This is a genomic window from Streptomyces sp. NBC_01571 (assembly GCF_026339875.1).
In the GTDB taxonomy this organism is placed as follows: Bacteria; Actinomycetota; Actinomycetes; order Streptomycetales; family Streptomycetaceae; genus Streptomyces.
Genome location: NZ_JAPEPZ010000001.1, coordinates 6966123 through 7023385 on the forward strand (window position 1 = coordinate 6966123; position 57263 = coordinate 7023385).

The window sequence follows — 57263 nt, forward strand, 5'->3', positions numbered from 1 at the left end:
CAGCAGACCCGCGATCTTCTCCAGGGAGGCCGCCGCGGACTGGTACGAGTTGAGGAACATGCCCAGCCGGTCGATCGGGTCGTAGAGGCGGCGCAGATACAGGACCGCGGCCGCCAGCACCCCCAGCGCCAGTGACCCCGAAGCCACCCGGTACGCGCCCCACAGCACGATCGCCGCGACCGCCGTGTTGGCGACCAGACGCGAGCCGACGACATAGCGGGCCATCTCCAGCAGGGCGTCGCCGTTCGTGTGCTCGTGGCGCTTGTTCAGGACCCGGAACTCCGCGTCGTTGACGTCCTCGCGGCGGAACGCCCGCACCGGCCTGATGCCGTTCATCGTCTCCGCGAACTTCACGATGACGGCGGCGATCGCGGTCGAGCGGAGGCGGTAGATGCTGCCCGCCCGGCGCCGGTAGACCCGTACGAGGAGGTAGAGCGGCACGAAGGAGGCCACCGCGACCGCGCCGAGACCCAGGTCCAGCCAGAGCAGCATCGCCGAGATGTAGACGAAGGACAGGATGACCGTGATCAGTTCCTGCAGGCCCTCGCTGAGCAGTTCACGCAGCGACTCGACGTCCGTCGTGGAGCGGGAGATCAGCCGCCCCGAGGTGTAGCGCTCGTGGAAGTCGATGCTGAGCGCCTGCGCGTGCCGGAAGATCCGCCCGCGCAGATCCAGCAGCACGTCCTGGTTGACGCGGGCGGACGCGCCGATGAAGGCGTACTGGAGGCCGCCGGCGACCAGCGCGCACAGCACGTACGCGACCCCCACCGCGACCAGTGGACCGTGGTCGCCCCGGCGCAGCGTCGGTACGGCCCGGTCGATGGCGTACGCGACGAGCAGCGGTCCGGCCTGGACGGCGGCCTGCTGGAACAGCAGCAGGACGGTCGTCACCACGACGCGGGCCCGCAGCGGGGCTAGCAGCGAGCGCAGCAGGGTGGCGGTGGCGCCCGGGGGAGTGGGGAGGGTGTCCCGGTCGAAGGGGTCCTGGTGGTGCTCCGTCTCCCGCGCCGGGCCGGTCGGGCCGGGCTTCGTGCCTGACTCGGTGCCGGTTTCCGCGCGGGACTCCCCGCCGGGTTCCCGGTCCCGCGCGGTGGTCGTGGGCGCCGTCATCGCTCGGTCTCCTCGTCGCCGGACATCAGGTGGGCGTACTCGGCGTTCGTACGCAGCAGTTCGTGGTGGGTGCCGACCGCGGTGATGCGGCCCCCGGAGAGCAGCGCGACGCGGTCGGCGAGCAGCACCGTGGACGGGCGGTGCGCCACGATCAGGGCGGTCGTCTCGGCCAGGACGCGGCGCAGCGCGGCCTCCACCGCGGCCTCGGTGTGCACGTCCAGCGCGGACAGGGGGTCGTCGAGGACGAGGAACCGGGGTCGGCCGACCACCGCTCTCGCGAGGGCGAGGCGCTGGCGCTGTCCGCCGGACAGGCTCAGGCCCTGCTCGCCGACCTGTGTCGCCGTGCCCTGCGGGAGAGCGTGCGCGAAGTCGGCCTGCGCGACGGCCAGGGCCCGGTCCAGTTCTGCCTCCCCGGCAGTGTCGCCGGCGCCCATCAGCACGTTCTCCCCGACGCTCGCCGAGAAGAGGGTGGGCTCCTCGAAGGCCACCGCCACGCGCGCGCGAAGCTCTTCGCGCGGCATCGCGGTGATGTCCGCGCCGTCCAGCGTGATCCGGCCGGACGTCACCTCGTGCAGGCGGGGGACGAGGGCGGTGAGGGTGGTCTTGCCGGTGCCGGTCGCGCCGACCAGGGCCATGGACTCGCCCGACCGGATGTGCAGGTCGACGTGTTCGAGCACGGGGGGCGTGTCGGCGGGGGCGTCCGGGTAGCGGAACCGGACGCCGTGGAACCGGAGCCCGCCGTCGCCCGGACCCGTGGCCGCTTCCGCGACGGCATCCGTACCCGCGTCCGCGACGGCATCCGTACCCGCGTCCGCGTGCGGACCGGCACCGGCGGACGCGGAGGTGTCCGAGGACTCCGGCCGCGCGTCCATCACCTCGAAGTACCGCTCCGTGGCCGTCGCCGCCTCCTGGCTCATCGCGAGGAGGAAGCCGATGGAGTCGACGGGCCAGCGCAGTGCGAGGGCCGTGGAGAGGAAGGCCACCAGCGTGCCCGCGGAGAGGCGGTCGTCGGCGACCTGCGTCGTGCCGAGGACGAGGGCGGCACCGATGGCGAGTTCGGGCAGGGTGACGATGACGGCCCAGATGGACGCCAGCAGCCGGGCCTTGGCCAGCTCCGTGCCGCGCAGGGTGCGGGACAGTTCACGGAAGGCGCGGGCCTGGCTGCGATGACGCCCGAAGCCCTTGACGATGCGGATGCCGAGCACGCTCTCCTCGACGACCGTAGTCAGGTCGCCCACCTGGTCCTGGGCTCGTCGTGCCACCTGTGAGTAGCGTCGCTCGAAGATCCAGCAGACGACCATGACGGGCAGCGCGGGAGCGAGCAGGACCAGCCCCAGCGTCCACTCCTGGTCGAGCATGATGAGGACGCCGATGAGGATCGTCACGCCGTTGACCAGCAGGAATGTCAGGGGGAAGGCGAGGAACTGACGCAGCAGCATCAGATCGGTGGTGCCCCGGGACAACAGCTGACCGGAGGCCCAGCGGTCGTGGAAGGCGACCGGGAGACGCTGCAGATGCCGGTACAGATCCGCCCGCATGTCCGCCTCGACCCCCGCCAGCGGCCGCGCCACCAGCCACCGCCGCAGCCCGAACAGGACCGCCTCGGCGATCCCGAGCAGCAGCAGGTACAGCGCGCCGAGCCAGACGCCCGCCGGGTCGTGGTCGGTCACGGGACCGTCCACCATCCACTTCAGGACGAGCGGGATCACCAGCCCCGTACAGGACGCCACCACCGCGACGACGGCCGCGCCGAACAGCCGCCCCCGCACCGGCCGTACGTACGGCCACAGGCGCAGCAGACTGCCGACGGTCGAATGGTCCCTGGTTCCGGCACGGTCCGTGGTCACTGCATCTGAAGTGGACATCAGGAGCGAGCCTACGGATTGGCACTGACAGTGCCCACCGAGTTTTGGCCGGGCCTGAATCGTTCCACGGGCCGGGCGGGGTCGTAGCGCCGCATCGACCGATCGGCTGACGCCCCTTCGAGCGCGATGGACGATGTGGCGGACCCGGTCCCGCCGGGATGCTCGGGGCATGTCAGTCATCGAAGTCGGCGCACTGCGCAAGTCCTACGGCGGCCGGCCCGTCGTCGACGGTGTCTCCTTCGCCGTCGAGGAGGGTGAGATCTTCGGGATCCTCGGCCCCAACGGCGCCGGCAAGACCACCACCGTCGAGTGCGTCGAGGGTCTGCGGATCCCCGACGCGGGCCGGGTCCGGGTCACCGGGCTCGACCCCGTCGCCGACCAAGAGGCCGTCGGCCGTGTCCTGGGCGCCCAGCTCCAGGAGAGCGAACTGCAGGCCAAGCTCACCGTGCGCGAGGCACTGGAGCTGTACGCCGCTTTCTACCCGCGCCCCGCCGACTGGCGTCCGCTCGCCGAACGTCTCGGTCTGACCGAGCGGCTCGGCACCCGGTTCGGCAAGCTCAGCGGGGGCCAGAAGCAGCGGTTGTTCATCGCGCTCGCACTGGTCGGCGATCCGCGGGTGGTGGTGCTGGACGAGCTGACCACCGGACTGGACCCGCGGGCCCGTCGCGACACCTGGGAGCTCATCGAGGACGTCCGCGCCCGAGGTGTCACGGTGCTGCTCGTCACCCACTTCATGGCGGAGGCGGAACGGCTGTGCGACCGGATCGCGGTCGTCGACCGGGGGCGCGTGGCCGCGCTCGACACCCCCGCCGGACTGATCCGGCGCGCGACGCGTTCCACCGTCATCGGTTTCACCCCCTCGGCGCCGCTCGACGAGCGTGAGATCGCCGCACTGCCCCACCTCACCTCCGTCGTGCACCAGGACGGCCGGATCACGCTCGGCGGCACCGACGAGACCGTCGACGCCGTCCTCACCCTGCTCGACCGCCACCACATCACCGCGCATCAACTCCGCGTCACCGACGCCACGTTGGACGACGCCTTCCTCGATCTGACGGGAGCGGAATCATGAGCACGACGGGCACGACGGGCACTCTCGGCCCGTGAGCGCGAGGTGCCGGCCCTGGTCGCCAAGGGCACGTCGAACCGCGAGATCGCCCGTGTCCTGTTCATCAGCGAGGCCACGGTCAAGACCCATCTCACCCACCTGTACGCCAAGCTCGGCGTCAACGACCGGGCGGCCGCGGTGGCGGTGGGCTACGACCGGGGCATCCTCGGCTGGCCGCCGTCCCCGTGCTCCCCCGCGGACGCCCGGCACGCTCACGCCGCCCCGGTCACCTCACGCCACCACCCGCAGCAGCAGCACCGCCCGGGCCGGCACGGTGATCGTCACCCCCGCCCGGTGGACCACCCCCGGCGACGCGCCCTGCTCCTCCGCCGAGGTGTCGACCACGACCTCGTAGCGCTGGGCCCACGGCGGCCCCGGCAGCACGAAGCCCGCCGGCCGGTCCCCGGCGTGCAGCACCGCGAGGAAGCTGTCGTCCACCACCGGCGCCCCGCAGGCGTCGCGCCCCGGTATGTCCCGCCCCGACAGATACATGCCCAGCGTCCCGGCGGGCGCGTACCAGTCGCGTTCCGTCATCTCCGCCCCGCGCGCGGTGAACCACGCCAGATCCCGCAGCCCGTCCACGGAGTGCGCCCGGCCGGAGAAGAACGCCCGCCGCCGCAGCACCGGGTGCCGGTGCCGCAGCGCGATGAGCCGGGACGTCAGATCGAACAGGGCCCGCCAGCCCGGCTCCTCCAGCAGGCTCCAGTCGACCCAGCTGATCTCGTTGTCCTGGCAGTACGCGTTGTTGCTGCCGCGCTGCGTCCGCCCGAACTCGTCCCCGGCGACCAGCATCGGCACCCCGGTGGACAACAGCAGCGTGGTCAGGAGGTTCCGCAACTGCCGCCGCCGCAGGGCCCGTACGCGTTCCTCGTCCGTCTCCCCCTCCACCCCGCAGTTCCAGGCACGGTTGTCGTCCGTGCCGTCCCGGTTCCCCTCCCCGTTGGCCTCGTTGTGCTTGCGCTCGTAGGAGACGAGGTCCCGCAGCGTGAAACCGTCGTGCGCGGTCACGAAGTTCACGGACGCGTACGGCCGCCGCCCGCCCCACGCGTACAGGTCGCTCGACCCCGACAGCCGGTACCCCAGATCCCGTACGTCCGGCAGCGCCCCCCGCCAGAAGTCCCGCACCGCGTTGCGGTACCGGTCGTTCCACTCCGTCCACAGCGGCGGGAAGGCCCCCACCTGGTAGCCACCGGATCCCACGTCCCACGGCTCCGCGATCAGCTTCACCCGCCGCAGCACCGGATCCTGCGCGATGACGGCCAGGAACGGCGACAGCATGTCCACGTCGTGCATGGAGCGGGCCAGCGCCGCCGCCAGATCGAAACGGAAGCCGTCCACCCCCATCTCCGTCACCCAGTACCGCAGGGAGTCCGTGATCAGCCGCAGCACATGCGGCTGCACCACGTGCAGCGTGTTCCCGCACCCCGTGTAGTCCGCGTACCGCCGCGCGTCCGACTGGAGCCGGTAGTACCCCCGGTTGTCGATACCGCGCAGCGACAGCATCGGCCCCAGCTCGCCCGCCTCGGCGGTGTGGTTGTAGACCACGTCGAGGATCACCTCGATGCCGGCGGCGTGCAGCGCCCGCACCATCCGCTTGAACTCGCCGACCTGCCCGCCCGTCGTCCCGGAGGCGGCGTAGCCCGCGTGCGGGGCGAAGTAGCCGATCGAGTTGTAGCCCCAGTAGTTCTTCAGTCCCCGGCGCAGCAGATGGTCCTCGTGCGCGAACTGGTGCACCGGCAGCAGTTCCACGGCCGTGACCCCGAGCGCGACCAGGTGCTCGATCGCCGCGGGGTGCGCCAGCCCGGCGTAGGTGCCGCGCAGCTCCTCCGGAATCCCCGGATGCAGACGGGTGAATCCCCGTACGTGCAGCTCGTAGATGACCGAGTCCGCCCACGGGGTCTTCGGACGGTGGTCGTCCGACCAGTCGTCGTCGTCCTGGACGACGACGCCCTTGGGGACGTACGGCGCCGAGTCCCGGTCGTCCCGCACGGTGTCCGCGACCTGCTGCTGCGGCCAGTCGCGGACATGCCCGTACACCTCCGGCGGCAGACTGAAGTCGCCGTCCACGGCGCGCGCGTACGGGTCCAGGAGCAGCTTCGCCGGGTTCCAGCGGGCACCGGTCCACGGGTCCCAGCGGCCGTGCACGCGGTAGCCGTAGCGGCGGCCCGGCAGCACGCCGGGGACGAAGCCGTGCCAGATCTCGTGGGTCAGCTCGGTGAGCGGGACCCGGGTCTCGTGGGTCGCGCCGTCCCGCTCGTCGAAGAGACAGAGGTCGACGGCCTCCGCCCCGCCCGCCCACAGCGCGAAGTTGGTGCCCGCGACGCCGTCGGGACCGACCCGGAAGCGTGCCCCGAGCGGGGTCGGCGCACCGGGCCACACGGCCACGGCGGGCGCCGGGCGGCGGGTCCCGTTCAACAGCGGTGCGGGCAGCACGCCGTCGGGCAGACGTTTCTCGCGCACACCGCTCTCGGGCCCGCGTCCTTCCCGCACACCGCTCTCGGGCGCGCGTCCCTCCCGCGCTTCGCCGTCGGGGGCGCGCCCCTCCTGCACTGCCTCCTGCTCGGCTGCGCTCGACACCGTTCAGCCTCCCGCGGCTCGGTGGGCGGCCCGAAGAGGAGCGCACGGCGTCCCGGCCGCGGCTCCTCGTCGCGTCGTCCTCCCCACTGTTCTGCCCAGAGCTTGGCTCGCACTCACGTTTCCCCGGAGGTGCGCGGTCGTTGGGCCCTCTGTACCGCATTTTCCGAGGGCGATCCCCTGCCCCCGGCCGGAAGGACATGAGGTTCGCGTGAGGCATACGACAATGGGCCCCCGGCGCGCGGGGGCCGCCCTGGCCGCCGCACTGACCTGGGCCGCCCTGCTGGCCGGAGCCGCCGGCTGCACCTCGGGCACGATGGACGAGGTGCTCGGCAAGCCCCCCGCCGCCGAGGACGTCATCCAGGTGTCCCCGGCCGACAACAGCAAGAACGTACGAGCGCGGCAGGAGCTACGGGTACGGGTGGCGGACGGCCGGCTGGAGTCCGTGCAGGTCGTCAAGGACCAGGACGCACAGGAGTCCGCCGTGCCCGGGCACCTCACCGCCGACGGCCTGGCCTGGCAGCCCGACGCCCCCCGGCTCGCCCTGGGCGCCAAGTACACCGTGGACGTGGTCGCCCTCGACGGGCACGGGCGGCGCACGGCGCGGCACACGACGTTCACGACGTACGTCCCCGAGGAGCGCTTCATCGGCTACGCGACGCCGGAGAACCGGTCCACCGTCGGCACCGGCATGATCGTCTCACTGGAGTTCAACCGGGAGATCCGCAACCGGGCCGCCGTCGAGCGCGCGATCCACGTGGAGGCCAGCCCGGCGGTCGAGATCCGCCCGCACTGGTTCGGCAAGGACCGTCTCGACTTCCGGCCCGAGAGCTACTGGAAACCGGGGACCGAGGTGACGGTCGACCTGCGCCTGCGCGACGTGGAAGGAGCGCCGGGCGTGTACGGACTCCAGTCCAGGACCACGAGCTTCACCGTCGGCCGCAGCCAGGTCTCGCTCGTCGACGCCTCCGACCACACCATGGAGGTCCGCCGCGACGGCGACCTCCTCACCACCGTGCCGATCACCGCGGGCTCCCCCGAGAACACGACCTACAACGGGAAGATGGTCGTCATGGAGATGCTGGAGGTGACACGGATGAACAGCCGCACGGTCGGGTTCGGCGGCGAGTACGACATCCCCGACGTCCCGCACGCGATGCGGCTCACCGACTCCGGGACCTTCCTGCACGGCAACTACTGGTCGGGCGACGTCTTCGGCTCCACCAACGTCAGCCACGGCTGCGTCGGTCTGCGGGACGTGAAGGGCGGCGGCTCCGAGACCCCAGCGGGCTGGTTCTTCGACCGCAGCCTGATCGGCGATGTCGTCGAGGTCGTCCACAGCAAGGACAAGAAGGTCGCCCCCGACAACGGGCTCGGAGGATGGAACATGGGCTGGGCGAAGTGGAAGGCGGGCGGCGCGGCGAAGTAGCCGCGGCGGGCTGCGGGCACCGGGGTGCGAGCGGGCGGGGACAGACAGGAACCCAGCCCGCCCCCACACGGTTGAAGTTGGGACTGAACGGTGACAATCCCGGGGATCCATCGCTTCTGACCGTGTGATTAATTAGCGCGATACGCGCGGGGACGCGCTGGGGTGCGGGCCTGATCAGGCCGTGCGAGGGGAGAACAAACGTGAACGGGCGACCGATATCGGGGGCGTCGGTTGGTGCGCGGACCCGGGGGAGCAAGGGAGTCCTGGCACTGCTGCTGGGCGTGCTGCTGCTCGCCGTGACCGCCTGCGGCGGGGGAGGGAGTTCGGACTCCGGCTCCGGCGAGGGCAAGGGCAAGAGCACCGGCAGCGCCGGGAAGGCGGACACCAAGGCCTCGCAGGCCGTGGTGACCATCGCTCCGAAGGACGGCAGCGACGGTGTGGCCACCAGCGGTGCCCTCAAGGTGACCGCGGCCAAGGGCAAGCTGACCGAGGTGAAGGTCGAGGACACCAAGGGCAAGGCGGTGGACGGGGCGATAACCGGCGGGGGAACCGCCTGGACGCCCGCCACCCACCTCGCCGCCGCCACCAAGTACAAGGTCCACGCGGTGGCCAAGGACACCGACGGCCGTGAGGCGGCCGAGGAGTCCGCGTTCACCACGCTGACCCCGAAGAACACCTTCGTCGGTCTCTTCACGCCCGAGGACGGTTCCACGGTCGGCGTCGGAATGCCGTTCTCGGTCCGTTTCACCCGGGGCATCACGCACCCAGCGGACGTCGAGAAGGCGATCACGGTCAAGACCCAGCCGGCCGTGGACGTCCAGGGCCACTGGTTCGGCAACGACCGCCTCGACTTCCGTCCCGAGCAGTACTGGAAGGCCGGCACGAAGGTCACCGTCACGCTCAACCTCGACGGCGTCGAGGGCCGGCCCGGTGTCTACGGCAAGCAGGCCAAGACGGTGTCGTTCACGATCGGCCGCAGCCAGGTCTCCACGGTCGACGCGAAGACCCACAAGATGGTCGTCAAGCGTGACGGCAAGGTCCTCAAGACCATCCCGATCACCACGGGCAAGCCGGGCTACGACACCTGGAACGGCCAGATGGTCATCAGCGAGCAGCTCCGGGTGACCCGGATGAACGGCGAGACGGTCGGCTACGGCGGCGAGTACGACATCAAGGACGTGCCGGACGCCCAGCGCCTGACCGACTCCGGCACCTTCATCCACGGCAACTACTGGGGCGGCGACGCCTTCGGCAACTACAACGCCAGCCACGGCTGTGTGGGCCTGCGCGACGTCCGCGGCGGCGGCGACCGCAGCGCGCCCGCCGCCTGGTTCTTCGACCACTCGATCATCGGTGACGTGGTGGTCGTCAAGCGCTCCAACGACCGTACGGTCGCCCCGGACAACGGCCTCAACGGCTGGAACATGTCCTGGGAGAAGTGGACCGCCTGACCGTTCGTCCCGGCCTCGACACGGGCCCGGTGTGCTGTGACCCGGCACACCGGGCCCGTTGTCGTTAGCGCGCGTTAACCTGCCTGCATGACTGTGCATCTCGAAGTGGCCGAAGGCGTCGGCACGATCCGCCTGGACCGCCCTCCCATGAACGCGCTGGACATCGCCACCCAGGACCGTCTCAAGGAACTCGCCGAGGAGGTCACCCGGCGTACGGACGTACGCGCGGTGGTCATCCACGGCGGGGAGAAGGTGTTCGCGGCGGGCGCGGACATCAAGGAGATGCAGGCCATGGACCACGCGACGATGATCGTCAGGTCCCGGGCCCTGCAGGACTCCTTCAGTGCCGTGGCCCGCATCCCCAAGCCCGTCGTCGCGGCCGTCACCGGTTACGCGCTCGGCGGCGGCTGCGAGTTGGCGCTCTGTGCGGACTTCCGCATCGCCGCGGACAACGCCAAGCTCGGGCAGCCGGAGATCCTGCTCGGTCTGATCCCGGGCGCCGGCGGCACCCAGCGGCTCTCCCGGCTGATCGGACCCTCCAAGGCGAAGGACCTCATCTTCACGGGCCGGATGGTGAAGGCCGACGAGGCGCTCTCGCTCGGGCTGGTGGACCGGATCGTCCCCGCCGCCGAGGTGTACACCGAGGCGTACACCTGGGCCGCGAAGCTCGCGCAGGGACCCGCGATCGCGCTGCGCGCGGCGAAGGAGTCGATCGACACGGGTCTGGAGACGGACCTGGAGACCGGGCTCGCGGTGGAACGGAACTGGTTCGCGGGCCTGTTCGCGACGGAGGACCGTGAGCGCGGGATGCGCAGCTTCGTGGAGGAGGGGCCGGGCAAGGCGAAGTTCCTCTGACGGGACGCGTCCGGTTGCGCGGAAAATCACCCGTCAAGTTCGGCTGATCCACTTGCAGTTGACTCGGTGTCTTACCCGGTGTCCCCCGAAGGGCTGGATTATGCGGTCCTTAAGGCAGCCTTAAGGCTGCCTTGCGGGGGACCTTCGGCGATTGCCCCTCAGGGTGGAGTCGTAGCAGGTCGGACGGGTTGTGGTGGGCTCCGAACTGCCTCTGGCATATGCCGATCGGATGGTGTGGAACGCATGCTTCCGGGGGGCGTATTCCTCCGGAACGGCCCCCAGGTGCGGCCTGGGCGGCCATGATGGGGGCATGGCGGGGCTGGAGGGTATGGAACAGCCGCGGCGGCACGCGAGTGCGACCGCGGCGCGCTGGTCGCCTGCGGTCGAGGACGAACGGGCGCTGAAGGCGCTCGAGTTGTTCGGCAACCCGACAGAGGCGGAGGTGCCGCTGCCGTCCCGCCCCGAATCCGCCGCCACCGCACGCCGGCTCGCCCAGGTCGTCGTCCTGCGCCAGTGGGGACTCTCCCCGAAGATGACCGAGGACGCCGTGTTACTCGTGTCCGAACTCGTCGGCAATGCCGTACGGCACACGGGCGCCCGGGTCTTCGGACTGCGGATGCGGCGGCGCCGGGGCTGGATCCGCGTCGAGGTCCGCGACCCCTCCCGGGGGCTGCCCTGTCTGATGCCGGTCCAGGAGATGGACCTCAGCGGGCGCGGTCTCTTCCTCGTCGACAAGCTCTCCGACCGCTGGGGCGTCGACCTCCTGCCCCGCGGCAAGACGACCTGGTTCGAGATGCGCGTCGCAGACCGCTGACCGTGACGGAGCTCCGGGCCCGGGGCCGGTGCCGCGACCCGCACCCCGCCCACCGGTCCAATCGCCCGTTTTCTTACCATTACACCCTTAAATGGTGCGGGTGACCACGCCCGCCCGCCCCCCTCAGCACTCCACCGAAGAGAGCGTCACGCGTGCCGCGCCGGACCGGCGTGCGGCGCTGCGTTCAGGCGTCGCACTCGCCGCCGGGACCTTCGCCGCCGGGCCGCTCACCGCCGGTTGCGCCACGCCCGGCGCCGTCGCCCACCCGGCCGCCGCGTCCCGCGCGTCCGGCACACCATCGGCCACGCCCCCGCCCGCGCCGCCCGCCGCACCGGCGCCCCGGCGGTTCCCGCGGCAGCCGGCCGAGATCACCCACGGTCCCCGCGACCGCCCCCGGGTCGCCCTCACCTTCCACGGTCAGGGCGACCCGGCCGTCGCCAGGGCGCTGCTCGGCGAGGCCGAGAAGAGCGGGGCCCGGGTCACGGTGCTCGTGGTGGGGACCTGGCTGGACGAACACCCGGACCTGGCCCGGCGCATCCTCGACGGCGGCCACGACCTCGGCAACCACACCCTGCGCCATCTCGACATCAACGCGATGTCCGAGGCGGACGCGGACGCGGAGATCCGGGGCTGCGCGGAGCGCCTGCGCCGGCTGACCGGATCCATCGGCACGTGGTTCCGGCCCTCCCGCACCTCCCGTGCCTCCCCGGTCGTCGAACGGCTCGCCCGCGGGGCGGGCTACCCGCACGTCCTCTCGTACGACCTCGACTCGCTCGACTACACCTCGCCGGGCGCCCCCGCCGTCACCCGTCAGGTTCTCGGCGGGATCCGCAACGGGTCCGTGGTGAGCCTGCACTTCGGGTACGCCGACACGGTCGCCGCGCTTCCCGCCGTCCTGGAAGAACTCGGCCGTCGCAGACTGCGCGCGGTCACCACCACGGAGCTGCTGAGCTGATGCAACGCAACCGCAACCACCTCCAGCGCGCCCTGATCGCGGGCGCCGTGCTCGCCGCCCTCGCGGGCTGCAGCGGCGAGTCGAAGGACCACGCGAACCAGGCCGCCGGTACCCAGGCCGCCGTCCGGCCGGCCCAGCCGAAGAAGCCGGACGGTCTGCCGGGCATGCCCCCCGTGCTCGACTCCAAGGACGTCTACGCCGCCGACCGCGCGAACCAGCTGTCCCCGGTGGTCAAGAACTTCCCGTCCCGCGTCTACGTGCCCAACACCAACTCCAACACGGTCTCCGTCATCGACCCGGAGACGTACAAGGTCATCAAGACGATCCGGGTCGGCGTCCAGCCCCAGCACGTCGTGCCCTCCTGGGACATGAAGACGCTCTGGGTCAACAACGACCGGGGCAACTCCCTCACCCCCATCGACCCGAGGACCGGCAAGGCCGGCAAGTCCGTCGACGTGAACGACCCCTACAACCTGTACTTCACGCCGAACGGCAAGTACGCGATCGTCATGGCCTCCCTCGACCGCGAGCTGGTCTTCCGCGACGCGCACACCATGGAGCGCCGGAAGACCGAACCGGTCAGCTGCTACGGCGTCAACCACGCCGACTTCTCGCCCGACGGCCGCTACTTCATCGTGTCGTGCGAGTTCAGCGGTGAGCTGCTCAAGGTCGACACCGAGAGGATGAAGGTCGTCGCGCAGCAGAAGCTCCCCATGCGCGGAGCCATGCCGCAGGACGTGAAGATCTCCCCGGACGGCAAGAAGTTCTACGTCGCCGACATGGTGGCCGACGGGGTGTGGGTCCTGGACGGGGACAAGTTCGGCAAGCCGACGCTGCTGCGCACCGGCAAGGGCTGCCACGGCCTGTACGTCAGCCGCGACTCGCGGGAGATGTACATCTCCAACCGGGGCGAGGGGACGATCTCCGTCTTCGACTTCGCGCAGGACAAGCTGACCAAGAAGTGGCGCCTGCCGAACGGCGGCAGCCCCGACATGGGCGGTGTCTCGGCCGACGGCAGGGTTCTGTGGCTGTCGGGGCGCTACAACTCCGAGGTGTACGCGATCGACACGCGCTCCGGGAAGCAGCTGGCCCGCATCCCGGTCGGCAGCGGCCCGCACGGCCTGGCCGTCTACCCGCAGCCGGGCCGCTACTCGCTCGGCCACACCGGCGTCTTCCGCTGACCCGGGCACAGCCGCACCGGACCCCCTCGTCCGGCGGGCCGTGACCGAGGCGAGGGACGCCCGTGAGAGCGACCCGCACCACGCCCCCCGGCACCGGGCCTCAGGGCGCGGTGAGCAGCGCCTCCGCGCCCACCGGACGGTAGCCCGCCGCCTGGAACGCCCGCAGACCGCGGGCGTTGCCCGGCGCCACCTGGACCCAGACGGGTTCGCCGGCGAGCTGTCGCGCCGCCGCCGCGAGCGCCCGCCCCAGCCCCCGGTGCCGTACGCCCTCGTCGACCTCGACCGCGGCCTCCAGCCGTCCCGCGACCCCGCGCCCGAGGACGAGCACCCCGCCCCCGGCGGCCCAGACGCGCACGTCGTCCCGGTGCCGCCGGGCCCGTACCGCACGCGGATGGCCCGGATCGCCGATCTCCGCCAGGTCCACCGCCGGCCGCCCCGGCGACGGCGCGGCGGCCAGCAGCAGGTCGACCGTGTCGTGGGTGCGTCCCGTACGGTCCATGAACGCGGCCAGGAAACGGGGGTTCACGGCCGCGGCGAGCGCGTCGCAGCCGACCCGGGCCAGCGTCTCGCGCACCCACCGGGGATCCTCGTCGGTGAAGACGACGGAGTGCGCCGTGAAGGCGAGGACACCGGCGTCCCTCGGGGCGTGCTGCGCTACGACGGTGGTGGAGCCGTCGGGCGGGGGGAAGACGCCACGGGCCGCCGCGTCCAGAATGCCGCGCAGAGTGTCTCCCATCCCCCTACCCTTCCCGCCGCTTGAGTCTCCACCCGCTGGAAGGCCCAGACTCACCGACATGATCGACGACGGCATCCGCCTCCTCACCATCGGCGAGCTGGCCCGGAACACCGGACTGACCGTCCGCACCATCCGCTACTGGTCGGACGAGGGTGTCCTGCCCCCGGTGGGCCGTTCCGCCGGCGGCTACCGCCTCTACGACGCGGAGTCGGTGGCCCGGCTGGAGCTGATCCGCACCCTGCGCGAACTCGGCCTCGGCCTGGGCGATGTGCACAGGGTGCTGGCCGGCGAGGCGACGGTCGCGCAGGTGGCCGCCGCGCACGTGGCGGCGCTGGACGCGCAGATCCGCGCGCTCAGGGTGACCCGGGCGGTGCTGTCGACCGTGGCGCGACGCGGTTCCACCGCAGAGGAGATGACGCTCATGAACAAGCTGGCGCGGCTGTCGGCCGCGGAGCGCAGGCGGATCATGGAGGAGTTCGTGGAGGAGACGTTCCACGGGCTCGACACGGCGGACCCGGTCATCCGCGAACGCATGCGCGCCATGGCCGTGGACCTCCCGGACGACCCGACGCCCGAACAGGTGGACGCCTGGGTGGAACTGGCCGAACTGCTCCAGGACCCCGAGTTCCGGGCGCGGATGCGGGAGGTGGCCGAGTTCAACGCGGCCGACCGCGGCCAGGAGTCTCCCGCGGGGGCCTCTCTGTGGTTCGCCCGCCGTCTGATCCAGCTGGCGGCACAGGCCCGCGAGCGGGGGATCGAGCCCGGGACGCCGGAGGCCGGGGAAGTGCTGCGCGAACTGCTCGGCGACGCGGATCCGGTCGCCGTGCTGGAACGCCTGGAGGCCGCCGCGAACGATCGGATCGCCCGCTACCGGGAGTTGCTCTCGCTGGCGAAGGGCCAGGGAACCCTGCCCGCGCACCGCGAGGAGTTCGCGTGGGTGGTCGCCGCACTGCGCCGCCTGTCCGCCCGTTAATCTGACCTCCGTACACACGGCAGTAATGCACTACGAAGGGGCGGATCGGTGGCGGACATCGAGGAAGCACGCAAGCAGTTCGAGCGGATCGATACGGATGGTGACGGTTTCATCACCGCGGCCGAGTTCAAGAGCGCCCTCGCCCAGGGCGGCGACTGGAACGTCACCGAGTCGGTGGCGGAGGCCGTCATCGCCACCCGCGACCTCAACGGCGACAAGGTCCTCTCGTTCGACGAGTTCTGGACCCACCTGAACAAGTGACGCACGCGAAGGGGCGCCCACCGGTGATCCGGCGGGCGCCCCTTCGTCATGCCCCCGTGCGATGCGCACGCTCCGCCGCCCCGCCCCGCCCCGCCCCGCCCCGCCCCGCCGCTCCGGCGTCAGCGGCAGGCCGAAGCACGCGCCGAGCCGGTCAGCGGTCAGCACGGAGCCGACCGGTCCCCGGGCGAGCGCGCGCCGTCCCGCAACAGGAGGGCGTGCGTGGTGCCCGGGGCAGCCCCTCCAGCTGGTGGGGCACCAGGACCGTCGCCAGGCGCGGGTGCTCGCGGCGCAGGGCGTGTTCCTGCTGCGCGAGGGAGGTCAGGAGGTCCGCCCGCGGTACTGGCCCGGTGCCACCCCGTACTCCCGCTTGAAGGCCTTGGCGAAGGCGAACTCCGACGCGTAGCCGGCGCGTCGGGCGATCAGGCGGAGCGGAGTGCCGTCCGTGCGCAGCAGTCGGCCGGCCGTGGTCATCCGCCACCAGGTCAGGTAGGCGAGCGGGGGTCTGCCCACGAGCGTGGTGAAGCGGCGGGCGAAGGCGGCGCGGGAGAGGCCGCCGAGAGCGCCGAGTTCCTCGACCGTCCAGGGACGGGACGGATCGCCGTGCACCGCGCGCAGGGCCGCCGAGACGGCCGGGTCGGCGAGCGCGGCGGACCAGCCCGTGGGGTGCGCGGTGTCGTGCCGCTCGCCCTGCCACCAGGCGCGCAGGATGTACATCAGGAGGGTGTCGAGCAGCGAGGTGACGACCGCATCGGACCCCGGCCGCGGCTCCTCAAGCTCGCTGCCGAGGAGTTCGACCGCGGCCCGCAGCGAGCGGTGCGTCCCGTCCCGGGCGGGCAGATGGACCACTTCCGGGAGCTCCGACAGGAGCGGGTGGGCACGGGCGCGGTCCAACTGGTAGGCGCCGCACAGCAGGACGGTCGGCGCACCGGCCGACGGGGGCCGCGGCGAAGGGAGTCGGTACACGTGCACCGGCGACGAGGGGAGTCGGTCCGAGAGGTTCCGGGGAGGCGAGGCGGAAGGACGCGGCGGGGCCTCGGGCCAGGTGCCGTCGGGTCGCAGCCGTACCTCCTCCAGGGGCGCGTCCGGGTCCGCGGCCAGCGCGTGCCCGCGGCCGTGGGCGAGGAAGACCACGTCTCCGGGACCGAGCGCCACCGGCTCGCCCTCCGCGGGCAGCAGCCACGCCGAACCCTGGAGCACCACGTGGAAACCGGCCCCGTCCGAGGCCTCGAATCGCATCCCCCAGGGCGCGGACCTGTCCCGGCGCGAGGAGTGCGGACGCCCGGTGCGCATGGTCGCGATGACGTCACTGAGTACGTCCATGCCCGTACCGTAACGCGTGGACCGCACGGCGAGACGCACGGACAGGAAGGCGAGACCGGCAGGCATGGAACGTCTCGCGCCGCGCTTCTAGCGTCGTCGGCATGCCATCAACTACCGCACGCACAGTGCTCTTTCACGAACTCGGCGGTCCCGAGGTCCTGACGGTCGAGGACGGCGACGTACCCGATCCGGGCCCCGGCCAGGTCCTCGTCCGCGTCGAGGCGCTGGGCATCAACCGCGCCGAGGCCCTGTTCCGCGCGGGGACGTACTACTACCGGCCCACCCTGCCCGGCTCACGGCTCGGATACGAGGCGTCGGGCACCGTCGAGGCCGTCGGCGAGGGTGTCGGCGACTTCGCCGTGGGCGACCCGGTGATGACCGGCCCCGGCATCGAGATGAGCGCGCAGGGCGTGTACGCGGAACGGGTCGTGCTGCCCGGCACCGCGGTCGTGCCGCGCCCGGAGTCGGTGGACGCGGTCACCGGCGCGGCGTCGTGGCTGACGTACACGACCGCGTACGGCGCCCTGCTGGAGACCGCGGGGCTCAGGCCCGGCGACCACGTTCTGATCACCGGCGCTTCGAGCGGGGTCGGCACCGCCGCGATCCAGGTCGCCCGCCGCATCGGCGCGATTCCGCTCGCCACCACCCGGACCGGGGCGAAGAAGGGGCGGCTTCTCGCACTCGGGGCGGAGCACGTACTCGTCTCCGGCGAGGAGGACGTGCCCAAGGAGGTCCGGCGGCTCACCGGCGGGCGAGGGGCCGAGGTGATCTTCGACGCGATCGGCGGGCCGGGGTTCCGGGCGCTGGGCGAGGCACTGGCGGACGGCGGTGCGATGGTCGTCTACGGCTGGCTGGACCGGCGCCCGGCCGAGCTGCCCTGGAACTGGCCGCTCACCCTCCACACGTACGCCAATGCCGCCCTCACCTCGACCCCGGGAGGCCGCCGCCGTTCCACGGCCTTCCTCGACGCGGGCCTGCGGGACGGCAGTTTCCGGCCACCCGTCGCCGAGGTGTTCGACGGCCTCGACAGGATCGGGGACGCGCACCGCCTGATGGAGGGCAACACGCACCTGGGCAAGATCGTGGTGAAGCCGTGAGCCGCGCGTGCGAGGCCGTGGGGTGAAGCCCTGGGTGTAGCCATGAGGGTGAAACGGCAGGGGCGCTCACCCGATTGCCGTACGCCCCCGGAATAGCCCTTCCCGCCGCGGGGTTGATGCTCGCCATCAGGAGCATCAACCACTGAAGGGCCTGGCACTCATGAAGATCGGCATCATCGGCGCGGGCAACATCGGCGGCAACCTCACCCGGCGGCTGACCGCCCTCGGACACGACGTCTCCGTCGCGAACTCCCGCGGTCCCGAGACCCTGACCGCGCTGGCCGAGGAGACCGGGGCGACGGCCGTCACGGTCGGGGAGGCGGCGCGCGGGGCCCAGGTGGTCGTGGTCACGGTCCCGCTGAAGGCAGTGCCCGACCTGCCGTCCGGCGTGCTGGACGGGGCGGCGGACGGAGCCGCCGTCATCGACACCGGCAACTACTACCCGCAGCAGCGCGACGGCAGGATCGCCGCGATCGAGGACGGCGGGCTCACCGAGAGCCGCTGGACGTCCCAGCAGATCGGCCACCCCGTCGTGAAGGCGTTCAACGGCACGTACGCGCAGGACATCCTGGACCGGCACCGTCCGGCGGGCGACCCCGACCGCATGGCCCTGCCGGTGGCCGGCGACGACGAGGCCGCCAAGCGGGTCGTACGCGACCTCATCGACGAACTCGGCTTCGACACGGTCGACGCGGGTGGCATCGACGAATCCTGGCGTCAGCAGCCCGGCACCCCGGTGTACGGCCTCCAGAAGGGCCTCGAGGCGGTGACCAAGGCACTGGCGGAGGCCTCCGCGGAGCGCCCGGCGGACTTCCGCGGCTGACGCTCCTCGGCTCCCCGGCGCCGGCCGTCCGGCGCCGGGACACCCGACATCGGTGCGGTCCTCCGATGCCGCCCGTCCGACGCCGGTCACCCGGCGCCGGACGGCGACCCAGGTCCGGACCGCTGCCGCATCCCCGCCGCATCCCCCGGACCCACGCCGCTTCCCGGCCGGTCAGTCGACCGCGGCCCACTCGCGCAGCGCCGCCTTGCTGGAGAACTGCGCGACGTCCTTGTCCACGGGGTTGTCGGTGTACTGGTGGAAACGCCACTTCGCCTTGATGCGGGGCTCGCCCGCGGTCACGTAGTCGGCGATCCACAGACCGTCTCCCGCGTACGAGGTGGTGTCGACGTTGAGCCAGAAGTTGCGGTTCGTGTAGAGCAGGACCCGGTGGTCCGGCCTCAGCTCCTTCACCTTGCGCACGAAGCGGTCCTTCTCCGCGTTGCTGGCGTGGGTGCCGTCACCGGTGGTCTCCCAGTCGACGGCGAGCAGGTCACCGGCCTTCTCCGGGGCCTTGCCGACGAAGTACTCGGCCTGGGCGGTGATGTCGCCGGGCCACAGGAAGTGGTAGAAACCGACGACGCAGCCGCCGTCGCGGGCCGTCTTCACCTGGGCGGTGAGCTTCGGATTGACGTACGAACGGCCCTCGGTCGCCTTGATGAAGACGAAGGAGAGCCCGTCGGTGGAGTAGGCGGACGACTGGTAGGCGCTGACGTCGATGCCGCGGAGCATGGGGGACTCCTCCGTGCGTGGGGGGACGGGTGCGAGCGATTCTGCCCCCGCGTGTGGGGTGGATTCGGGGTTTCACCGGTCTTGGGACCTCTCCGAGTGACGTTCCCCCACTTCGCCCGCCCCATCCTCGAACGACCGGCCGATGTCCTGTCGGTGAGGGCAGGGATGCCGCCAAAGGCGCGTTCCGGCGGGCGGTGCATGCCGATGATCGGGCCGAAGCGCGTCGCGCGGGCATCGGACGCACCGGAAACGGATCGTTGCAAGTCCTGTTTGATCGGTACTTGGGGCCCGCAACTTGTTGCGCCGGGCACAGCCTGAGCTGGCCGAAGGGGTACCTGCTTTGGCATATTTACGGGCAGGGTGAGGTTCGGCGGATTCCGGGCCACGGGCGCCCACGCAAAGGTTCGCGGGGAGAACAGTGCGTACAGGCAGAGCCAGGGAAATGCGGCACCTGATCCGCCGGGCGACCGACGGGCCGCACCCGCCTGTTCCCTCGGGCCCCGACGTGCTCTCCGCCGCGCGGATCGCCCGGGTGTCCGGGATCGAAGGCCGTCAGGTGGTCCTCCGCGAAGGGGAGTTCCCGTACGGCACTGCCTCGGGTCTGTGGCTCGCGCTGCCCGAGCGGCACGTCGTCGTCGCCCAACGCCCGGCTCCCGTCCGCCGGATCACCGCGTCACCGGGACAACGCCGGTACAAGGTCTGATCCGTGGGTGCCTCGACCTACTACATACCCGCGCTGGCCCTGTGGGCCGGCCTCGCCTCGAAACTGCCCGAGCTGGTGAGATCCTGGCGCGATCCACTGGTTCGCTGCGTCTGCTGGGTGATCTTCCTGGGGGGCGCCGGGTTCGCCTTCGCCGCCCCGCCCACCGTCGCCGCCGTGAACAGGACGAGCGGCATCCCCAATCTCGCCGCGCTGCTGGTCTACGCCGTCGTCAGCGCCTACAGCGCCTCCTGCCTGGTGCTCATCCTGCACTGGCGCGGAGGCCCGGCCGACCACGTGCGCCGTCTCGCGCGGCGCTGGCAGACCGGCTACGCCGTCGTGATCGTCCTGTTGATCCTCCTCTTCGTCCTGGGGGACGCCCCCGTCGAGCGGCGGACGGACCTCGACACCTACTACGCCACCTCGCCCTGGATCGGGCAGATGATCGTGCTGTATCTGCTCGGCCACATGACCGCCGCGATCGCCACCACGGTGCTGTGCTGGCGCTGGGCGATCCAGGTGCACGGATGGCTGCGGGCCGGCTTGTGGCTGCTTGTGACCGGCTGGCTGCTCAATCTGTCCTTCAGCACACTGAAGCTGACCGCGGTGGTGGCACGGTGGGCCGGCCGGGACTGGGACGTACTCAGTACCGTCCTGGCGCCCGGCCTCGTGGGCCTGGCCGCCACCGTCGCCACCGTCGGCTTCACACTGCCGCTGTACGGCCCGCGGCTGGTCGCGCTCTGGCGTGCGGTGGTGACCTGGAGACGGCTCGGCCCGCTGTGGCGTGAACTCAGCAGTGCCTCCCCCGGGATGCCGCTCGCCGCGCCGATCCCCTGGTACTCGTCCTGCGCCGTGCGCCTCACCCGGCGTGAGGCCGGCATCCAGGACGGCTTGAACCTGGTCCGCCCGCACCTCGACGACCAGGTCCGTTCCGATGCGCAGAGCACGGCCCGAGCCGTGGGCCACGGCGCGGAGGACGCCTTCCGCATCGGTCTCGCGGCGATGATCGCCGCCGCCGTCCGCTCCCACACCGACGAGGCGGCCGCGGCCCGGGTGGCCGTCGCGCGGAACACCGCGGACTTCGCGTCGCGTGCCACCCTGGTGGGTGTGGCGCGTGCGTTGCGTACGTCCCCCGTCGTCGCGGCAGCCCGTGCCGCCGCGGCGGCGGCCGACGAGAGAACCCCGTTGTGAACCCCCTTGTGGGCCGCGGCCGGTCAAGGGAGGGCGCCGCCGCGGTACGCGGTGTGCGGCAGTGACCGGCGGGACGCTGTCGCGCCGCCCCTCGTACCGGTGAACGGGCTGAGCCAGGAGGGCAGTTGTCTCACGCCGTCGGACGGTGACGCGCGGTGACGGCGCCCGCGGGAGATCGAACCGCCCCTCGGGTGGGAAGCCTTCGGCCGGACACGTCCACCGCGCCGTCGTGTCCGTGTCCCGCGACAACCCGGTGGCCGGCCGGGCCCGGACCACTCCGCTCGCAGCCGCGACAGGGCGTCGCGCATGATGCGGTGTGGTGTGCGGCCCGCGAGGTCGGCCGTCCGCTTCGTCCCTGCGACAGAAGAGAGTTCCGTACATGCCCCACAGATCCGCGCCCCGCCGTACCGCCGTGGTCATCGGAGGGGGCATGACGGGCATGCTCGCGGCAGCCGTGCTCGCCGACCACGCCGACGTCACGATCGTCGAGCGCGACCTTCTGCCGGACGGCCCGCGACCCCGCAAGGGGCTGCCGCAGGCCCGCCACGCCCACGTGTTGTGGTCCGGCGGGGTCAAGGCCCTCGAGGAACTCCTGCCGGGTGTCGTCGACCGGCTCGTCGGCCAGGGCGCCCGGACCGCCCGCATCATGACCGACCTGGTGTCCAAAGCGCCGTCGGGCCAGTGGTTCCGTCGCTTCGACCACGCCCGCCACATCAACCTTCTGTGCAGCCGTGACCTGCTCGACGCCGTGATCCGCGCCAGGGTGCTCGAGGACCCGCGCATCTCCCTGCGGCAGCGGACCGAACTGCTGTCCCTGGAAGGCGACTCCGGACGCGTGTCCGGCGTCCGCATACGCGCGGCGGACACCCACGCCACCCTTGCCGCCGATCTGGTCATCGACGCGGGCGGGCGTGGCAGCCGCGCCCCTGGCTGGCTGCGGGACCTGGGCCTTCCAACCGTGGCCGAGCGCACGGTCGACGCTGGCGTCGGCTACGCCAGCCGGATCTACCGCGCTCCCGGCACCGCCGCCGCCGGCTTCCCGATCGTCAACGTCCAGGCCGACCCCCGCCAGAACCCGGGAAGAGGCGGCATCATCACCCCCATCGAAGGCGGCCGCTGGCTGGTCACGCTCGCCGGCACCCGCGGGGGTCAACCCAGCGGTGACAACGAGGAGTTCGTGCCCTTCGCGCTCAAGCTGCCGCACCCCGTCATCGGTGAACTCCTCGCCGGCGCCGAGCCCGAGACGGACGTCGTCACCACCCGTAGCACCGCCAACAGGAGGCGCTACTACGAGAAGGCCGCCCGCTGGCCCGACGGCTTCGCCGTCCTCGGCGAGGCCGTCGCCGGCTACAACCCGGTCTACGGTCACGGACTGAGCGCCGCCGCACAGAGCGTCGTCGCCCTGCGCGGCGTCCTGCGACGGCACGACCTTCGCGCCCCCGGCACCTCCCGGCGCATCCAAAGAGCCGCGGCCCGGCCGGTCGAGAACGCGTGGAGCCTGGCCGTGGGCCAGGACGTGTTCTACCCGGGTGCCAGCGAACAGCCCCCCACCCGGCTCGAAAGGAACCTCGCCGCCTTCGTCGACAAGGCCGTCGACGCCGGCTCGCGCAACCCCCGCGCGCTCCGCATCCTGCTGGACGTGATGAGCATGGAGAAACCGCCCGCCCGGCTGCTCATGCCCGACATGCTCGCCCTGATCTGCCTCGGCCGGAAGACGCCTCTTCTGGAAGGCCCGCCGCTGACGGAGCACGAGCGCGCCGCCGTCACCGTCTGATGCCCTTCCCGGGGCCGCCGTCGCGTATTCCGTGCCCCGGGCGACCCGAAGCCTCCGTCCGAAACGAGCCCACTGAAATCCACCACGGAAACACGGAACATCACATGACTTCCGCTGCCTATCTGGATCTCCATCAGGAGTTCTCCTCGGACATAGAGGAGGAGATCGAGTCGATCCTCGAGGGGCTCGGCCCGTCGGCCGATTCCGTCCGGAGCGTCGTCACGGAACTCCTGTGCCACCAGAGGATGAAATACCCTCTGTCGGTGCTGCCGCTGGTCGTGCACGGCGTCGAGACGGGCAGCCCCGAACCCGCCGTCCCGCTGTCCGCCGTGCACGTGCTGTGGTGGACCTCGGCCTGCTATCTCGACGACCTGGCAGACGGGTACGGCGCGCACCCGCCCGCGGGCCTCACCGCGCACGAGGCCCTCCTGGCAGCCGTGGTCACGGGACACGTGCTGTCCCTGAAGGCGGTTGGCTCGAGGCGGTTCCCGGAGCCGGTCCGCGCCGCTCTGACGGCCGAGATCCTCGACTGCGGGATCACCGCCGCCCAAGGACAACTGGGCGACATACGCGCGGAGGTGGGCACCGCGTCCCGGAACTCGGTCCTCACGGCGTACCGGGAGAAATCCGGCGCTCCGTTCGGCATGATCACGGCGATGGCCGCGATACTCGCAGGCGCGGAGGCCCAGCGGATCGATCTGTGGCGGGAGTTCGGCTCCGTGTTCGGCGTCCTGTGGCAGATGTTCAACGACCAGGAGGACATCGCCTCCGAACGGAACGAAGACCTGCTGAACGGCACAGCGACCTATCTTTCGGCATGCGCGCTGGAGGACGCGGCGCCCGATCTCCGGCACCGCATCCTGGACCTGCACGCCGGTGCGAGAACGTCCGCCGCGTCACGATCGGCTCTGGCCGCCCTCCTCCTCACACCCGCCGTCCTCGATCGCTACGAGGACGAGATCCACAAGTTCCGTGACGAGGCGCACCGCATCCTCGGCGACCTGGGCGGTGACGAGCGCTACCTGCCCATTCTGCGGCAACTCGTGGACCGGACGTCCCGACTCCTGCTGCGGCCGGGGAGCGCCACGGGATGAGCCCGACCGTCGACGCGCGGGAGCGGGCGTAGTCGAAACGGGCTCGGCCGGTCTCGCACGACGAGGGTGCGTCAGGCGCACAGCGAGCGGTTCACGGGCTGCCTGAGCGCTGGACGAGGGAGGGGCGCGCTGATCACCTGGGGCACAGGGTGAGGTGGCGGACGTGGGCACGCTGATCGTTGGTGCATTCGTTGCGGGTGAGGCCGCCGAGGGTGTCGGTGTGGCTGGTGCAGTTGCCGTCGCCGTCGTGGACCCGGGACTCCGTCGTGCTGTCGGATTCGGTCGGCGGGCGAGTCAGCTCTCGACCGTGCACCTGAGGCGGACGGCGGCGCCGCTCGGGCCGGTGACGGCAGTGGGGCGCCCGAAGGCTTCGCGGTCGTCCCTCGGCCGTGAGTTGCGGCGCGGTTCATCCGCCGCGTACGGCCCCGACCGCGCCGAATCACACGAACGCGCAGGTCAGTGTCCGTTCGGATTCCCTCAGCACTCGATGATGTTGACGGCCAGCCCGCCCCGCGCCGTCTCCTTGTACTTGACGCTCATGTCCGCGCCGGTCTCCTTCATGGTCTTGATGACCTTGTCGAGGGACACCTTGTGGGAGCCGTCGCCGCGCATCGCCATCTTCGTGGCGGTGACCGCCTTGACCGCGGCCATGCCGTTGCGCTCGATGCAGGGGATCTGGACCAGGCCGCCGACCGGGTCGCAGGTGAGGCCGAGGTTGTGTTCCATGCCGATCTCCGCGGCGTTCTCGACCTGCTCGGGCGAGCCGCCCAGTACCTCGGCGAGGGCGCCCGCCGCCATCGAGCAGGCGGAGCCGACCTCGCCCTGGCAGCCGACCTCGGCGCCCGAGATGGACGCGTTCTCCTTGAAGAGCATGCCGATCGCGCCCGCGGCCAGCAGGAAGCGGACCACACCGTCCTCGTCGGCACCGGGGACGAAGTTGATGTAGTAGTGCAGCACCGCGGGGATGATGCCCGCGGCACCGTTGGTGGGGGCGGTGACGACCCGGCCGCCCGCCGCGTTCTCCTCGTTGACCGCCATCGCGTAGAGGGTGATCCACTCCATCGCGTGGGCCAGCGGGTCGCCCTCGGCGCGCAGCTGGCGGGCCGAGACGGCGGCACGCCGCCGCACCCGCAGGCCGCCGGGCAGGATGCCCTCGCGGGACATGCCGCGTGACACGCACGCCTGCATCACGCGCCAGATGGCGAGAAGGCCCTCGCGGATCTCCTCCTCGGTGCGCCAGGCCCGCTCGTTCTCCAGCATCAGCGCGGAGATCGACAGTCCGGTCTCCTGGGTCAGCCGCAGCAGCTCGTCGCCCGTGCGGAAGGGATACTTCAGGACGGTGTCGTCCAGCTTGATGCGGTCCTCGCCCACCGCGTCCTCGTCGACCACGAAGCCGCCGCCGACGGAGTAGTACGTCTTCTCCAGCACCAGTTCGCCGGAGGCGCCGTACGCGAAGATCGTCATACCGTTCGCGTGGTACGGCAGGGCCTTGCGCCGGTGCAGGATCAGGTCGTCGTCGAAGGAGAAGGGGATCTCCCGCTCGCCGAGCAGGCTGATGCGGCCCGAGGCCTTGATCGCCTCGACGCGGTCGTCGGCCCCCTCCACGTCCACCGTCCGCGGCGAGGCGCCCTCCAGGCCGAGCAGCACCGCCTTAGGCGTGCCGTGCCCGTGTCCGGTCGCGCCCAGTGAGCCGTACAGCTCGGCCCGGACGGAGGCCACGGCGGGCAGCAGGTCCTCGTTGCGCAGCCGGTGGGCGAACATCCGTGCCGCGCGCATCGGGCCCACCGTGTGGGAGCTGGACGGGCCTATGCCGATCGAGAACAGGTCGAAGACCGAGATGGCCACGGGAACTCCTAGCAAGCGGGGTGGTGCATGAGGTGGGCGCCGCACACAGCTGTGCCTCCAGTGTGCGCGGCGCCCCGAAGAATCGTACGTTCCGTGCGAACTACTTCAGGCCGGGGTACAGCGGGTGCTTGTCGGCCAGAGCGGACACCCGGGCCTTGAGGGCGTCCGCGTCGTAGGACGGCTTCAGCGTCTCGGCGATGATGTCCGCGACCTCGGTGAAGTCCTCGGCCTGGAAGCCGCGGGTGGCGAGGGCGGGGGTGCCGATGCGCAGGCCCGAGGTCACCATCGGGGGCCGCGGGTCATTCGGGATCGCGTTCCGGTTGACCGTGATGCCGACCTCGTGGAGCCGGTCCTCGGCCTGCTGTCCGTCCAGCTCGGAGTTGCGCAGGTCGACCAGGACCAGGTGCACCTCCGTGCCGCCCGACAGGACCGAGACACCGTGCTCGGTGACGTCGGCCCGCACCAGGCGTTCGGCGAGGATCCGCGCGCCGTCGAGCGTGCGCTGCTGGCGCTCCTTGAAGTCGTCGGAGGCGGCGACCTTGAAGGAGACGGCCTTCGCGGCGATCACGTGCTCCAGTGGACCGCCCTGCTGGCCCGGGAAGACCGCGGAGTTGATCTTCTTGGCCAGTTCGGCGGTGGAGAGGATCACGCCACCGCGCGGGCCGCCCAGCGTCTTGTGGGTGGTCGTGGTGACGACGTGGGCGTGCGGCACCGGGTTCGGGTGCAGCCCCGCCGCCACCAGGCCGGCGAAGTGCGCCATGTCGACCATCAGGTACGCGCCGACCTCGTCCGCGATCCGGCGGAAGGCGGCGAAGTCGAGCTGACGCGGGTAGGCGGACCAGCCGGCCACGATCAGCTTCGGCCTGGACTCCTTGGCGAGACGCTCGACCTCGGCCATGTCGACCTGGCCCGACTCCTCGTCGACGTGGTACGCGACCACGTTGTAGAGCTTGCCGGAGAAGTTGATCTTCATGCCGTGGGTCAGGTGCCCGCCGTGCGCGAGGTTCAGGCCCATGATCGTGTCGCCCGGCTTGAGCAGCGCGAACATCGCGGCCGCGTTGGCCTGGGCGCCCGAGTGCGGCTGCACGTTCGCGTGCTCGGCGCCGAACAGCGCCTTGACGCGGTCGATGGCGATCTGCTCGACGACGTCGACGTGTTCGCAGCCGCCGTAGTAACGGCGGCCCGGGTAGCCCTCGGCGTACTTGTTGGTCAGGACCGAGCCCTGGGCCTCCATGACCGCGACCGGAGCGAAGTTCTCCGAGGCGATCATCTCCAGGGTGGACTGCTGGCGGTGCAGCTCGGCGTCGAGGGCGGCCGCGACGTCCGGGTCCAGCTCGTGAAGGGGCGTGTTCAGAAGCGACATGCGGTGACTCCTCAGCCGGCGGTGAAGGCGGTGTACTCGTCGGCGGACATCAGGTCGTCCGGCTCGTCGGTGACGCGTACCTTGAACAGCCAGCCGCCCTCGAAGGGCGCGGAGTTCACCAGTGAGGGGTCGTCCACGACGTCCTGGTTGGCCTCCACGATCTCGCCGGTGACCGGCGCGTACAGGTCGCTGACCGACTTGGTCGACTCCAGCTCCCCGCAGGACTCGCCCGCGGTCACCGTGTCACCGACCTCCGGAAGCTGGGCGTAGACGACATCGCCGAGCGCGTTGGCCGCGAACTCGGTGATGCCGACTGTCGAGACGCCGTCCTCGGCGACCGACAGCCACTCGTGCTCCTTGCTGTAGCGCAGCTGCTGGGGGTTGCTCATGGCCTGAATTCTCCTGTACGCGGGGGAGTGCTGGTGAACGGGTACGGACGGGGCGTCCGGATGCCGGGGTGTCGTGAGACAGGGGACAGGGCGCGGCGAGGTACGTCACGTCGACGCGCCCGAGCCCTGGTGGACCTACTTCTGGCGCTTGTAGAACGGCAGGGCCACGACCTCGTACGGTTCGTGACTGCCCCGGATGTCCACGCCGACCCCGGTCGTGCCCGGTGCGGCGTGCGCGGCGTCGACGTAGGCCATGGCGATCGGCCGGCCCAGCGTAGGGGAGGGGGCGCCGGAGGTGACCTCGCCGACGACCGCGCCGCCCGCGACGACGGCGAACCCGGCGCGCGGGACGCGGCGGCCCTCGGCGACGAGCCCGACGAGCACCCGCGGGGGGTTCGCGGCGGCGCGTTCGGCGGCGGCCTCCAGGGCCTCGCGCCCCACGAAGTCACCCTCCTTCTCGAACTTCACGACCCGCCCGAGCCCCGCGTCGAAGGGGGTGAGCGAGGTGGTCAGCTCGTGCCCGTACAGCGGCATGCCCGCCTCCAGGCGCAGCGTGTCGCGGCAGGACAGACCGCACGGGACCAGCCCGGCCGGTGCCCCCGCCTCGGTCAGCGCCTGCCAGAGCTTCTCGGCGTCGGACGGGGCCACGAAGAGCTCGAAGCCGTCCTCGCCCGTGTAGCCGGTGCGCGCGATCAGCGCCGGGACGCCCGCGACCGTGCCCGGCAGACCCGCGTAGTACTTCAGGCCGTCGAGGTCGGCGTCGGTCAGCGACTTGAGGATGCCGGGGGACTCGGGGCCCTGGATGGCGAGCAGCGCGTACGCGTCCCGGTCGTCACGGACCTCGGCGTCGAAACCGGCGGCGCGCTCGGTCAGCGCGTCGAGGACGACCTGGGCGTTGGAGGCGTTGGCGACGACCATGTACTCGGTCTCGGCCAGCCGGTACACGATCAGGTCGTCCAGGATGCCGCCGTCAGCCCGGCAGATCATGGTGTAGCGGGCACGGCCCACGCCGACGGAGGCGATGTTGCCCACCAGCGCGTGGTTCAGCAGCGCGGCGGCCTGCGGGCCGGTGACCGTGATCTCGCCCATGTGCGAGAGGTCGAAGAGACCGGCGCGGGTGCGGACGGCGACGTGCTCGTCGCGCTCGGAGCCGTACCGCAGGGGCATGTCCCAGCCCGCGAAGTCGGTCATCGTCGCGCCCAGCGAGCGATGCAGGGCATCGAGCGCGGTACGGCGGGGGGCGTTACTGCTCATCGGTGGGGCTCCCAAGGCATGACGGCGAGGTCGTTCCTCCCCATCTGTCATCGGAACCTGAGAGGTTCATCACGACCCCGCGAACGGAGGTCACGACTTGCACCTTGGGTGGAGCCACCGGTCAGCGGCCCGCTTTTCAGATGTGCCTCGCCCGCGCGGTAACGGGGCCTGAGAGATTCAAGGGAGGGACTTGCTCCTTCGGCGTCCCAGCAGCACGTACGTCACACGGATGTGTGCACGTCACTGGGAACTCTCCCGCGCGGATTCAAGCGGCCGGTATGCAGTTGGCGGGCACATCATTGCACGCGCCGTCCCATGACGGCAGTCCGCATCTGTAACCGGCCTGTGGCAGTCCGAACACGGAAACAGGAACCACCGCGCATTACCTTCTCTTTACACTCGACGGGGATGGGACTCCAGACCCAAGGGGAGGACGATCACGGTGAACAGGACCAGGGCGTACGCGACGACCTCGGCCCTCGCGCTGCCGCAGCAGCCGAGTACCGCGGCCCGGGAGGCGTGCGGCACGCTTCCGGCGGCCGTCGTCCGCGACCTCAGGGAGCGGGCCGGGCACAGCCCGCACGGCCTGTACTTCGGCACGGCGGACCTCGTGGTGGTCACCGGGCTGCCGGGCAGCGGCAAGTCGACCCTGATGCGCCGCGCGGTCGCCGGCCGGCGCGTGGACTCCCAGGACACCCGCGACCGCTGGGACGGCCGGCTGGCCCGCCGGCTCCCGTACGCCGTCTACCGCCCCTTCGTCCGCCTCGCGCACTACGCGGGCCTGCGCCGCACGCTGCGTTCCGGCGCAGGCGTCGTCGTGCACGACTGCGGTACCCAGGCCTGGGTGCGCCGCTGGCTCGCCCGCGAGGCCCGCCGCCGGGGCGGCACCCTCCACCTCCTGCTCCTCGACGTCACGCCCGGCACGGCGCTGGAGGGTCAGCGCGAGCGCGGCCGGGGCGTCTCGCGGTACGCCTTCGCGCGTCACCGGGGCGCGCTGAGCCGGCTGCTGCGCTGCGTCGAGCGGGGCGAACTGCCGGAGGGCTGCGGCTCGGCGGTACTCCTCGACCGCGAAGCGGCGGACGTGCTGCGCCGGATCGACTTCGACGGCTGACGGCGTCGCGGGGACCGGCCGTGCGGGTGTTCGTCGTACGGGAGCGCGCGTCGTACGTGAGCGCGGAGCCGGCCGGACGGAAGGCCGGGCGGGGGCGGGCGCGGGAGAACGGGACATCGTCGTACGAGAGGGTCGCGGGCGCCCACTAACCTTTCCAGCCGGAACACCAGAGCAGCACACCAGGACACCGGAACACCGGATCAGCGGTTCACAGCAGGCGGTAGACAGATGGACTTCCCCGACTTCCCGGCACCAGCGCACCCGCACCCCCACCCGCACGGCGGGTGGCCGGGCAACGAACTGGAGGAGGTGCTCTCCGCGTCCCTCGGAGTGCCCTCGGCGGGCGGCCGCATCGTCGAGGTCCTCGGCCGCAGCTTCGTCTGGGTGCCGCTGCCCAACGGCGGCGGTCCGCACGCCGGCCCCCTCGATCTGCCCACGCTGGAGATCGAGGGCCAGGCGTACGTGCCGGTCTTCAGCTCCGAGGAACAGTTCCGCCAGGTCGTCGGCAGCCATCTGTCGTTCACGATCGCGCCCGCCGTCGAGTTCGCCCGCGGGCTGCCCCCGCAGGTCGGCGTCGCGATCAACCCGGGCGGTGTGGTGGGCGTACCGCTGCCGCCCCTCGTGGTCGCCGAGCTGTGCCGTGCCGGGCGCACCCCGCTGGACGGTCCCGCGAGCGGCGGCCGGGTGCAGCTCTCCGAACCCGACTGGCAGGACGACCCGGTGGACTTCCTGGCCGCGGCCTCGGGCGAGTTCGCGGCGACCGGTGTGGTGCTGACCGCGCGCCGCTGCCTGGCCAGCATCGAGGGCGACGACCCCCTGATGTTCATCGGGGTCGAACTGACCGGATGGGAGGGCGACGCCCGGACGCTCCCGCTGGACGCGCTCGGCCGGGCCCTCGGCCGGGTGCCGGTGGACCGGCCGGTGAACATGGTGTTCCTCGACGTCGCGCAGGACCCGGTGGGGGAGTGGATGCGCGCGAACGTGCGACCGTTCTACCGGCAGGGCTACTGACGCGGGCGGGGAGCTCCGGAGCCGTGCGTCAAGTCGCTGTCAGGATCGCCGCTTAAGCTGGTTTCATGGCTCGGTCGGGGTGTGGGCGAGGTGTCGACGCATCTCGGGCACCGGTGTCGCTGGCGTAATGGGTGAGTTCATCGTGATTTCTTCGCGAAGGGGCGATTGAGGGTGAGTGCGTCGGGCACGGCCGCGGCCGGGCAGGTCGAGCACATGCTGCGCCAGGTGACGCCCGGGCGTTACGACGCCTACGAGGCGCTCCTTCGCGCGCTCGCGACCCCGTCGTCCGGCCAGGTGTGGATGCTGCTCTGGCACGGCCAGGGTGGCTCCCCGGACGCCCAGTACGGGAACATGGAGGTGGAGGGCCTCGGTTACGCGCCGTGCGTCACCTCCGCCCAGGAGCTCTCGGCCAGTGGCTGGAACCGGTCGTACGAGGTCGTCGACGGCCTCGACGTGGCCCGCACCCTCTACCCCGACCACTTCGGACTCTGGCTCAATCCGCACGCTCCCGGCGGCGGGCTCGGCATCCCGTGGCTGGATCTGCGCCGGATCGCCGCGGGCCTGGAGCGCCAGCCCGCAGGCCCGCTGCGGCTGTCCGAACCCGGCATCGAGATCCCGCAGTTCTACGCCCTGCTCACGCAGAACGCGCATCGCACCCCCGCCGTCCGCTCCCTGCGGCGGACCTGGGTGCAGCCCGCGCTCGGAGCGCCCTATCTGGCCATCGGGCTCGACGTCTACGACACCTCGCCGGCCGCCGTCGACTCGGTGCGGGCGATGATGCAGCAGTCGATCGGCGCCGTTCCGGAGGGGCTGCCCGTGTCGACCGTCGCGATGTCCGACGAGTACGACCCGGTGGCGATGTGGCTGCGCGCCAACGCGCGCCCGTTCTACGACCGCGAGGCCCACGCGGCCCCCGCGCAGGCTCCGGTGGCGGGCGGGTACGGGTACCCGCCGGCGCGCGGTGTTTACTGAGACCGTCGCGGGACGAACGGTGAAGGGCTGTCACGGCTTCTTCACCGGAGAGTCGGCATGTCTTCGCGCGTAGATGGCAAGGGATCGTCCGGTTAGGGACCGTATTCGCCGCGACCGTACCAACTGCCCCGTGTCCGACACCCGTTACCCACCGTCCGGATAACGGAACACCTCAAACAGCATCACGTTTAGGCATCCATTCACCGTCAGGTCTGGCTACAGATCGCCGACGCGTTGAAGACTCCCGCTCCAGGGGGTTTAGCCCCTGTGTACGACGGACTGATCACGCCGCTACGAGCGGCACGTGTGGGCCGGCTACCGCCGGTTGAGAGGGGTCCCTGCCAGATGACGGCACCATTGCACGAGCCGACCGCGGAGGCACCCCCGAGTGCGGCCGAAGAAGCGGCGGCTGCCACCGCCGGCGAGAAGGTCGTGCAGGGACGTTCCCTGGGCCGGATCGCCTGGGAGCGCCTGAAGAGGGACAAGCTCGCCCTGACCGGCGGCATCGTCGTGCTCGTCCTCATCGTGATCGCCCTGCTCGCGCCAGTGATCACCCACCTGCTCGGTCAGGACCCGGACACCTTCAACGAGAAGCTGATCGACCCTCTGTTCGGCACTCCCACGGGGTCATTGGGCGGCATCAGCGGCGACCACCTGCTGGGCGTCGAGCCCATCAACGGCCGCGACATCCTCGCCCGCATCCTCTACGGTGCCCGCGTCTCGCTCCTGGTGGGCTTCCTCTCCGCCGTCGTCGCGGTCATCCTCGGCACCGTGCTCGGCATCCTGGCGGGCTTCTTCGGAGGCTGGGTCGACTCGCTCATCAGCCGCGTGATGGACGGCCTGCTGGCCTTCCCGCAGCTTCTGTTCACGATCGCCCTGGTCTCGGTGATGCCGAACAACATGCTGGGCCTGTCCGGCTCCAACGTGCGTGTGTTCGTGATGATCCTGGTCATCGGCTTCTTCGGCTGGCCCTACATCGGACGCGTGGTGCGCGGCCAGACGCTCTCGATGCGTGAGCGCGAGTACGTCGAGGCCGCCCGATCGCTGGGCGCCGGGCGCTTCTACATCCTGTTCAAGGAGCTGCTGCCCAACCTGGTGGCGCCGATCATCGTCTACACGACGATGATGATCCCCACGAACATCCTCACCGAGGCGGCGCTCAGCTTCCTGGGCGTGGGCGTCAAGCCGCCCACCTCGTCCTGGGGACAGATGCTGTCGAGCGCGATCGACTACTACGAGTCCGACCCCATGTACATGGTGGTCCCCGGTGTGGCGATCTTCATCACCGTCCTTGCCTTCAACCTGTTCGGCGACGGCGTGCGTGACGCGCTGGACCCGAAGGCTTCCCGCTGAACTGCCACACCTCAAGCGTCCCGTGGCACTGACACGGGGTCTCTCATCAAATCCGGAGGATCCGAGATCGTGACTACCCAACGCACCTCAGGGCGGCGTAAGCAGGCGTTCGCCGCCGCTGCTGCGGTCGCCGCACTGCTGACCACAGCGGCGTGCGGCGGCAGTGGCAGCGACGACAAGGGCGGTTCGAAGACCGGCGCCGCCGGTTTCGACGCCGCGAACAACAAGGTCGCCCAGGCCTCCCTTGCCAAGAAGGGTGGCACGCTGCGGTTCGGCGGTGCCCAGGACGCCGACTCGTGGGACACCACGCGTGGCTACTACGGCTTCATGTGGGACTTCGCGCGCTACTACAGCCGCCAGCTGGTCACGGGCAAGACGGAGCCGGGCAAGGCGGGCGCCGAGCTCACCCCGGACCTCGCCACCGGTCTCGCCAAGGTCACCGACGACGGCAAGACCTACACGTACACCCTGCGTGACGGCGTCACGTGGGAGGACGGCAAGCCGATCACGTCCAAGGACGTCAAGTACGGCATCGAGCGCGTCTGGGCGCAGGACGTGCTGTCCGGCGGTCCGACCTACCTCAAGGACTTCCTGGACCCGAAGGGCGAGTACAAGGGTCCCTACAAGGACACGTCCAAGGACAAGCTGGGCCTGAAGGCGATCTCCACCCCGGACGACAAGACCGTCGTCTTCCACCTCCCCAAGGCCAACTCGGACTTCCAGGAGGTGCTGGGTCTGGTCTCGGCCTCCCCGGTCCGCCAGGACATGGACACCAAGTCCAAGTACGGCCTGAAGCCGTTCTCCTCCGGCCCGTACAAGTTCTCGTCGTACAGCCCCGGCAAGAGCCTGACGCTGGAGCGCAACACCCAGTGGAAGCAGTCCTCGGACCCGATCCGCAAGGCGTACCCGGACAAGATCACCGTTCAGTTCTTCTCGGACGCCAACCAGCTGGACCAGCGTCTGCTCAACGGTGACCTGGACCTGGACATCAACCAGACCGGCATGTCCCCGCAGGGCCGCACCACCGCCCTGAAGGAGCACAAGGCCAACCTGGACAACCCGATCTCCGGCTACATCCGTTACGCGGCCTTCCCGCAGAGCGTGAAGCCGTTCGACAACGTCAATTGCCGCAAGGCGGTCATCCTCGGCGCCGACCACGTCTCGCTGCAGACCGCGCGCGGTGGCCCGGTCGCCGGTGGTGACATCGGCACCAACATGCTCCCGCCGTCCGTCCCGGGCGCCGAGGGCCAGAAGTACGACCCGTACGGCATCTCCGGTGCCGACAAGAACGGCAACGTCGCCAAGGCCAAGGAAGCCCTGAAGGCGTGTGGCAAGCCGAACGGCTTCACCACCACCATCGCGGTCCGCAACAACAAGCCGGTCGAGGTGGCCACGGCCCAGTCGCTGCAGGCGTCGCTGAAGAAGGTCGGCATCACCGCGCAGATCGACCAGTTCGACGGTTCGCAGACCACCGGCATCATCGGCAGCCCCTCGAACGTGAAGAAGAAGGGCTACGGCATCATCATCATGGGCTGGGGTCCGGACTTCCCGACCGTCCAGGGCTTCGGTCTGCCGCTGTGGGACAGCAAGTACATCGCGCCGAGCGGTAACAACAACTTCGCCCTGATCAACGACAAGACCATCGACGGTCTTTTCGACCAGTACGTCACCACGCTGGACGAAGCGGGCAAGACCAAGCTCTCGACGGAGATCAACCACAAGGTCATGGAGGGCGCGTACTACCTGCCCTTCACCTTCGAGAAGTTCATCAACTGGCGCGGCGACAACCTCGCGAACGTCTACACGACGGACAACTACAGCGGTACGTACGACTTCGTCAACCTCGGTCTGAAGAACCCGAAGAAGTAAACCGGCACACCCGCCGTACAGGCACGAAAGGCAGGTGAAGGCCGGCGCGGCGTGGCCGCGGGCCACCGGATGACCTCCGGTGGCCCGCGGCCCCGCAGCGGGCCGTAAGCTGTGCTCGCTTACCTCATCAGGCGGCTGTTCGCCGCCGCAGTGATGCTGGTGGTCATCGTCATGGTGGTCTTCGGCATCTTCTTCCTCGTCCCCAAGTGGGCGGGCGTGGACATCGCCTCGAGCTTCGTGGGCAAGCAGGCCGACCCGGCCGCTGTCGAGGCCGTACGGCAGAAGCTGGGCCTGAGCGACCCGATCTACTCCCAGGTCTGGGAGTTCTTCAAGGGCATCTTCGCCGGACGCACCTACTCGGGCGGTGGCGACGTCACGCACTGCGCCGCGCCCTGCTTCGGCTACTCCTTCCGCAGCGAGCAGGCCGTCTGGCCGGTGCTCACCGACCGATTCCCGGTGACCCTGGGTCTCGCGCTCGGTGCCGCCGTGCTGTGGCTGGTCTTCGGTGTCGCGGCCGGTGTGCTCTCCGCGCTCAAGCGGGGCAGCATCTGGGACCGTGGCGCGATGGTCGTCGCCCTGGCGGGTGTCTCCCTCCCCATCTACTTCACCGGTCTGCTCAGCCTGGCGATCTTCGCCTTCGGCCTGAAATGGATCAACGCGCAGTACGTGCCCTTCGACCAGAGCATCAGCGGCTGGTTCGGCGGCATGATCCTGCCCTGGATCACCCTCGCGTTCCTCTACGCGGCGATGTACGCCCGGATCACCCGCGCCACCATGCTGGAGATCCTCGGCGAGGACTACATCCGCACGGCGCGCGCCAAGGGCCTCAAGGAGCAGGTCGTCATCGGAAAGCACGCCATGCGCTCCACGATGACCCCCATCCTCACCATGCTGGGCATGGACCTCGGCGCCCTCATCGGCGGTGCCATCCTGACGGAGTCGACGTTCAACCTGCCCGGCCTCGGCCGCGCGGTGCTCGACGCCATCCGGAACCAGGACCTGCCCATCATCCTGGGCGTCACCCTGATCACTTCTCTCGCGGTGCTGATCGCCAACCTCGTGGTGGACGTCCTGTACGCCGTGATCGACCCCCGAGTGAGGCTCTCATGACCGAACTCAGCAAGAGCGGAGCGGTGGCCGAGCCCGTCGTGGACTCGCCCGCGCCCTCCGCCTTCCTCGAAGTACGCGACCTGAAGGTGCACTTCCCGACCGACGACGGTCTGGTCAAGTCCGTCGACGGGCTCAGCTTCCAGCTGGAGAAGGGCAAGACCCTCGGCATCGTGGGCGAGTCCGGCTCCGGCAAGTCGGTGACCTCGCTCGGCATCATGGGTCTGCACACGGCCGGCCAGTACGGCAAGCGCAAGGCACAGATCTCCGGTGAGATCTGGCTGAACGGCACCGAACTGCTGTCCGCCGACCCGGACTACGTGCGCAAGCTGCGTGGCCGCGAGATGGCGATGATCTTCCAGGATCCGCTGTCCGCGCTGCACCCGTACTACACGATCGGTCAGCAGATCGTGGAGGCGTACCGCATCCACCACAAGGTGGACAAGAAGACGGCGAAGCGCCGCGCGGTCGAGATGCTCGACCGGGTGGGCATTCCGCAGCCGGACAAGCGCGTGGACAGCTACCCGCACGAGTTCTCCGGCGGTATGCGCCAGCGCGCGATGATCGCGATGTCGCTGGTCAACAACCCCGAGCTGCTCATCGCGGACGAGCCGACGACCGCCCTGGACGTGACCGTCCAGGCGCAGATCCTCGACCTGATCCGGGACCTGCAGAAGGAGTTCGGCTCCGCGGTCATCGTCATCACCCACGACCTGGGCGTCGTCGCCGAGCTCTCCGACGACATCCTGGTGATGTACGGCGGCCGTTGCATCGAGCGCGGTCCCGCCGAGAAGGTGTTCTACGAGCCCCGGCACCCCTACACCTGGGGGCTGCTCGGCTCGATGCCGCGCCTGGACCGTGAGCAGACCGAACGCCTCATCCCCGTCAAGGGCTCTCCGCCCTCGCTGATCAACCTCCCGTCCGGCTGCGCCTTCAACCCGCGCTGCCCGTACGCGGACGTTCCCAAGGACAACGTGACCCGCACGGTCCGTCCCGAGCTGACCGAGGTCGGCGGACGGCACTGGGCCGCCTGCCACATGACCCAGGAGCAGCGGGAACGCATCTGGATCGAAGAGATTGCGCCGAAGCTGTGAGCGAGAAAGCCAAGGACGCGGAAGTGACCATTCCCGCACAGGCACAGGACGAAGGCGGCGCCACCCTCACCAAGGACGCCGCTCCCGGTGACGTCCTGCTGAAGGTGACCGGACTGCAGAAGCACTTCCCCATCCGGAAGGGTCTGCTGCAGCGTCAGGTCGGAGCCGTGCGCGCCGTCGACGGTCTCGACTTCGAGGTGCGCGCCGGGGAGACCCTGGGCGTCGTGGGCGAGTCCGGCTGCGGCAAGTCCACGATGGGCCGGCTCATCACACGGCTGCTCGAACCGACCGAGGGCAAGGTCGAGTTCCAGGGCAAGGACATCACGCACCTCGGTGTGAGCGGCATGCGGCCGATGCGCCGTGACGTCCAGATGATCTTCCAGGACCCGTACTCGTCACTCAACCCCCGCCACACGGTCGGCACGATCATCAGTGCCCCGTTCAAGCTGCAGGGCGTGACCCCCGAGGGCGGCGTCAAGAAGGAGGTCCAGCGACTGCTGTCGGTCGTCGGCCTCAACCCCGAGCACTACAACCGGTATCCGCACGAGTTCTCCGGCGGCCAGCGCCAGCGCATCGGCATCGCCCGCGCGCTCGCGCTGAACCCGAAGCTGGTCGTCGCGGACGAGCCGGTGTCGGCGCTGGACGTGTCCATCCAGGCGCAGGTCGTCAACCTTCTCGACGACCTGCAGCAGGAGCTCGGCCTCACGTACGTGATCATCGCGCACGACCTGTCGGTCGTCCGGCACGTCTCGGACCGGATCGCGGTGATGTACCTCGGCAAGATCGTGGAGCTCGCCGACCGCGACCTGCTCTACTCGGCGCCGATGCACCCGTACACCAAGGCCCTGATGTCCGCGGTGCCGATCCCGGACCCGAAGCGCAAGAACGCGAAGAGCGAGCGGATTCTGCTCACGGGCGACGTGCCCTCGCCGATCTCGCCGCCGAGCGGCTGCCGCTTCCACACGCGGTGCTGGAAGGCCACGGAGATCTGCAAGACGACCGAGCCGCCGCTCCTGGAGCTGAAGCCCGGCCAGCAGGTCGCCTGCCACCACCCGGAGAACTTCGAGGACCAGGCACCGCAGGACACGGTGCTGCTGTCCATTGCGAAGCAGGCAGCCGAGTTCGTGGCCGACGAGGTGCTGGCGGAGTCGGCGGAGACGTCGGCGGCGGTGGCCGCCGAACTGCACGCCGCCGAGACCCCGGCGGAGGAGACCACGACGGCCGCCGCCGAGGAGCCCCCGGTGGCCGCTGCGGAGGAGCCCGCCCCGGTGGCCGCTGCGGAGGAGCCCGCCGCGGTGGTGTCCGAGGAGCCCGCCGAGGTGGTGTCCGAGGAGCCCGCCGCGGTGGTGTCCGAGGAGCCCGCCGAGGCGGTCGTCGCCGATGAGCCGGACGCGTCGGAGGAATCGGGAACGGTCGCGCCGAAGGAAACCGGGACCGACACCCAGAAGTAGTCAGGCGCAGTACCGAAGTCGGCGCGCGTCCGCCGACGACCCGCCCCGGTAGCCGGAACATCGGCTACCGGGGCACAGGTTTGGGCGGAACCGGGAGGTGCGGGCCAGGAGGCCCCGCCGAACCGGAAGCCGGTCGTCAGGAGTCAAGCGACAAGTAGGCCGTGACGATTGGGCAAAGTCATGAACATGCCCGAACGGGAGAGTGCAGAGTCTCGCGTGTCCATCTGATCAGGAACGATCGGAACACGTACGAAAGGGACGCTCATGGCACTCTCCCGTTCGGCACGTTTAGGGGCCCTCGCCACCGCGGCGGCCTCCTTTCTCGTCATCGCCGCCTCGTCCGCCCCGAAACCGGGCGCCGACGGCATCGGCGACACCTACTTCCCCCAGCTCGGCAACGGTGGCTTCGACGCCCGCCACTACGACCTCGACGTGGCGTACAACCCGGACACCGACCGCCTCGACGGGCGTACGACGCTCACGGCCCGTGCCACCCAGAACCTCTCCTCGTTCGACCTGGACCTGCAGAAGCTGGAGGTCACGAAGGTCGAGGTGAACGGCAGACGGGCCGGCTTCACGCGTGCGGGCGACGAGATCCACATCACCCCGCGCGGCCCGCTGTCGAAGGGCAGGACCTTCACGGTGACCGTCACCTACGGCGGTGTCCCCGAGGCTCTCAACGGACCGATCGTCTTCGGCTCCGACTACGGGTGGATGAAGACCGCCGACGGGGTCTTCGTCGCCTGCGAGCCGAACGCAGCCTCCACCTGGTTCCCGTCCAGCGACCACCCCTCCGACAAGGCCACGTACGACATCCGTATCAAGGCTCCGAAGGGCCTCACCGGAGTCTCCAACGGCCGCCTGATCTCGACGCACGACAAGGGTGCCAGCACCGTCACGCACTGGCGCGAGAGCCGGCCCATGGCGACCTACCTCGCGACCGCGACCATCGGGAAGTTCGACGTGAAGTCCGGGAGGACCCCGGCCGGCACGCCGATCTACGTCGCCATCGACCCGGTGCTCGCCGACAGCAACAGCGTCGACGTGTACGCCGTGACGGCCGCGGCCACCGACTACTGGTCGCAGATCTTCGGTCCGTATCCCTTCGAGGAGACCGGTGCGATCGTCGACGACATGCCGGAGGCCGGGTTCTCGCTGGAGGTGCAGTCCAAGCCCGCGTACTCCGCCGTGCGCTCCGAGTCGACCATCGTGCACGAGCTGGCGCACCAGTGGTTCGGCGACTCGGTCTCGGTCGAGCGCTGGAAGGACATCTGGCTCAACGAGGGCTTCGCGACCTACGCCCAGTGGCTGTGGTCCGAACACCAGGGTGTCCGCTCGGCGCACGACTCGTTCCTCGCCGGGTACGACACACGGCCCGCGGACTCGTCCTTCTGGCAGACGGTGGTCGCCGATCCGCAGCGGGACACCATGTTCGCCTCGGCGGTCTACCAGCGCGGCGCGATGACGCTCCAGATGCTGCGCGAGCGCATCGGCGACACCGCGTTCTTCAAGCTGCTGCCCGCCTGGACCAAGCTGCACCGCTACGGCAACGCGAACACGGCCGACTTCGTCCGGCTCGCGGAGAAGGTCTCAGGTCAGCAGCTCGACGATCTCTTCCAGGCCTGGCTCTTCAGCCCCGGAAAACCTTCCCTCTAGGCCTCCGCTTGCCCTCTAGGCCTTTCTTTGTAAGGTGCAGTCCCTGCGGCGGGTGAGAATGTAGGGGTGCTTCAGCAACTTTTCAGTCCCTCCGTCCAGCACACGCTCGACCTGATCGGCATCTTCGTCTTCGCGATCTCGGGTGCCCTGCTGGCCGTACGCAAGAACTTCGACGTCTTCGGCATCGCCGTCCTCGCCGAGGTCACCGCGCTGGGCGGGGGGCTGTTGCGCGACGTGGTCATCGGGGCCGTGCCGCCGGCCGCGTTCACCGACCTCGGCTACTTCCTCACGCCGCTGCTGGCCGCGCTCCTGGTCTTCTTCCTGCATCCCGAGGTGGAGCGCATCCAGGTCGCGGTGAACGTCTTCGACGCGGCCGGACTCGGTCTGTTCTGCGTCGCGGGTACCACGAAGGCGTACGAGTACGGTCTCGGCCTGACCGCGTCGGCGGCCCTCGGGCTCGCCACCGCGGTCGGCGGCGGTGTGCTGCGGGACGTGCTCGCCAACGAGGTGCCCTCGCTGCTGCGCTGGGACCGCGACCTCTACGCGGTCCCCGCCATCGTCGGCGCCACCATGGTCGCCCTGTGCATCCGCTACGACGCGCTGACCCCTTTCACCAGCGGGCTCGCGGTCGTCACGGCCTTCGTGCTGCGGCTTCTCGCGATGCGCTTCCACTGGCGAGCGCCGCGCGCCTGGAACCGGCGTTCGACGGCGACCGAGGCGGAGACTCCTTAGCCCGCGCGCCGGGGCCGATCTGCAGGGTCAGCCAGCGGAACACCTCGGTCACCTGCGGTCGCCACAGGGCCATGTTGTGGCCGCCGGCGCTCCGCGGCAGCAGCACCACCTGTACGGTCGTCGGCGGTTTCGCGATCTGCTGGAGCGCGGCGCCCGCCTCGTAGCCGTCGTGGACCTCGCCGGAGTAGTAGAGCGCGACGCGGGGCGGCACGCGGTCGGCGCGCAGCAGCAGGAGGGGGTTGTTCCGGCGGCGCAGCTCGATGGTGCGCGCGGGCAGCGAATTGCGTTCGCCGATCGGGTCGTTGTAGCCGGACATGCTGACGGCGGCCCGGTAGCGGTCGGGGTGGGCGACGGCGAGCTTGGTCGCGCAGTGCGCCCCCGCCGAGTAGCCGGCGACGCCCCAGCCGTCCGGCGCGGCCTTGGCGCGGAAGTTGTCCGTCACCATCTTCGGCACGTCGATGCTGAGCCAGGTGTCGGCGTTCACCTTGCCGGGGACGTTCGCGCAGCCGGTGTCCACCTTGGCCAGCAGCGTCGTACGCGGCGCCACCAGGATGAACGGCGCGACCTGGCCGTCACGCATCAGCGGCAGCAGTTGTTCGTGCACCTTCAGAGAACCGAACCATGCCTTGGCCGAGCCCGGATAGCCGGGCAGGAGCTCGACCACGGGGAACTTGCGGTTGCGGTAGGCGGGCTCGTTGTACTGCGGCGGCAGCCAGACGTAGACCTCGGCGTTCACGCCCGAGACCTGGCCGTGCAGCTGGGTGACGCGCACCCCGCCCGCCTGCCGCATGGCGGGGCCGTCCGCCGCCGCGAACGTCTGGTGGATCCTGGGCAGCTCCCGTACCGAGACACCACCGGTGCCGTCGACGCCCAGGTCGGCGGCGGCCTGCACGTGGTTGCCCGTGCCGAGGAGGTCGGACCAGTTGTTGTAGAGGCTGTTGGCGTTGTTCACGAGCACGAAGACGAGGGTGATCGCCGTGCCCTGGGCGAACAGCAGCATCAGCATCCGGGCCGTGCTGCGCAGGAACGCGGGGCCGGGGATGCGCGACCACAGGACGAGAGGGAGGACGAGGGCGACCGCGACCAGGGAGATCGCGGTGAGGAGGAACGGCGTTCCGGTGAGGCTCACGGTCTGTGCGGCTCTTCCTGTGACGGGCTGGATCAGGCTCGGCGGCTGCATCGGGTTCTATGTCCCTGAAGAGGGGGTTCCGAAGCCGTTGGTCACGGACGAGTGGCGGACACTTACCAAGAAATTGCCTAAATCTCACCTTGGGCCTGGGCGTGTGACGTGAGCGAAGCAGCAAAAGCTACCGCTTAGTAATGCCCTGTTGTACCGTTCAGGCATGTCAGAAGCAGCTTCGGCACAGGCCGTGCGAGCCACGATCGGCGACAGTGAGTTCGACCGCGACACCGCGGTCGCCCTGCGTGCACCCGGCGTCTACGACGTCGACCTGTCCCCGGGATGGACGATCATCAGCGCCGTCAACGGCGGATACCTGCTGGCCGTCCTGGGCCGCGCCCTCGCGGACGCCCTGCCGCACGACGACCCGTTCACCATCTCGGCGCACTACCTCACCGCCTCCCAGCCGGGACCCGCGGTCGTCCGCACGGACGTCGTCCGTACCGGCCGCACCCTGTCGACCGGCCAGGCCTCGCTCTTCCAGTACGACGACGAAGGCCGCGAGGTCGAACGGATCCGCGTGCTCGCCTCGTACGGCGACCTGGGCGCCCTGCCCGACGACGTCCGCACCACGGCGACGCCGCCCGCGATCCCGCCGATGGAGCACTGCTTCGGGCCCGAGGACGGACCGGCCCCCATCGACGGCAGCTCCGCCATCACCGAACGGCTGATGCTCAAGCTCGACCCCTCGACGCTGGGCTGGGCCCTCGGGGCGCCGTCCGGCAAGGGCGAGATGCGGGCCTGGTTCGGGCTCGCCGACGGCCGCGACGCCGACCCGCTCTCGCTGCTCCTCGCGGTGGACGCGCTGCCGCCGACCGCCTTCGAGATCGGACTGTCGGGCTGGGTGCCGACGGTCGAACTCACGGTGCACGTGCGCTGCCGTCCCGCGCCCGGCCCGCTGCGCGTCTCCATCACCACCCGTAACCTGGCCGGCGGCTTTCTGGAGGAGGACGCCGAGGTGTGGGACAGCGCGGACCGGCTGGTCGCGCAGTCCCGGCAGCTCGCCCGGGTCAGGCTCGGCTAGCAGGCCGTCGGCCGCTCGTACGCGCCGCCTCCCTCGGGGGTCGGCGGCGCCGAGTCGAACGGCGGCGCGCGGCTGGGACGAGCGTGGGATGTGGTACCCGCCCGCCATCGGCCCGGCCGCGTTGTTGGTGCTGCGGGCCGCCGAGCGTGTCGCGGCCGGGTGCGGCGCTTCCGCGTCGACATGATTCTGCGTCTCGAGACCCCACGGTCCGCCCGGGGTCGCGTACTTGGGGTCCGGGGGTGCCGCGTCGGGTGAACGGGCGCGTCGCCCCGGCCCGTTGCGGGGACGGGGGCGTCACCGGAGTCCGTTGCCCGGGCAGGTGGGTCACGCCGGCCCGTGGGCGGGACAGGTGGCTCACTGGGGCCCGTTGCCGGGGCCGGCGCATCATCGGGGGCCGTTGCCGGGACGGGTGTGTACCGCCGCCCGCTGGGGGGCGGTGGGTCAACCCAGCCAGTTGCGGCGGCCGATGGCGATGAGCCGCATCTGGCGGCCCGCCACCCCGGCCACCCGCTCCCGTTCCTCCTCGGACGCCTCCAGCGCCTCCAGGTAGAGCGAGGCCGTCATCAGCATCTGGTCGACGTACAGGCCGGCGAGCATCAGCAGATCGTCGTCGCTCCACCCCTCCGACTCGGGGTGTTTGGCCAGCTCCACCCGCACCTCCTGGGCGAACCGGGCCAGTTGGTCACTGATCGCCTGCCGCACCGGCTGCACGCCGCCGTGTCGCTCGCGGGCGATGAAGCGGACGTGGGCGGGGTGGGTCTCGACATGGTGGGCGATCAGATCGACGGCACGCTCGATGCGTTCGCCGCTGTCGCCGGCCGCGGACACCGTGTCCCCGATCATCGGGTGCAGGCTGCCCAGGGCCTCCTCGACCAGGGCCACACCCAGATCCGCCGTCGAGCGGAAGTGCCGGTAGAAGGCGGTCGGGGCCACGCCCACGGCACGGGTGACCTCGCGCAGGCCCAGGCTGCTCAGGCTCTGCTCCTCCAGCAGCTCCAACGCCGCGTCCAGGAGCGCCTGTCGCGTCTTCTGCTTCTGCGCCTGCCGGATGCCGAGAGTGTGACTCATACCATGCAGTTAACAACTGTTCTCTGTAATTGGAAAGCCGGGCGACGCGCTAGACTTGGGAGTCAGTGAACAAGTGTTACTACAACCGTTCACTGAATCGTCAGGTCCCCGAACCATTCGGAGCCTCACCGTCGAGGCGGCGACCACGGGGACCGGACCCAGAGACTCACGAGAGGCACTCACATGCTGTTCCTCGTCGCCGCCCTCCTGCTGATGGGTGTCGTCATGGGCGCGGTGGCCCATGCCCCGCTGCCCGTCTCCCTCGTCGCCGCCGCCGTCATCGGCATCTGGCTGACCGTCTTCGCGGTCCGCGAGCGCGCCGGACGCCGGCGCCACACCTCCGCCCACTGAGCCGCAGGGAGCTGACTCATCCCATGGAACTCACCGCCACGCCCACCCCTCGCACCGGCACCCGGGACGCCGACGGCATGGCCGTCGCCTCCTTCATCCTCGGGTTGCTCGGTCTGCTGGTGCTGAACGTCTTCCTGGGCCCGATCGCCATCGTCCTCGCCTCCGCCGCCCTCTGGCGCGGCACCGCCCGTCGTGGCCGCGCCTTCCTCGGCCTCGGCCTGGGCGTCGCCGACCTCGTGGTGCTGGTGGCCTTCATGCACTTCGACAGCACGGTGTCCTGGAACTTCTGACCCGCGACGTCCTGGAACATCCGAGATCTTCCGAAGGGACACCGGACGAGGACCGGAGGACGGCCCCCCTCGACGGGGGGCCGAAAGCGGGGGAGCGGAGGCCCGTAGAATCAGGGCCACCATGGCTTACCTCGACCACGCCGCGACCACCCCGATGCTCCCGGAGGCGGTAGAGGCACTGACCGCCCAGCTGAGCGTCACGGGCAACGCCTCCTCCCTCCACGCCGCCGGCCGCAGGGCCCGCCGTACCGTCGAGGAGGCCCGCGAGAGCCTCGCGGAGGCCCTCGGCGCCCGCCCCAGCGAGGTGGTCCTCACCTCCGGCGGCACCGAAGCCGACAACCTCGCCGTGAAGGGCCTGTACTGGGCCCGCCGCGACGCGGACCCGGCCCGCACCCGGGTGCTCGCGAGCCCCGTGGAACACCACGCCGTTCTCGACGCCGTCCACTGGCTCGGCGAACACGAGGGCGCGACGGTCGAGTACCTGCCCGTCGACCCCTACGGCCGCGTCCACCCCGACGCCCTGCGCGAGGCCATCGCCCGCAACCCCGACGACGTCGCCCTCGCCACCGTGATGTGGGCCAACAACGAGATCGGCACCGTCCTGCCGGTCCGTGAACTCGCCGACGTCGCCGCTGAGTTCGGCGTCCCCCTGCACTCCGACGCCGTCCAGGCCTTCGGACAGCTCCCCGTCGACTTCGCGGCCTCCGGCCTCGCCGCGATGACCGTCTCGGCCCACAAGATCGGCGGCCCGTACGGCATCGGCGCGCTGCTGCTCGGCCGCGAGTACACCCCCGTACCGGTCCTGCACGGAGGCGGTCAGGAACGCCATGTGCGCTCCGGCACCCTGGACGTGCCCGCCATCGCGTCCTTCGCGGTCGCCGGCCGGCTGGCCACCGAGCAGCGCGCGTGGTTCGCACGGGAGATCGGCGCACTCCGCGACGACCTGGTCGAAGCCGTACGCGCCGCCGTGCCCGACGCCCTCCTCGGCGGCGACCCCGATCCCGCGGGCCGGCTGCCCGCCAACGCGCACTTCACGTTCCCGGGCTGCGAGGGCGACTCCCTGCTGCTGCTCCTGGACGCGCAGGGCATCGAGTGCTCCACCGGCTCCGCGTGCACGGCGGGCGTCGCCCAGCCCAGCCACGTCCTGCTGGCCACCGGGGCCGATCCGGACCTGGCCCGCGGCACCCTGCGCTTCTCCCTCGGCCACACCTCCACGGAGGCGGACGTCGAGGCGGTCGCGAAGGCCATCGGTCCGGCCGTCGAGCGGGCGCGGACGGCGGGCCTGACCTGACCGCCACCCCCCGGTGACCCGGGGCTGCCACGCGGGGGGGCTGCCACGCGGGGGGGGGGGGGGGCTCAGCCCGCCCCGTCGTGGTCCGTGCCCGCGCGGGGAACGTGTTCCCCGGCGGTCACGCGACGGCGGTCACGCGACGGCGGTCACGCGACGGCGGTCACGCGACGGCGGTCACACGACGGCGGTGCGCGTCGGCGGTCACCTCCTGGAGGTGCGCGTCGGCCCCGCCGCGGTGCCGGTCGGTTCCGCCGCGGTGCGCGCCTGGCGCACCAGCCGTAGGTACCGGTCCCAGTCCCAGTAGCGCCCGGGGTCGGTGTGGTCGGTGCCGGGCACCTCCACATGTCCGATGATGTGCTCGCGGTCGACGGGGATGCCGTAGCGGGCGCAGATCCCGGCCGTCAGCCGCGCCGACGCCCGGTACATGGCGTCGGTGAACGACGAGGCGTGCTCGACGAAGCCCTCGTGCTCGATGCCGACGCTCCGCTCGTTGTACCCGCGGTTGCCCGCGTGGAACGCCACGTCCAGCTCGCGGATCATCTGGGTGATGTGACCGTCCTTGCGGACGATGTAGTGCGCGGCCGCGCCGTGGCCCGGGTCCTGGAAGACCTTGACCGCGCTGCGGTAGCTGCCCTGGGTGACATGGATGACCACCCGGTCCACGGCGTAGTCGTCGGGCCGGTCCGCCCGTCGCCAGTTCGCACTCGACGCCGCCACCCACTGGGCGCCCCGGAAGTCGACCACGCCCTCCTCGCGGGGCTTCTCCACGCCGGGCAGCCGCCACCACAGGTGCCCCAGCTCGCCCCGCGCGAGCACCGCCGTGCCCACGGCGGCCGCCATGCCACCGATGAGCAGCGTCCGCCGCCCGACCCGCCGGTCGCCGTCCCTGCCCGGCCGCCCCTTCGCATCCGGTGCGCCACGGTCCTTCGCGCCCTGGTCCGGTGGCTCGCACTCGGGCGACTCCCGGCCCGGTGTCTCCCGGTCCGGCGTCCCCCTCGTCTCCGGCGCCTCCTGCGCGGCTCCGCTCATCGTGTTCGTCCCCTATCGCTCCCCGTCGCGATCCTCAACGCATACTCGCGGGAATCGGTTCCCGGCGCCCCGTACCCTGGAGGAGCTATGACTGAGACCTCGCCGCGCCCCCGCCCCCTCCGCGTCCTCGCCGCCATGTCCGGCGGCGTGGACTCCGCCGTCGCCGCCGCCCGCGCGGCGGAAGCCGGCCACGACGTGACGGGCGTGCACCTCGCGCTCTCCGCCAACCCCCAGTCGTTCCGCACCGGCGCGCGCGGCTGTTGCACCATCGAGGACTCCCGGGACGCCCGCCGCGCCGCCGACGTCATCGGCATCCCGTTCTACGTGTGGGACCTCGCCGAGCGTTTCCGTGAGGACGTGGTCGAGGACTTCGTCGCCGAGTACGAGGCGGGGCGCACCCCGAACCCGTGTCTGCGCTGCAACGAGAAGATCAAGTTCGCCGCCCTGCTCGACAAGGCGCTCGCGCTCGGCTTCGACGCGGTCTGCACGGGCCACTACGCGAAGGTGCTCGTGAACGAGGACGGCACACGCGAGCTGCACCGCGCCTCCGACATGGCCAAGGACCAGTCGTACGTCCTCGGTGTCCTCGACGACCGCCAGCTCGCGCACGCGCTGTTCCCGCTCGGCGACACACTCACCACGAAGGACGAGATCCGTGCCGAGGCGGAGCGCCGCGGCCTCGCGGTCGCCAAGAAGCCCGACTCGCACGACATCTGCTTCATCGCGGACGGCGACACCCAGGGCTTCCTCGCGAACCGTCTGGGCAAGGCGGAGGGCGACATCGTGGACGAGTCCGGCGCGGTCGTCGGCTCCCACGAGGGCGCGTTCGGCTTCACCATCGGCCAGCGCAAGGGCCTGCGCATTGGCACCCCGGCCGCCGACGGCAAGCCGCGCTACGTCCTGGACATCTCGCCGGTGGACAACAGGGTGACGGTCGGCCCGGCGGCGTCCCTGGACGTCTCCGCGCTGACGGCGATCAAGCCCCGCTGGTGCGGCGGCGCCCCGGCCGGCCCCGGCACGTACACCGCCCAGCTCCGCGCCCACGGCGGCGAGACGACGGTCACCGCCGAACTCGTCGACGGCGGGCTCGAGGTCGCGTTCACCGAGCCGGTCCGCGGGGTCGCGCCCGGCCAGGCGATCGTCCTGTACGACGGCACGCGCGTGGTGGGCTCGGCGACGATCGCGACGACCACGCGCGCGACGGCGTCGGTCTAGCCGGTCCGGCCGGTCGCGCCTCCGCCCCCAGCCGGTTTCGGGGCTCCCCCTAACGGGTCCCGCCACTCCCGCCGCGGCTCCCGAAGAACTCCCCCAGGAGCGGGGCGAGGGCCGCGGTGTCCACGTTGTGGGTCTGCCCCGCCAGCACCCGGTACGTCCCCTCGGGTGCCGCGTCCGCGACGGCCCGCGCGGCCTCGCGCATCCACGCGGGGCTCGCGCCGCCCGCGACGGCGAGCACCGGCATGGGCAGGGAGGCCGGCAGTTCCCGGGGCAACAGACCGTCGCCCATGACGGCGTCGTCGTACGCGAGGGTGGGAGCGATCGCCTCCAGGCCGGCCCACCCGGGCGACCGCCGGGCGCCGGCGACCGTCTCCGGGGGCATGCCGGTGAGCGCCATGAACAGCTCCAGGGCGTCCCCGCGCCGGTCCTGCCCGAGCAGCTCGGTCAGCCGCTCGGTGTACTCCCGGCGCTCCTTGCCGCGCTCCTCGTGAAGGGCGAACGGCGTCTCGTAGACGGCGACCGCGTCGACCGGCAGCCCGCTCGCCGCCGCCCGGAGGGCCAGCGCACCGCCCGACGAGACGCCGTACAGCGACGCGGTACCCCCGCACGCCTCGATCAGCGCCGCGATGTCCTCGACCTCACGGGCGACCGTCCAGGACGACGCGGTGTCGCCACTGGCACCGCGTCCCCGGCGGTCGTAGGTGACGGCGCCGAAGCGGTCCGAGAGAGCCCGCGCGAGAGGCTCCAGCGTGGCACCCGTGCACAGGGCTCCGCCCACCAGCACGACCGCCGGGCCGTCACCGTGACATTCGTACGCGAGGGGTGTCCCGTCGCGCGAGAGAACCTTCTTGTCCATGCCTGGGGAGACCGCCCGGCGGCCGGGAACTCATCGGTCCGACGATGGGACCCGACGGGACCTACAGAACCTCCACCTCGTAGAAGCACAGGTGGTCCTTGATCTGCGCGACGTCCGGCTTCGGCTCGGGGTAGAACCAGACGAGGTCCTGGGCGTCGGGCAGGGACCAGTAGGACGCGTCGCCCTTGAAGGGGCAGTGCGTGTGGGTGTCGGAGGCCGTCAGCAGATCCAGGCGGACGTCCTGCGGAGGGATGTAGTAGCGCACCGGACAGCCCGTCTCGCGCAGCAGCAGCGGCCGGTCGCTCTCCGCGAGGACCTGGCCGCCGTGCACGACGCGTACGCGCTGGGTGCCCTGCTCGATGGTGATCGTGTGTCCTTGGGTCATACCGGGAAAGCACCCGCGGGGCCCGGGTTCTTCCCACGTACCGTGAACACATGAACATCTGCGTCTTCCTCTCCGCCGCCGACCTCGACGACCGCTACACGGGCCCCGCGCGCGAGTTCGCGGAACTCCTCGGCAAAGGGGGCCACACCCTGGTGTGGGGCGGTTCCGACGTCGGCCTCATGAAGGTGGTCGCCGACGGCGTCCAGGAGGCGGGCGGACGGCTGGTGGGTGTCTCCGTGGACTTCCTGGCGGCCAGGGCGCGGGCGGGTGCCGACGAGATGGTGATCGCCCGGGACCTCGCCGAACGCAAGGCGCTGCTCCTGGAGAAGGCCGACGCGGTGGTGGTGATGGTCGGCGGCACGGGGACGCTCGACGAGGCGACCGAGATCCTGGAGCTGAAGAAGCACGGGCGGACGGACAAGCCGGTGGTCCTGCTGAACACGGCGGGCTTCTACGACGGCCTGAAGGAACAGTTCCGGCGCATGGAGGCCGAGGGTTTCCTGCCGAGGCCGCTCATCGACCTGGTGTTCTTCGCCGAGGAGCCGGTGGGCGCGCTGGCCTACCTGGAGGAGAGTGCGGGCACCCGGTGATGCGAGCATGGCGTCCATGGCTACACATCTGATCACCGGGGCCGGTTCCGGCATCGGCGCGGCCGTCGCCCGCCGGCTGCACGCGCGCGGGGACGAACTCGTGCTGCACGCGCGCGACGCCGGTCGCGCGAAGGAACTCGGCGCGGCGTACCCGGGGGCGAAGACGCTGGTCGGCGACCTCGGGGACCCGGACAAGCTCTCCTGGGCGTTCTCGCACCAGTCCCTGCCCGACCGCGTCGACTCGCTCCTGCACATCGCGGGGGTGGTGGATCTCGGCCCGGTCGGCGAGCTGACCCCCAAGTCCTGGCGCCACCAGCTCAACGTCAACCTGATCGCCCCCGCCGAGCTCACCCGCCACTTCCTGCCCCAACTCCGCCTCGCCCAGGGCCACGTGCTCTTCGTGAACTCCGGCGCCGGCCTCAGCGCCAACGCCGACTGGTCCGCGTACGCCGCCTCCAAGCACGGTCTGAAGGCCCTCGCGGACTCGCTGCGCCACGAGGAGCACGGCAACGGCGTCCGGGTCACCTCGGTCTACCCCGGCCGTACCGCGAGCCCCATGCAGGCCAAGGTCCACCAGCAGGAGGGCAAGCCGTACGACGCCTCGAAGTGGATCGACCCGGAGTCCGTCGCGACGACGATCCTGACGGCCCTGGACCTGCCGCGCGACGCGGAGGTCAACGACCTGACGGTGCGACCGGGGCGCTGACGAGGGCCCGGAGCGGCGCGTGGGGTCACCGCTGCCCCACGGTGCGCGGGCGGGTGGGGTCTCCGCGGCCGCACGGTGCGCACGGCTCGACCGCGTAGCACCCCGCGGGGTTACGTACGCTTCGCGGGTGAGCGAAAACAGCGAGTTCGGGTTCGGTGCCGCCACCGGTGTCGGGTCCATGCCGGGTAGTGACGCGCGGGAGACCGCCAGAACCGTCACCGGGTCCTTCGACGACTTCCCCCATCTGCCGGAGCTGCCCGCGCGCGGCCCCGGCGCCGACATGATCGGGCGGACGGCCGGGATGCTGGTCGACCTGTACGCGCGCGTGGAGCCCAGCGGGTGGCGGATCGGGGACCGGCCGGGGCGGGACACCCGGCGCGCCAGGTCGTGGCTGGGCGAGGACCTCGACGCGCTGGAGGAGTACACCCAGGGGTACGAGGGGCCGCTGAAGGTGCAGGCCGTGGGGCCGTGGACGCTGGCGGCCGCGCTGGAGCTGAGGAACGGCGAGGCGGCCCTGTCCGACCTCGGGGCCTGCCGCGATCTCGCCGGCTCGCTCGTCGAGGGCCTGCGCACCCATCTCGACGAGGTACGGCGCCGGGTGCCGGGCGCCCAGGTCGTGCTGCAGCTCGACGAGCCCTCGCTCATCGCCGTCCTGCGCGGTCAGGTGAAGTCCGCGAGCGGATACCGCACCCACCGCGCCGTCGACCGGCAACTGGTCGAGTCCACGCTGCGGGACGTCGTGGGGGTGCACACCGACGGCCCGGTCGTGGTGCACTCGTGCGCGCCCGACGTGCCGTTCGAACTGCTGCGCAGGTCGGGCGTCGCGGGCATCTCCTTCGACCTCAGCCTGCTCACCGAACGTGACGACGACGCGATCGGCGAGGCGGTGGAGGGCGGCACCCGGCTCCTCGCCGGTGTCGTCCCCGGCACGGACGGCCCGTTGTCGGACCCTGCCGGTAGCGTCATGGGTGTCAGGACGTTGTGGCGCAGGCTGGGGCTGCACCCGGGGCTTCTCGCGGAGGCCGTCACGGTCACTCCGTCGTGCGGACTCGCGGGCGCTTCCCCCGAGTACGCGCGCCGGGCGCTCGCCCACTGCGTCCGGGCGGCGAGATCCCTCGCGGACAACCCAGAGTAACGGGAGGACAACACGGTGGCCGGCGACAAGGACGCACAGCCCAACCCCCTGCCCGCCGAGGCGCGCGAGCAGCACGCGCGGCTGGCCGAGCAGATCGAGGAGCACCGCTTCCGGTACTACGTGAAGGACCAGCCGGTCGTCAGCGACACGGAGTTCGACAAGCTGCTGCGGTCCCTGGAGGCGCTGGAGGAGCGGTATCCCGAGCTGCGCACCCCCGACTCCCCGACCCAGAAGGTCGCGGGCGCGTACGAGACCGAGTTCACGTCCGTGCGGCACCGCGAGCGCATGCTGTCGCTGGACAACGCCTTCAGCGACCTGGAGCTCGCCGCCTGGGCGGAGCGTGTCGCGAAGGACGTCGGAGCCTCCGCGTACCACTTCCTGTGCGAGCTGAAGGTCGACGGCCTCGCGGTCAATCTCACCTACGAGCACGGCCGTCTGACCCGCGCGGCCACCCGTGGCGACGGGCGTACGGGCGAGGACATCACGCCCAACGTGCGGACGATCGCGGAGATCCCGGACCGTCTCCGGGGTGACCACTTCCCGGACGTGGTGGAGATCCGCGGCGAGGTCTACTTCCCGATGGAGAAGTTCGCGGAGCTCAACGCCCGTCTGCTGGAGGCCGGCGACAAGCCCTTCGCCAACCCCCGCAACGCGGCGGCGGGTTCGCTGCGTCAGAAGGACCCCCGGGTCACCGCGAGCCGCCCGCTGCACATGGTGGTCCACGGCATCGGCGCCCTGGAGGGCTTCGAGGGACTGACCCGCCTCTCCGAGGCGTACGAGCTGCTGCACTCCTGGGGACTGCCGACCACCCGGTACGCCAAGGTGGTCGACGACCTCGACGGCGTACGGGAGTTCATCGCGTACTACGGGGAGAACCGGCACTCCGTGGAGCACGAGATCGACGGGGTCGTCGTCAAGCTCGACGAGATCCGTCTCCAGGGGCGCCTCGGTTCCACGGCGCGGGCGCCACGCTGGGCCATCGCCTGGAAGTACGCGCCGGAAGAGGTCAACACCAAGCTGGTCGACATCAAGGTCGGCGTCGGCCGGACGGGGCGCGTCACTCCGTACGCGCAGGTCGAGCCGGTCACCGTGGCGGGCTCGGAGGTCGAGTTCGCGACCCTGCACAACCAGGAGGTCGTGAAGTCCAAGGGCGTCCTCATCGGGGACACGGTCGTGCTGCGCAAGGCCGGCGACGTCATCCCGGAGATCCTCGGGCCGGTGGTGGATCTCCGCGACGGCACCGAGCGGGAGTTCGTGATGCCGGCCGAGTGCCCCGAGTGCGGGACACCGCTGCGCGCCATGAAGGAAGGCGACATCGACCTGCGCTGCCCCAACAGCCGTGCCTGTCCGGCCCAGTTGAGAGAGCGCGTCTCCTACCTCGCGGGCCGGGAGTGCCTCGACATCGAGCACTTCGGCAACGTGGCCGCGGCGGCGCTGACCCGTCCGCTGGAGCCCGCCGCCCCGCCGCTCGTCGACGAGGGCGACCTCTTCGACCTGACGGCCGAGCAGTTGCTCCCCATCAAGGCGTACGTCCTGGACCAGGACAGCGGCCTGCCCAAGCGGGACCCCAAGACCGGTGAGGAGAAGGTCGTCACGGTCTTCGCCAACCAGAAGGGTGAGCCGAAGAAGAACACGCTCGCCCTGCTGGACAACATCGCCGAGGCGAAGAACCGTCCGCTCGCCCGCTTCATCAACGGACTCTCCATCAGGCACGTCGGCCCGGTGGCCGCCGAGGCGCTGGCCCGCGCGTTCCGTTCCATCGACCGCATCGAGCAGGCCACCGAGGCGGAACTCGCCGCGGTCGACGGGGTCGGCGGGATCATCGCGACCTCGGTCAAGGAGTGGTTCGCGGAGGACTGGCACCGCGAGATCCTCCGCAAGTGGCGGGCGGCGGGCGTCCGTATGGAGGACGAGGGTTCCGGAGAGGACGAGGGGCCGCGCCCGCTCGAAGGACTCATCGTCGTCGTCACCGGCACACTCGAACACCACACACGCGACGGCGCGAAGGACGCCCTGCAGAGTCAGGGAGCGAAAGTGACCGGTTCTGTTTCGAAGAAGACATCGTTTGTCGTGGTGGGCGAGAATCCTGGATCGAAGTACGACAAGGCCATGCAGCTCAAGGTCCCGGTCCTGGACGAGGACGGCTTCGCCGTTCTGCTCGAACAGGGACCGGAGGCGGCCGCGGAAGTCGCGCTTCCGACCGAGGAGTAGCGGTTGAAGGCCACCCGTTCGGCGCATATCAGATGCATACGGGTGGCCGGGGCGCATTCGGGCAACCGTCGTCGACCGCTGCCCGTGGAAGCCTTCTGCGGCCTACTGTTGAGGTGTGCACCTGCCGTGCCCGGCTGCGGTTGGGGCATCCCCTTGCTCCTGAAGAGCCGGGGGACGAGTTCTTGAGACGCGGTGCCGTTGGCGGTTGTCGCCGACAACGGGCCGCGTGGCGTGGGCACCGCCGGCTGTGAGAGGGACGGGAATGGAACCGACCGAGAGCGCCGCCCCGGACGTACGGCTGCGCCTGCGCCGGACGACCGGCGCGTGGATGGCGGGCCTCCGGACGGGACGGTCGTCGACGCGCCCCGGCGCGGGCGAGCGGGACCACACCCCCTTCACCGCCACCGTCACCACCGCGGGCCGGTACCCCGCCGGGCGCGGCTCGGGCCTGCCCGGCCACGATCCCGAACGGCCCACCTCCTGGCCCACGCTGCCCGCGGCGGTCGTCGCACTGGCCGCGCTCGTCCTGGGCGGCGGCTTCTACCGGGCGTTCAGCGACCACCACGCGCTCTTCCCGTCCGGATCGGTCGGCTGGTCGCTGGCCGTGCTGACCGGCGTCATCGTCGGTCATCTGGTCGCCCTCGGCCGCGCCCGCTGGTGGGGCGGCACCGGCTCCGGGGCCGCCCTGACCCTCGCGGTCCTGCTGCTGTACGGCTGGGTGGCCGCCGGGATGGTCAGCCTGACCGTCGTCGTCCTGGTCGGCGCCGCGCGCCGGGGCCGCTGGCGCCAGGGGATTCTGCACGGTGCGGCCGACATCCTCGGTATCGGCGCCGGAGCGCTCGTCCTCGCCGGGTTCGGGCGGGTGCCGTCGGTCGAGGCCCCCTGGAACCCGCAGAGCTGGGACTTCTACGCCGCGCCCCAGGTGGTGCTGGTAGCCGCCGCGTATCTCGCCGTCACCCGCGTCCTGCTCTGGTACCTGCACGCGCCGGGCACCGGCGGCCTGCCGACCGCCGCCCGTACGGCCCTGGTCCGGCAGGGTCTCGTCGCGGTCGCCCTGCTCGGCATCGCGCCGCTGATCTGTGTGGTCGCCGTCGCGCAGCCCATGCTGCTGCCGCTGTTCTCGATCCCCCTGATCGCGCTCGACTCCACGCTGTGGATCGCGCGCATTCGGGCCGAGGAGCAACTGCGCGATCCGCTGACCGGGCTGCCCAACCGGCAGTGGCTGCTCGAGCGCACCTGGGCGGCCCTGGACGACGCCGAACGCATAGGCGCGCGTTCGGCGTTGCTGCTGATCGACCTCGACCGCTTCCGCTCCGTGAACGACACGTTGGGGCATCTCGCCGGGGACCGGCTGCTGCTCCAGATAGCCGAGCGGCTGCGGCTGGCGCTGCCGCGCGGGGCGGAGGCCGCGCGGCTCGGCGGTGACGAGTTCGCCGTGTTACTGCCCGTCGCCGATTCCACGACGTCGGCCACCCGGGTGGCGCGCAATCTCGTCGCCGCGCTCGGTTCGCCGCTCGACCTCGACGGGCTCACCCTCGTCCTGGAGGCCAGTGCCGGACTCGCCGTCTTCCCCGACCACGCGCTCGACGCGGAGGGGCTGCTGCGACGGGCGGACGTGGCGATGTACCAGGCGAAGCGGGACCGTACGGGGGTGGAGGTCTACGAGTCCAAGCGGGACTCGAACACACCGGACCGGCTCGGTCTGCTGGGGGACCTGCGGCGGGCCCTGGACGCCGGTGACGTCGAACTGCACTACCAGCCGAAGGTCCGCTTCGACGGACAGGTGGCCGGCCTCGAGGCACTCGTCCGCTGGGTGCATCCCGAGCGGGGGAAGGTCCCGCCCGACGAGTTCATCGCGATCGCGGAGTCGTCCGGGCTGATGCCGCACCTCACGGAGTACGTGCTGGAGACGGCCCTCGCCCAGGTCGCGCGGTGGCGGGCACAGGGGCTGTGGGTGCCGGTCGCGGTGAACGTCTCGCCGCGCGACGTGCACACCCCCGGCTTCGCCGGCGCGGTCGCCGCCCGGCTCGCCCGGCACGGGGTTCCGGCGGGGGCCCTCCAGCTGGAGATAACGGAACACGTACTGCTGGAGGACCCGCAACGCGCCGCGGACACCCTGGCCGCGCTGACCGGGCACGGGGTCAAGATGTCGCTGGACGACTTCGGCACGGGGTACTCCTCGCTGGTCCATCTGCGCCGGCTGCCCGTCAGCGAACTGAAGATCGACCGGTCCTTCGTCGCGCGGCTCGCCATCGACAACGAGGACGCGGAGATCGTGCGCTGCACGGTGGACCTCGCGCACTCGCTGGGGCTGCTGGTCGTCGCGGAGGGCGTCGAGGACGACGAGACGTGGGAGCGGCTGCGGGATCTGGGGTGCGACGCGGTGCAGGGGTGGCTGGTCGCCGCGGCGATGCCGCCGGACGAGGCCACGGCGTGGTTGCTGGCGCGGGGGTCGCGGGGATGGCAGCGGCCGCGGGCCGCGTTGCCGGCCGCGGAGTAGTTCCGGCGGTTCGGTTCGTCGTCGGGTGCGGTTCGTGGGGCTCCCGCCGGCATCTCCCACCCACGCACCACCCGTGACGGTCACCCGACAGGTGGACCTCGCCCGTGACCGGTTGCCCACCACCGGCGCCCGCGCCCCACCAGAGCCACGGCGACCGGCCCGCACCTTCATCACGGCGGAGTCGT

At 71.1% G+C, this 57263-nt stretch carries 50 protein-coding genes, 1 pseudogene and 2 riboswitches (1 of these 53 only partly in view); of the genes and pseudogenes, 36 read left to right on the plus strand and 15 right to left on the minus strand.

All coding sequences use genetic code 11. The annotated features are described in order from the left end of the window. On the minus strand, window positions 1–1110 hold the 5' portion of the coding sequence (locus tag OHB41_RS31480) for an ABC transporter ATP-binding protein (RefSeq protein WP_266701459.1). It extends 804 nt beyond the left edge of the window; 1110 of the gene's 1914 nt are visible here — the first part of the coding sequence; its start codon is at window positions 1108–1110; its stop codon lies beyond the left edge, outside the window. Then, window positions 1107–2975, minus strand: a complete 1869-nt coding sequence (locus OHB41_RS31485; protein WP_266701460.1) for an ABC transporter ATP-binding protein — start codon at window positions 2973–2975, stop codon at window positions 1107–1109. Before OHB41_RS31485 ends, OHB41_RS31480 begins: the two co-directional genes overlap by 4 nt. A gap of 169 nt (window positions 2976–3144) precedes the next feature. Here OHB41_RS31485 and OHB41_RS31490 point away from each other — a divergent pair, with 169 nt between their 5' ends. Both OHB41_RS31490 and OHB41_RS31495 read left to right on the plus strand, forming a co-directional pair. Beyond that, window positions 3145–4047: an ABC transporter ATP-binding protein gene (locus OHB41_RS31490; RefSeq protein ID WP_266701461.1), complete on the plus strand. Its 903-nt coding sequence runs from the start codon at window positions 3145–3147 to the stop codon at window positions 4045–4047. A 21-nt stretch (window positions 4048–4068) separates the two neighbouring features. Beyond that, a pseudogene (locus OHB41_RS31495) lies at window positions 4069–4254 on the plus strand (response regulator transcription factor); the annotation flags it as partial. A gap of 60 nt (window positions 4255–4314) precedes the next feature. Here the strand turns inward: OHB41_RS31495 and glgX are convergent. Next, a complete protein-coding gene (gene glgX / locus OHB41_RS31500; RefSeq protein ID WP_526024984.1) occupies window positions 4315–6660 on the minus strand; it encodes a glycogen debranching protein GlgX in 2346 nt (781 codons plus the stop codon). Between the two features lie 223 nt (window positions 6661–6883). Between glgX and OHB41_RS31505 the strand changes: the two genes are divergently transcribed. From OHB41_RS31505 to OHB41_RS31530, 6 genes are all read left to right on the plus strand, one after another. Further along, complete coding sequence (locus OHB41_RS31505) at window positions 6884–8086, plus strand: L,D-transpeptidase (RefSeq protein WP_266706282.1); 1203 nt, start codon at window positions 6884–6886, stop codon at window positions 8084–8086. A 200-nt stretch (window positions 8087–8286) separates the two neighbouring features. Beyond that, window positions 8287–9537, plus strand: coding sequence for a L,D-transpeptidase (locus tag OHB41_RS31510; RefSeq protein ID WP_266701462.1), 1251 nt, complete (start codon window positions 8287–8289; stop codon window positions 9535–9537). Window positions 9538–9624: 87 nt separating this feature from the next. After that, the gene (locus tag OHB41_RS31515; protein WP_266701463.1) at window positions 9625–10392 is read left to right on the plus strand and encodes an enoyl-CoA hydratase/isomerase family protein; all 768 of its coding nucleotides are present in this window, start codon (window positions 9625–9627) and stop codon (window positions 10390–10392) included. Between the two features lie 310 nt (window positions 10393–10702). Continuing rightward, window positions 10703–11206, plus strand: a complete 504-nt coding sequence (locus OHB41_RS31520) for an ATP-binding protein (protein WP_266701464.1) — start codon at window positions 10703–10705, stop codon at window positions 11204–11206. Window positions 11207–11297: 91 nt separating this feature from the next. Further along, window positions 11298–12161, plus strand: a complete 864-nt coding sequence (locus OHB41_RS31525; protein ID WP_266701465.1) for a polysaccharide deacetylase family protein — start codon at window positions 11298–11300, stop codon at window positions 12159–12161. Beyond that, complete coding sequence (locus OHB41_RS31530) at window positions 12161–13342, plus strand: YncE family protein (RefSeq protein WP_266701466.1); 1182 nt, start codon at window positions 12161–12163, stop codon at window positions 13340–13342. Before OHB41_RS31525 ends, OHB41_RS31530 begins: the two co-directional genes overlap by 1 nt. 100 nt (window positions 13343–13442) lie before the next feature. Here OHB41_RS31530 and OHB41_RS31535 read toward each other — a convergent pair whose 3' ends face one another. Beyond that, the gene (locus OHB41_RS31535) at window positions 13443–14078 is read right to left on the minus strand and encodes a GNAT family N-acetyltransferase (protein ID WP_266701467.1); all 636 of its coding nucleotides are present in this window, start codon (window positions 14076–14078) and stop codon (window positions 13443–13445) included. A gap of 58 nt (window positions 14079–14136) precedes the next feature. On the opposite strand from OHB41_RS31535, the gene OHB41_RS31540 reads away from it, so the two are divergent. Further along, window positions 14137–15051 carry a MerR family transcriptional regulator gene (locus OHB41_RS31540; RefSeq protein WP_266701468.1) on the plus strand — a complete coding sequence of 305 codons (915 nt, stop codon included), beginning with the start codon at window positions 14137–14139 and terminating at the stop codon, window positions 15049–15051. 48 nt (window positions 15052–15099) lie between these two features. Next, window positions 15100–15312 (plus strand): EF-hand domain-containing protein, encoded by a 213-nt coding sequence (locus OHB41_RS31545; protein WP_148010556.1) that lies wholly within the window; start codon window positions 15100–15102, stop codon window positions 15310–15312. A 318-nt stretch (window positions 15313–15630) separates the two neighbouring features. Here OHB41_RS31545 and OHB41_RS31555 read toward each other — a convergent pair whose 3' ends face one another. Beyond that, window positions 15631–16632, minus strand: coding sequence for an AraC family transcriptional regulator (locus OHB41_RS31555; RefSeq protein ID WP_266701469.1), 1002 nt, complete (start codon window positions 16630–16632; stop codon window positions 15631–15633). A gap of 101 nt (window positions 16633–16733) precedes the next feature. Here OHB41_RS31555 and OHB41_RS31560 point away from each other — a divergent pair, with 101 nt between their 5' ends. Together OHB41_RS31560 and OHB41_RS31565 are read left to right on the plus strand one after the other, a co-directional pair. After that, window positions 16734–17729: a zinc-dependent alcohol dehydrogenase family protein gene (locus tag OHB41_RS31560; RefSeq protein ID WP_266701470.1), complete on the plus strand. Its 996-nt coding sequence runs from the start codon at window positions 16734–16736 to the stop codon at window positions 17727–17729. A gap of 73 nt (window positions 17730–17802) precedes the next feature. Continuing rightward, complete coding sequence (locus tag OHB41_RS31565) at window positions 17803–18552, plus strand: NADPH-dependent F420 reductase (RefSeq protein ID WP_266706284.1); 750 nt, start codon at window positions 17803–17805, stop codon at window positions 18550–18552. Between the two features lie 171 nt (window positions 18553–18723). On the opposite strand, the gene OHB41_RS31570 is transcribed toward OHB41_RS31565, so the two are convergent. Continuing rightward, on the minus strand, window positions 18724–19281 hold the full coding sequence (locus OHB41_RS31570) for a glycoside hydrolase family 25 protein (protein WP_266701471.1): 558 nt from the start codon (window positions 19279–19281) through the stop codon (window positions 18724–18726). A gap of 442 nt (window positions 19282–19723) precedes the next feature. Here OHB41_RS31570 and OHB41_RS31575 point away from each other — a divergent pair, with 442 nt between their 5' ends. The 4 genes from OHB41_RS31575 (at window position 19724) to OHB41_RS31590 (ending at window position 24040) form a co-directional block, all read left to right on the plus strand. After that, window positions 19724–19984 (plus strand): hypothetical protein, encoded by a 261-nt coding sequence (locus OHB41_RS31575; protein WP_266701472.1) that lies wholly within the window; start codon window positions 19724–19726, stop codon window positions 19982–19984. A 3-nt stretch (window positions 19985–19987) separates the two neighbouring features. Then, window positions 19988–21172 (plus strand): MAB_1171c family putative transporter, encoded by a 1185-nt coding sequence (locus OHB41_RS31580; RefSeq protein WP_266701473.1) that lies wholly within the window; start codon window positions 19988–19990, stop codon window positions 21170–21172. Between the two features lie 379 nt (window positions 21173–21551). Further along, window positions 21552–22946 (plus strand): FAD-dependent oxidoreductase, encoded by a 1395-nt coding sequence (locus tag OHB41_RS31585; protein ID WP_266701474.1) that lies wholly within the window; start codon window positions 21552–21554, stop codon window positions 22944–22946. 104 nt (window positions 22947–23050) lie between these two features. Beyond that, entirely contained in the window at window positions 23051–24040 is a 990-nt protein-coding gene (locus tag OHB41_RS31590; protein ID WP_266701475.1) for a polyprenyl synthetase family protein, read from the plus strand. Between the two features lie 477 nt (window positions 24041–24517). On the opposite strand, the gene OHB41_RS31595 is transcribed toward OHB41_RS31590, so the two are convergent. The 4 genes from OHB41_RS31595 to gcvT all read right to left on the minus strand — a co-directional run bounded on the left by OHB41_RS31595 (window position 24518) and on the right by gcvT (window position 28891). After that, the gene (locus OHB41_RS31595; RefSeq protein ID WP_266701476.1) at window positions 24518–25885 is read right to left on the minus strand and encodes an L-serine ammonia-lyase; all 1368 of its coding nucleotides are present in this window, start codon (window positions 25883–25885) and stop codon (window positions 24518–24520) included. A gap of 100 nt (window positions 25886–25985) precedes the next feature. After that, a complete protein-coding gene (gene glyA, locus OHB41_RS31600) occupies window positions 25986–27248 on the minus strand; it encodes a serine hydroxymethyltransferase (protein WP_266701477.1) in 1263 nt (420 codons plus the stop codon). Window positions 27249–27259: 11 nt separating this feature from the next. Then, a complete protein-coding gene (gene gcvH / locus OHB41_RS31605) occupies window positions 27260–27637 on the minus strand; it encodes a glycine cleavage system protein GcvH (RefSeq protein ID WP_266701478.1) in 378 nt (125 codons plus the stop codon). Between the two features lie 135 nt (window positions 27638–27772). Beyond that, on the minus strand, window positions 27773–28891 hold the full coding sequence (gene gcvT, locus OHB41_RS31610) for a glycine cleavage system aminomethyltransferase GcvT (protein ID WP_266701479.1): 1119 nt from the start codon (window positions 28889–28891) through the stop codon (window positions 27773–27775). A 34-nt stretch (window positions 28892–28925) separates the two neighbouring features. Then, window positions 28926–29037: riboswitch (glycine riboswitch) on the minus strand. After that, window positions 29038–29159, minus strand: a riboswitch (glycine riboswitch). It abuts the riboswitch before it with no gap. 168 nt (window positions 29160–29327) lie between these two features. Here gcvT and OHB41_RS31615 point away from each other — a divergent pair. The 10 genes from OHB41_RS31615 (at window position 29328) to OHB41_RS31660 (ending at window position 41247) form a co-directional block, all read left to right on the plus strand. Continuing rightward, window positions 29328–30002 (plus strand): AAA family ATPase, encoded by a 675-nt coding sequence (locus OHB41_RS31615; protein ID WP_266706286.1) that lies wholly within the window; start codon window positions 29328–29330, stop codon window positions 30000–30002. A 228-nt stretch (window positions 30003–30230) separates the two neighbouring features. Further along, on the plus strand, window positions 30231–31013 hold the full coding sequence (locus OHB41_RS31620) for an enhanced serine sensitivity protein SseB (RefSeq protein ID WP_266701480.1): 783 nt from the start codon (window positions 30231–30233) through the stop codon (window positions 31011–31013). Between the two features lie 171 nt (window positions 31014–31184). Next, window positions 31185–31985, plus strand: coding sequence for an enhanced serine sensitivity protein SseB C-terminal domain-containing protein (locus tag OHB41_RS31625; RefSeq protein WP_266701481.1), 801 nt, complete (start codon window positions 31185–31187; stop codon window positions 31983–31985). Window positions 31986–32330: 345 nt separating this feature from the next. Continuing rightward, window positions 32331–33338, plus strand: coding sequence for an ABC transporter permease (locus OHB41_RS31630; protein ID WP_266701482.1), 1008 nt, complete (start codon window positions 32331–32333; stop codon window positions 33336–33338). A gap of 69 nt (window positions 33339–33407) precedes the next feature. Continuing rightward, window positions 33408–35207, plus strand: a complete 1800-nt coding sequence (locus tag OHB41_RS31635) for an ABC transporter substrate-binding protein (protein WP_266701483.1) — start codon at window positions 33408–33410, stop codon at window positions 35205–35207. A gap of 111 nt (window positions 35208–35318) precedes the next feature. Beyond that, window positions 35319–36317: an ABC transporter permease gene (locus OHB41_RS31640; RefSeq protein WP_075031574.1), complete on the plus strand. Its 999-nt coding sequence runs from the start codon at window positions 35319–35321 to the stop codon at window positions 36315–36317. Beyond that, complete coding sequence (locus OHB41_RS31645; protein ID WP_266701484.1) at window positions 36314–37408, plus strand: ABC transporter ATP-binding protein; 1095 nt, start codon at window positions 36314–36316, stop codon at window positions 37406–37408. The genes OHB41_RS31640 and OHB41_RS31645 overlap by 4 nt, the downstream gene beginning before the upstream one ends. A 23-nt stretch (window positions 37409–37431) precedes the next feature. Beyond that, on the plus strand, window positions 37432–38859 hold the full coding sequence (locus tag OHB41_RS31650) for an ABC transporter ATP-binding protein (protein WP_526024985.1): 1428 nt from the start codon (window positions 37432–37434) through the stop codon (window positions 38857–38859). 264 nt (window positions 38860–39123) lie between these two features. Then, complete coding sequence (locus OHB41_RS31655; protein WP_266701485.1) at window positions 39124–40515, plus strand: M1 family metallopeptidase; 1392 nt, start codon at window positions 39124–39126, stop codon at window positions 40513–40515. 66 nt (window positions 40516–40581) lie between these two features. Further along, on the plus strand, window positions 40582–41247 hold the full coding sequence (locus OHB41_RS31660; RefSeq protein WP_266701486.1) for a trimeric intracellular cation channel family protein: 666 nt from the start codon (window positions 40582–40584) through the stop codon (window positions 41245–41247). Here the strand turns inward: OHB41_RS31660 and OHB41_RS31665 are convergent. Further along, window positions 41147–42376, minus strand: a complete 1230-nt coding sequence (locus OHB41_RS31665) for an alpha/beta hydrolase (protein WP_266701487.1) — start codon at window positions 42374–42376, stop codon at window positions 41147–41149. The two genes, OHB41_RS31660 and OHB41_RS31665, sit on opposite strands and share 101 nt — an antisense overlap. Before the next feature lie 214 nt (window positions 42377–42590). Here OHB41_RS31665 and OHB41_RS31670 point away from each other — a divergent pair, with 214 nt between their 5' ends. After that, window positions 42591–43451 carry a thioesterase family protein gene (locus tag OHB41_RS31670; RefSeq protein WP_266701488.1) on the plus strand — a complete coding sequence of 287 codons (861 nt, stop codon included), beginning with the start codon at window positions 42591–42593 and terminating at the stop codon, window positions 43449–43451. Between the two features lie 441 nt (window positions 43452–43892). On the opposite strand, the gene OHB41_RS31675 is transcribed toward OHB41_RS31670, so the two are convergent. Then, window positions 43893–44519, minus strand: a complete 627-nt coding sequence (locus OHB41_RS31675; protein ID WP_266701489.1) for a TetR family transcriptional regulator — start codon at window positions 44517–44519, stop codon at window positions 43893–43895. A gap of 183 nt (window positions 44520–44702) precedes the next feature. Between OHB41_RS31675 and OHB41_RS31680 the strand changes: the two genes are divergently transcribed. The 3 genes from OHB41_RS31680 (at window position 44703) to OHB41_RS31690 (ending at window position 46451) form a co-directional block, all read left to right on the plus strand. Further along, window positions 44703–44870 carry a hypothetical protein gene (locus OHB41_RS31680; RefSeq protein WP_266701490.1) on the plus strand — a complete coding sequence of 56 codons (168 nt, stop codon included), beginning with the start codon at window positions 44703–44705 and terminating at the stop codon, window positions 44868–44870. A 23-nt stretch (window positions 44871–44893) separates the two neighbouring features. Then, entirely contained in the window at window positions 44894–45160 is a 267-nt protein-coding gene (locus tag OHB41_RS31685; RefSeq protein WP_266701491.1) for a DUF4190 domain-containing protein, read from the plus strand. Between the two features lie 121 nt (window positions 45161–45281). After that, window positions 45282–46451, plus strand: coding sequence for a cysteine desulfurase family protein (locus OHB41_RS31690; RefSeq protein WP_266701492.1), 1170 nt, complete (start codon window positions 45282–45284; stop codon window positions 46449–46451). Between the two features lie 201 nt (window positions 46452–46652). On the opposite strand, the gene OHB41_RS31695 is transcribed toward OHB41_RS31690, so the two are convergent. Further along, on the minus strand, window positions 46653–47480 hold the full coding sequence (locus tag OHB41_RS31695; RefSeq protein ID WP_266701493.1) for an N-acetylmuramoyl-L-alanine amidase: 828 nt from the start codon (window positions 47478–47480) through the stop codon (window positions 46653–46655). Window positions 47481–47567: 87 nt separating this feature from the next. Here OHB41_RS31695 and mnmA point away from each other — a divergent pair, with 87 nt between their 5' ends. Then, window positions 47568–48695 (plus strand): tRNA 2-thiouridine(34) synthase MnmA, encoded by a 1128-nt coding sequence (mnmA, locus tag OHB41_RS31700; RefSeq protein ID WP_266701494.1) that lies wholly within the window; start codon window positions 47568–47570, stop codon window positions 48693–48695. Between the two features lie 49 nt (window positions 48696–48744). Here the strand turns inward: mnmA and OHB41_RS31705 are convergent, their stop codons facing one another. Together OHB41_RS31705 and OHB41_RS31710 are read right to left on the minus strand one after the other, a co-directional pair. Beyond that, window positions 48745–49551: an alpha/beta fold hydrolase gene (locus tag OHB41_RS31705; protein WP_266701495.1), complete on the minus strand. Its 807-nt coding sequence runs from the start codon at window positions 49549–49551 to the stop codon at window positions 48745–48747. 61 nt (window positions 49552–49612) lie between these two features. After that, window positions 49613–49936, minus strand: a complete 324-nt coding sequence (locus OHB41_RS31710; RefSeq protein WP_266701496.1) for a DUF427 domain-containing protein — start codon at window positions 49934–49936, stop codon at window positions 49613–49615. Window positions 49937–49986: 50 nt separating this feature from the next. Between OHB41_RS31710 and OHB41_RS31715 the strand changes: the two genes are divergently transcribed. From OHB41_RS31715 to OHB41_RS31735, 5 genes are all read left to right on the plus strand, one after another. Continuing rightward, window positions 49987–50526, plus strand: a complete 540-nt coding sequence (locus tag OHB41_RS31715; RefSeq protein ID WP_168530352.1) for an LOG family protein — start codon at window positions 49987–49989, stop codon at window positions 50524–50526. 7 nt (window positions 50527–50533) lie between these two features. Further along, on the plus strand, window positions 50534–51232 hold the full coding sequence (locus OHB41_RS31720) for an SDR family oxidoreductase (protein WP_266701498.1): 699 nt from the start codon (window positions 50534–50536) through the stop codon (window positions 51230–51232). Between the two features lie 127 nt (window positions 51233–51359). Further along, a complete protein-coding gene (locus OHB41_RS31725; RefSeq protein ID WP_266701500.1) occupies window positions 51360–52367 on the plus strand; it encodes a methionine synthase in 1008 nt (335 codons plus the stop codon). A gap of 15 nt (window positions 52368–52382) precedes the next feature. Continuing rightward, window positions 52383–54578, plus strand: a complete 2196-nt coding sequence (ligA, locus tag OHB41_RS31730; RefSeq protein WP_266701502.1) for an NAD-dependent DNA ligase LigA — start codon at window positions 52383–52385, stop codon at window positions 54576–54578. Window positions 54579–54840: 262 nt separating this feature from the next. Then, window positions 54841–57078, plus strand: a complete 2238-nt coding sequence (locus OHB41_RS31735) for a putative bifunctional diguanylate cyclase/phosphodiesterase (protein WP_266701504.1) — start codon at window positions 54841–54843, stop codon at window positions 57076–57078. Window positions 57079–57263: the final 185 nt, after the last annotated feature.

Coding starts and splice junctions, on each gene's coding strand:
- OHB41_RS31710 (WP_266701496.1), bottom strand. CDS start 49,936: ATGACCCAAGGACACACGATCACCATCGAGCAGGGCACCCAGCGCGTA.
- gcvT (WP_266701479.1), bottom strand. CDS start 28,891: ATGAGCAGTAACGCCCCCCGCCGTACCGCGCTCGATGCCCTGCATCGC.
- OHB41_RS31555 (WP_266701469.1), bottom strand. CDS start 16,632: ATGGACGTACTCAGTGACGTCATCGCGACCATGCGCACCGGGCGTCCG.
- glyA (WP_266701477.1), bottom strand. CDS start 27,248: ATGTCGCTTCTGAACACGCCCCTTCACGAGCTGGACCCGGACGTCGCG.
- OHB41_RS31485 (WP_266701460.1), bottom strand. CDS start 2,975: ATGTCCACTTCAGATGCAGTGACCACGGACCGTGCCGGAACCAGGGAC.
- OHB41_RS31590 (WP_266701475.1), top strand. CDS start 23,051: ATGACTTCCGCTGCCTATCTGGATCTCCATCAGGAGTTCTCCTCGGAC.
- OHB41_RS31680 (WP_266701490.1), top strand. CDS start 44,703: ATGCTGTTCCTCGTCGCCGCCCTCCTGCTGATGGGTGTCGTCATGGGC.
- OHB41_RS31535 (WP_266701467.1), bottom strand. CDS start 14,078: ATGGGAGACACTCTGCGCGGCATTCTGGACGCGGCGGCCCGTGGCGTC.
- OHB41_RS31620 (WP_266701480.1), top strand. CDS start 30,231: ATGGACTTCCCCGACTTCCCGGCACCAGCGCACCCGCACCCCCACCCG.
- OHB41_RS31675 (WP_266701489.1), bottom strand. CDS start 44,519: ATGAGTCACACTCTCGGCATCCGGCAGGCGCAGAAGCAGAAGACGCGA.
- OHB41_RS31735 (WP_266701504.1), top strand. CDS start 54,841: ATGGAACCGACCGAGAGCGCCGCCCCGGACGTACGGCTGCGCCTGCGC.
- OHB41_RS31525 (WP_266701465.1), top strand. CDS start 11,298: ATGGTGCGGGTGACCACGCCCGCCCGCCCCCCTCAGCACTCCACCGAA.
- OHB41_RS31690 (WP_266701492.1), top strand. CDS start 45,282: ATGGCTTACCTCGACCACGCCGCGACCACCCCGATGCTCCCGGAGGCG.
- OHB41_RS31645 (WP_266701484.1), top strand. CDS start 36,314: ATGACCGAACTCAGCAAGAGCGGAGCGGTGGCCGAGCCCGTCGTGGAC.
- OHB41_RS31720 (WP_266701498.1), top strand. CDS start 50,534: ATGGCGTCCATGGCTACACATCTGATCACCGGGGCCGGTTCCGGCATC.
- OHB41_RS31505 (WP_266706282.1), top strand. CDS start 6,884: ATGGGCCCCCGGCGCGCGGGGGCCGCCCTGGCCGCCGCACTGACCTGG.
- OHB41_RS31560 (WP_266701470.1), top strand. CDS start 16,734: ATGCCATCAACTACCGCACGCACAGTGCTCTTTCACGAACTCGGCGGT.
- OHB41_RS31630 (WP_266701482.1), top strand. CDS start 32,331: ATGACGGCACCATTGCACGAGCCGACCGCGGAGGCACCCCCGAGTGCG.
- OHB41_RS31670 (WP_266701488.1), top strand. CDS start 42,591: ATGTCAGAAGCAGCTTCGGCACAGGCCGTGCGAGCCACGATCGGCGAC.
- OHB41_RS31515 (WP_266701463.1), top strand. CDS start 9,625: ATGACTGTGCATCTCGAAGTGGCCGAAGGCGTCGGCACGATCCGCCTG.
- OHB41_RS31655 (WP_266701485.1), top strand. CDS start 39,124: ATGGCACTCTCCCGTTCGGCACGTTTAGGGGCCCTCGCCACCGCGGCG.
- OHB41_RS31705 (WP_266701495.1), bottom strand. CDS start 49,551: ATGGACAAGAAGGTTCTCTCGCGCGACGGGACACCCCTCGCGTACGAA.
- OHB41_RS31530 (WP_266701466.1), top strand. CDS start 12,161: ATGCAACGCAACCGCAACCACCTCCAGCGCGCCCTGATCGCGGGCGCC.
- OHB41_RS31695 (WP_266701493.1), bottom strand. CDS start 47,480: ATGAGCGGAGCCGCGCAGGAGGCGCCGGAGACGAGGGGGACGCCGGAC.
- OHB41_RS31540 (WP_266701468.1), top strand. CDS start 14,137: ATGATCGACGACGGCATCCGCCTCCTCACCATCGGCGAGCTGGCCCGG.
- gcvH (WP_266701478.1), bottom strand. CDS start 27,637: ATGAGCAACCCCCAGCAGCTGCGCTACAGCAAGGAGCACGAGTGGCTG.
- OHB41_RS31520 (WP_266701464.1), top strand. CDS start 10,703: ATGGCGGGGCTGGAGGGTATGGAACAGCCGCGGCGGCACGCGAGTGCG.
- mnmA (WP_266701494.1), top strand. CDS start 47,568: ATGACTGAGACCTCGCCGCGCCCCCGCCCCCTCCGCGTCCTCGCCGCC.
- OHB41_RS31575 (WP_266701472.1), top strand. CDS start 19,724: ATGCGGCACCTGATCCGCCGGGCGACCGACGGGCCGCACCCGCCTGTT.
- OHB41_RS31685 (WP_266701491.1), top strand. CDS start 44,894: ATGGAACTCACCGCCACGCCCACCCCTCGCACCGGCACCCGGGACGCC.
- OHB41_RS31715 (WP_168530352.1), top strand. CDS start 49,987: ATGAACATCTGCGTCTTCCTCTCCGCCGCCGACCTCGACGACCGCTAC.
- OHB41_RS31585 (WP_266701474.1), top strand. CDS start 21,552: ATGCCCCACAGATCCGCGCCCCGCCGTACCGCCGTGGTCATCGGAGGG.
- OHB41_RS31490 (WP_266701461.1), top strand. CDS start 3,145: ATGTCAGTCATCGAAGTCGGCGCACTGCGCAAGTCCTACGGCGGCCGG.
- OHB41_RS31570 (WP_266701471.1), bottom strand. CDS start 19,281: ATGCTCCGCGGCATCGACGTCAGCGCCTACCAGTCGTCCGCCTACTCC.